Raw genomic sequence first — 57671 nt, forward strand, 5'->3', positions numbered from 1 at the left:
GGCCTGGCCGAGATCCGTGATCGGTGTCACCATCGAAGGGCCGCAACGATACTCACGAATCAGGGGGAACCGATCGGATGAGAGAACTGCCCGCGGATTTCTTTCGCACGCCGCATGCCTTCTACCAGCAGTTGCGCGCCGAGGGGCCGGTGCATCAGGTTCGGTTGCGCACCGGTGTGCGCGCCTGGCTTGTGGTCGACTACGACGCTGCCAAGGAGGTGCTGCGCCATCCCGACGTCCACAAGGACCCGCACGCTCCGATGGGCGCCGAGGCGCGGCGATCAGCAGCAGGTGGCAGCGGCGTCACGGCGGTCAACCCGCGCCTGAGCCTGCATCTGCTCAATTCCGACCCGCCGCGGCACTCGCGGCTGCGCAAACTCGTCACACCGGCGTTCGCGCCCGCGCGGATGGAGGCCCTCGCACCGCGGATCGTGGCGATCGCGGACGATCTGCTCGACGCGATCGATCGTGCGACGGGCGCCGGTCCGGTCGACCTGCTCGCGGAGTACGCGTTCCCGCTGCCGATCACGGTGATCTGCGAACTGCTCGGCGTGCCGGTCGAGGACCGCGCGCGCTTCCGGGAGTGGTCGGCGGCCGTGGTCGACACGCCCATGTCCACGCCGGAGGGCATCCGTGCCGCGACCGACGCCATCGTCGACTACTTCGACGACCTGGTCGTCCGGCGGCGCGCAGAGGGCTTGGGCGAGGATCTGATCTCCCAGCTGCTGCTCGCCACCGAGGAAGGGGACCGGCTCAGTCACGACGAGCTGATCTCCATGGCCTTCCTGATCCTGGTCGCGGGTCACGAGACCACGGTGAACCTGATCGGTAACTCCGTGCTGGAACTGCTCGCCGATCCCGCCCGCTACCTGGCCCTGCGCGACGACCCGGCGGGCGTCACACCGCTGGTGGAGGAAACGCTGCGCCACAACGGCCCGGTCAACGTGGCGACCCTGCGTTACACCACCGCGCCGGTCCACCTGGCGAGCGGCGTCATCCCGGAAGGGGAGCTGGTGCTGGTCTCGGTGGCGTCGGCCAACCGTGACGAACGGCACTTCGCCTCGCCCGCGGCGTTCGACCCGGACCGCGGCACGAACGGGCACCTGGCCTTCGGCCACGGCATCCACTACTGCCTCGGAGCGGCGCTGGCCAGGCTGGAGGCCCGCATCGCGCTGACCCGGCTGGTGCGGCGCTATCCGCAGCTGCGGCCCGCCGTCGACGACGCTGACCTGCGGTGGCGGGAGAGCATTCTGATCCGTGGGCTGCTCGAGCTTCCGGTGGTTCCGGTGGGTACGCCCGTAGTGCGCTGAAGAGCGGATTCGGTCGACCGACTTTGCTGTGCGCCGCTGGCGACGTAATCTCTCGCGCATGACAAGCGGAAGCCGCATCGGGATCGTCGGTGCGGGTATCGCAGGTCTCGCCTGCGCGAAAGTGCTGAAACAGGCGGGTTTTCCGGTCGAGGTTTTCGACCGTGCACCCGATGTCGGTGGTGTGTGGAGCGCGACCCGGCGATACCCGGGACTGCAGACGCAGAACTCCAAGGACACATATCACTTCTCCGACTTCCCCATGCCTGCCGACTACCCGCGCGTCCTCGACGGGCAGCACATGCAGGCCTATCTGGCCGCCTACGCCGAGCACTTCGGGCTGACCGACCACCTGCGGTTGGGCACCGAGGTGGTCGCCGCCGATCCGGTGGACAGCGGCTGGTTGCTGGAGATTCGCGATTCGAGCGGAGTCCATCGCGCCTCGTGCGATCACCTGGTCATCGCCAACGGTGTTTTCAGCGAACCCGCGATGCCGGAGTACCGCGGCGCCGACTGGTTCCGCGCCGCGGGCGGGCGCTTGTGCCACTCCTCCGAGTTCACCGATCTGGAGTCGGTGCGCGGCAAGTCGGTCGTCGTGGTCGGCTACGGCAAGTCCGCCTGTGACATCGCCACCGCGGTGAGCGAGGTCGCGGCGTCCACCTCGGTGGTGGCCCGGCGGCTGTTCTGGAAGATGCCGCGCAAGCTGGCGCGGGTGATCGACTACGAGCGGCTGATGCTGACCCGCTTCGGCGAGGCGCACTTCCACTACCTGCGGCCCCGCTGGATGGACCGGTTCCTGGACGGCCCAGGCGAATCGATACGGATCAGCAACTTCGATCTGATCCAGGAACTGGTCACCAAACACTCGCAGCTGCGTGAACTCGGTCTGGTGCCCGGCGGGCGGTTCGAGCAGATCGCCGAGAGCACCGTCAGCCTGGTGAGCGAAGGCTTCTACGAGCAGGTCGCCAACGGACGTATCACGGTGCACCGGGACACCACGATCACCGAGATGGGTGGTGGTCCCAAGGCGGCGCCCGGGATCCGGCTGTCCACCGGGCAGGTGCTGCAGGCGGACGTCGTGATCTGCGCGACCGGCTTCCAGCAGCGCGTGCCGTTCCTCACGCCGTACATCCAGCGCATGCTGACCGATGAGCACGGCAATTTCCGCCTGCACCGTCAGATCCTGCCGTTGGAGGTCCCGAATCTGACCTTCGCCGGCTACAACTCCTCGGTGATCAGCACGCTGAACGCCGAGGTCGCCGCGCACTGGACCGCCGCGCTGCTCAACGGCAGGCTCGTCCTGCCGCCCGCCGAGAAACTCGACGAGGAGATCGACGCCCGGCTGCGCTGGATGGAGGAACGCACGCACGGCCACCACGCGCACGGCACCGCGGTCGTCCCGTTCTCCATCCAGAACATCGACGAGATGCTCGCCGACCTGAAGTTCCGCCTGCCGCTGCACACGCGCGTGGCGCAGGTGTTCCGCCGGATCAGGCCGGAGTCCTACCGCGGACTGGCCAACCGTCGCAAGCCGGGGCCAGGGCCGGTGGCACGCCCGGCGGTGCCGATCGAGGCTGAGCTGCTTCCGTACGAGGGCGACAGCGGCCGGGTCAGCCACTAGAACATCGGGGCGGACCCGGGTGGCGCCGGTCCACTCGGTCAGCGAGTTCTCCGATCGGTCCGGGCCGCGGGGTGGGCGACTGCGTGCGCACACTTGCATCGACTGCCGAACCGGCGGCTGTCATGCGGCAAATCGTGCCGGGCCGTCCGATGGCCGATCGGTCTGCGGTGCTGCTTTCTGGGTCCGGCGCGCTCGATGAGGACTGTCGCGCCGCCGCCCAGCTGGCCTGTGCGGGGCGTATCCCCAGCTCACCGGCCAGCCGGATGCTCGCAACGGTGCCCTGCCCGCGGCGGCGGCCCGCTCGAGCACGGACGGTTCCGCCTCCGACTGTCCGGTGGAACCGCTCGGTTCGGACTCGCCGCGAGTTATCGCGCGCGCAATACCGGGGGCCGCTGTTTGCGTTGGCGATAATCCAAGGGTGGAAGCGCTGGACATGAATCTCCTCGTGGCCCTCGACGCACTGCTGGACACCAACAGCGTCACCTTGGCCGCGGAGCGCCTACACACCTCGCCGCCCGCGATGAGCCGGACGCTGGCCAGATTGCGCGACGTACTGGGCGACCCGCTGCTCGTGCGTGCCGGTCGCAACCTGGTGCCGACGCCGCGCGCACTGGAATTGCGATACGAGGTCAGCACGCTGGTCGAGCAGGGCCGCGCACTGCTGACGCCGCGCGACGACCTCGACCCGGCCGCGCTGCGCCGGACGTTCGCGATACAGGCGGGCGACATGGTGCTCACCGAACTGGCCGGGCCCCTGCTGTCCGCGGTGCGCGCCCAAGCGCCGGGCGTGACGCTGCGCTTCCTGCCCGACATCGCCGAGGGCACCGGGGCGTTGCGGGATGGACGCGTCGACCTGGAGGTCGGCGTGATCGACCACACCGACCCGGAGACCACTGTGCGCAGAGTGCTCACCGACCGGGTGATCGGAGTCGCCGCCACCGACCATCCGCTGGTCACCGATCGCGTCACCGTCGCCGCGTACGCCGCCGCGCCGCACCTGAGCATTTCGCGCACCGGCCGTTCGCACGGCCCGATCGACGACCGCCTCGCCCTGCACGGCCGCACCCGGCGGGTGGTGGCCACCGTGCCCACGCTGACCAGCGCGCTGTTCGCGGTGCGCGGCAGCGACCTGGTCTGCCCCGCACCCGCCTTGCTGAGCGCCGCTACCCTACCCGCGATCGGACTGAGCACGTTCGAGATACCCCTGCCGTTGCCCGAAGTCGCCATCGGGATGGCCTGGCATCCGCGCAACACCGCCGACGGGGGGCATCGCTGGCTGCGCGATCTCGCCCAGCAGATCCTGTTGCGTTCCTTCGCGGCGGCGCCTCCGCCGAAGCGGCGCCGCGTCAAGGCCCTTCAGGACATCGGGGGCGGGCTGGATAGCCGGTAGTCGGCCGGTCGGCGCTGCGCGTCGGTGCGGTCGGACTGATAGCCATTCGTCGTCGACTCGCCCGGCGCCGGCCCGAAGAGGTCGGAGCGGCCCAGCGGAGCCGCCGCCGTGCGCTTGAGTTCGTCCAGCATGGCTTGCAGCTTGTCCACGTGCGTGTTCTCGACCGGGGTGCGGTCGTCGTCGCCGGCGCGGTGCGCTCCGGTGAGTCCCACGCCCGGGGTGCCGGGGGCTGTGCCGTTCTCCGAGCCGTTGTGCGTCGTGCTCGAGGCGGACGCGACGATGCTTTCGTACGCGGCGTTCTCACCGGGGGAGTACGAGGTGGCGGGTTCGCGCGAGGCGATGAACGCCTCCTGCTGTCCCGTGCTCGGGTCGCGTGGTGTCGGCGCGGTGAAAGGCGATACGGGCTCCCGTTGGACCGGAGTGGTGAAAGCCGGCTCACGGGACGGCGGGGCGGTGAAGCTCGCCGCCGGGTCGCGGGGCGTGGTGAAGTTCTGCCCGGACGTGGCGTTCGTATCGAGCACGGTCGGCGTGGGCTCGCGCGGCGGTGTGAAACTCGTCTGCGCAGTAGAACTCGGTTCGACCGCCGCGTGCACCGGCTCTCGCTGCGTGCGCTGCGGGCGCACACCGTTCGTGGCACCGGCCGGCTCGCGGGAATCGCTCTTCTGCGCAGTGGCTTCGGCGCCGCCGTGCTGCGGTCCGCGCGCGTTCGATCGTCCCGCGGCTGCCCGGGGTAGCGGGCGTTGCGCAGTTCGCTGGTCCTCCTGCGCTGGGTCGTCACCGGATTCCAGGCGCTCCACCCTGGCATCGAGACTCGAGATGTCCTGTCCGGCACGGAAAGCCCACGCCTCGAGCTCGGCCAACCGCCCCTCGACGGTCGGTTCGCTCACCACGGTCTGCGCACCGTCGATCCGGGCCGCCACCGCGTCGAGCTTCTCGCTGACCTCTCGGAGAGCCGACGCGATACTCGCCAACATCGTGCCGACCGACTCGCCGGTCTGCTGACCGTGCTCCATCCAGTACCCACTTCCCCGTATCGGCCCAGCTCGCACTCGGCCGGACGATTCTATCCGCCCAGTTGGACATCCGCGGCTCGCGAAAGATTCGGCGGTGCACCGCCGATTCAAGACCTGATCGAAGCAGCCTAGGCCCCCGGAATCAGCCCCCTGCAGGCGGATTACGTGGCGACCCGGTTTGTCCGGAAACGGGCCGACGCATCTGATCGGTCATTATCCGCCCGAAGCGCGTCCTGCGCGAGTTCACGCCCAGGGGTGGATGCGCGAAGGCCGTGCCGGTTGCCGCGGGGCCAGGGTTGCGAGCGGCCGGGCGCGTCGTGGGATGGCGGCAACTGTCAATTCAGCGTTCCCGCAGTGGCCGATGCCGTCCCGTGGCATGATGAAAGCCCTTGTGCCGCAGAGTACAACGCAGATCTCGTCGGCAGGCCACGTGTGTGGCACACCCGAGCGCGGGGTGAACGGGGCTGGCGAGGTAGCCGAGTCTGACGCACTCTTGATCTATGGCGTAGGTCGCCGGGCCTGCGGTGGTTTGTGCAGGGGAGTGGTCGCGTGAGAACGAAGCAGCGGGCGGAGATCGCCTGCGGGCGCCGAGCGATGCTCGCCGAGTTGGGTATCGGAGAGGCCTCCGGCCGTATCCGTGGATCGAAGACCGGTTACGCCTGCGGGTGCCCGGAATGTGCCGCCGCCCAGTGGGATATGCGGCGGCTCAAATACTGGTTGTGCGGCAGGCTGCTCGCCTACGGAGCCGACGAGGCCGAAGTGGATCAGCGCATCGGGACCTTGCCGGTGGACGTGTACTGGCGCAAGGGCGACCGGATATACGCGATCGAGGTGCGCAGCGGTCCGCTGGAGCGTGGACTCGCTCAGGAGCACACCGAACGGCTGCGCGCCGAGGGTTGCACGGACGTGTTGTGGCTGTGCCCACCCGGCTACTGGGTGCCGTACCTGCACGCTCTGGGCATCGCGGACTTCGCGCCCGCCGCCTGTGATTATCGCGCGGTCACCGGCGTGCTCGACACCGAGCACGCGATGGCGGCGCCGCGGCGTGAGCCGGTCGAGCTACGCGAGTTCATCGCGGGCTGGGTGAGCGGCGAGTATGTCTGGGGCCATCGGGACGAGAGGACAGGAGGCTGGGCGACCGTGACCGACTGGGAGTACCACACGAAGACGCAGGCCACGGTCATCGCCCGGCAGCGCCAGGAGCTGGTCAACCAGCGCACGTCGCTGGCGGTGGCCCGGAAAGCTCTGCGCGACAAGCAGAAACATCTGCTGAAGATGACCACGCGACTGGAGCGCGCGGAGCAGGCCGCGCAGGAACGGGCCGACGCGCTCGCCGCCGCCCAGCGCACGATCGCCGATCACGACCGGCTCGACAAGGCCCTGCGCAACACGATCGCCAAGCTCGAGGTGACCATCGGCCGCTGGCAGCTGATCACCATCTGCGCGATGCTGCTGATCGTCACTTTCCTGGCGGGGGCGATGGTGGTGCGCTGAGCCGGAACGGCGCCCGGTCCCACCGCCATTCGTGGCGCAGCACCAGCGCGAGGAAGTCCAGCAGTTCCAGGCCGGTCTTCGCGCGCACCTCGCGGAGCGCGGCCCAGTGCACGGGGCCGCACTCGACGAGGTCGCGCAGCATCCGTTCACCAGCGGCGTCGACAGGGCGGGCGCGCAGATCCGGGACGCCGACGCGGCTGCCGGTCCAGACCAGCCAGCCCCAGCCGTTGGCGTGCGCGTATGCCCGAGCGGCGGCGGATTTCACGACGTTCACGTGGAAGCCGACGTGGCCCAGCGGCGTGACGTCGATCAGTACGGTGCGGCCGTCCGTGAGCCGCGCGACGATGCTCGGATAGTGCACCCGCTGCGCGCCGTCGAGTTCGTAGACGACCGCCGCGGGCTGCTCCAGGAAGGTTTCGACGAGATCGCCGGCGTTGAGGATCCGCAGCAGCCTGGCCTCGAGACCGGAGTCGAACGGCACGTCGCGACCGACCTTGTCCAGATAGAAGCGCCCCCGGCCGTCGTCGTCGCTGTCCACGGTGCGCGCGGACGAGGTCGGGATCGCGGCCGCGGTGCCTGCGTGGGGCCAGTCGACCTGCCCCAACCAGGTATTCAGCTGACTCGTGGCGCGCGGCTCGGCGTCGTGTAGTTTCGCCAGGCGCCGGTTGGTCTTCTTCTGCCACGCCGCGATGCGCTGGGTGACGAATCCGGCGATTCGCTTGGCGTCCTCGGCGGCGTGCCCGGCCAGCCGGAGTTTGAGATACGACAGCTCGGTCGCGGCGATATCGGTGTCGGTCGCGTACGTCTCCACCAGCAGCGCGCGTGTGAGCTGCCGGTCCATGGCGTCGAGGGGGTAGCGCGCGGACAGGACCGCGGCGGCCCGATGTCCGGAAAGCTGTGCCATCCGGATCATCTGCCCGACCGCTTTGGTGTGCAGTTGCCGCACCCGGTCGCGGGAAAGGTCGTAACGAGCGCCGATCCGGGCGAGTGTCTCGGGCTTCTCGCCACCGACTCCCAGCCGAGCCGTCAGCAGGTCGCCATCCTTGGCCTTCTGGTCGGCGCGCAGCGCGATCAGCTCCCCGAGCACCTCGTTGACCTCTTCGAGTTCGAACGAGATGTCGTCGCGCAGGTCGAGTGACTCGGGATCGTCGTCATCCGGCGCCGCGCCTTGCGCGACCTCCGCGCTGATCGTCACGCGACAACCCCCTGACTCGGCTCCGGCACTGTGCGCCACAGCGTATCCCCACCCACCGACACGCGGCCCCATCCTGGTCGCCGGCGACAGCAGTCGTTCCCTGGCAGCCGGCGCTCTCGATCAGGTGCGGCGCACACCCGGCGAACCGAGCGGCTCTCGTAGCTCCTGGACCAGGGCTGATCGGAGATCGCATCGGAACTCCCAACTCGACTACTCGTGATCAGGGAGAACGCTGCCAGTAGATATCGGACTGCTCACGGGTAGCCGACTACGTGTTCTCGAGCCGGACCGCGACGAATGGCCAGTGGAGACTCGATCCGCGTGCGGGGCACAAACAAAATCAGACCCGGTGAAAACCGGGTCTGACCTCGTGAGACGGTGGTGCGCGATACTGGGATTGAACCAGTGACCTCTTCCGTGTCAGGGAAGCGCTCTCCCGCTGAGCTAATCGCGCGAGGTGGAGACGGGAATCGAACCCGTGTGCACGGCTTTGCAGGCCGTTGCCTCACCACTCGGCCACTCCACCGCGCAAAGGGGGACGGCGTAATGTTGCCTGGCCCTACCTCTCGAGCGGATGACGGGATTCGAACCCGCGACCCTCACCTTGGCAAGGTGATGCGCTACCAGCTGCGCTACATCCGCATTCTGCCTCCCCGGGGCTCGTTTCCGGCCTCCGTGGTGCGAGACAGAACATTAGCGGACGCTCGGTGAAAGGTACAAATCCGCTGGTAGAACGGCGGAAATCGGGAAAGTGGGCGCTGTGACGCCGGTGGCTCATGTGGTGGATGGGGGAGTCGAGGCGCTCGGTGGTCCTCTCGATGGTCGAGCCGCACCGAATCTGCGACCGCAGCCGGCGTGGTCGCGACCCCGCTTGTCCGCCACCAAGAGTTCGCGCAAGATCGGGAGGAACTGCTCGCGAGTGGTGGCTCCGCGCCGAACCATCCCTGTCCGGACGGCGATTTGGTGAACCACCGGTGGCGCGTGCTAATGTTTCGTCTCGTCCGGAGGGCGCCACGCGCCGCCGGAACCCGTCAGGTCTCATAGCTCAGCGGGAGAGCGTCCGCCTCACACGCGGAAGGTCGCTGGTTCGATCCCAGCTGGGACCACTTCATCCCCTCGACAGATCGCCAGGTCGGGGGGATTTTGCGTATCCGATCGTTCGAACCTCGTCGACTGCCTCGGCCCGCGTACCGCGGCAAGTGGGAGACGCTCGTCGTGAGCGTCAGGCTGAACGTCCGGTGGGCGAAGTATCGCGTGCTCCACTGGGCTGGTGGCGTGGGCGTTCTCGTTCGCATCGGGAGTCACGATCGAGGGATTCGTCTTCGACGTCGTTCGCCGGTGAGCGGGCTGTCTCTTGGCCATCCGTCCAGTCGAGCGTCCTGTCGCTGCGAAGCTCCTCGAATCGGCAGCCGTCGACGTTCTTTGTTGCGCTGTGACCTGAGTCACATTATGGTAGCGGTTGCCTTTCTGGGAACCGGGAACCTTTCCACACCCTTTGCGAACTCTTTACTATCGTTTCGATCACTGTGTCACGGGGTCGCCTCCACCGACGGAGGAACGACCCGAGCTTCGCCCGCCGCTCGCTTTCGATGCCAAGAACATGTTTGACCGATGAACCGGGGCCACCCCGGCGAAGGAGAAAATATGTCCACCGACACCGATTCCGCACCACGGACGTCGCCGCACGCACATCTCGCCGGTCGCCTGACCAGCGTCGGCCGTGCCGATCTACCTGCCTCGATCGTGGTTTTCCTGGTCGCGCTTCCCCTTTCGCTCGGTGTGGCGGTGGCCTCCGGCGCTCCGGTGGCGGCAGGACTCATCGCAGCCGTCGTCGGCGGTGTGGTGGCCGGATTGCTGGGTGGTTCCGCGATCCAGGTGAGCGGGCCCACCGCGAGCCTCACCGTGGTCGTCGCCGAGAGTGTGCACCAATTCGGCTGGGCGGCAACGTGCTTCATCACCGTCGGAGCGGGTGTGCTGCAGATCCTGTTCGGGCTGAGCCGGGTCGCGCGCGCCGCGCTGGCCATCGCCCCGGTGGTCGTGCACGGCATGCTGGCGGGCATCGGCGTGGTGATCGCGCTGCAACAGGTGCACGTGCTGCTCGGGGGCAGCTCGCTGAGTTCGTCGTTCGCCGCGCTGGTGGGGTTACCGCGGCAGCTGTTGTCGGTGCGCACCGGCGACCTGTGCGTGGGCCTGGTCGTCATCGGCATCCTGGTCGCTTGGCGCTTCGCGCCACGGCGGGTGCGCGTGCTCCCCGCACCGCTCGTCGCCGTGGTCACCGCCACGCTGCTGGCGCTCGTCCTGCCCACGCGGGTCGAGCACCTCGTGCTGAACGAGTCGTTGCTGGAGTCCCTGGGCCTGCCCGCCATCCCCTCCGGCGGCCCGGCGGCCGTCGCCTCGACCGTGATCACGATCGCGCTCATCGCCAGCGTCGAAAGCCTGCTGTCGGCGGTCGCGGTAGACAAGATGCGGCCTGGTCACCGCACCGATTTCGACCGGGAGCTGATCGGGCAGGGATCGGCCAACGTCGTCTCCGGCCTGCTCGGCGGCCTGCCGATCGCGGCCGTCATCGTGCGCAGCATCACCAACGCGAACGCAGGCGCTCGCAGCAGGGCGGCGACCGTGCTGCACGGAGTCTGGATCCTGCTGTTCGCGGTGGCCCTGGCCGGCCTCGTGCGGCAGATCCCGACCGCCGCGCTGGCCGGACTGCTCATCTTCGTCGGCGCGCAGCTGATCAAGCTGGCGCACATCCGGCTGGCCAGGCGGGCCGGTGAAATGTACGTCTACCTGGCGACGGTACTGGGTGTGGTGTTCCTGAATCTCTTGCAGGGCATGCTGATCGGTCTCGTGCTCGCGTTCGCGCTGCTGCTGTGGCGGGTGGTGCGCGTGCTGATCGTCGCGGCTCCCGTACCCGGCTCGCGCCGGTGGGTGGTCGCTATCGACGGCACGTGCACCTTCCTGGCCTTGCCGAAGCTCACCGCGGAACTGGCGAAGGTCCCGGCCGACGCCGAGGTGACCGTCGAGATGGCCGTCGACTTCCTGGACCACGCTACGCACGAGTTCCTCACCGAATGGGCTCGCGAGCGCGAAACGCACGGTAGTGCAGTGGAATTCGTCGAACTCGGCGGCGAAAGGATGGCAACCGCCTTGGCCGGACCGCCCGAGCGCGGGCACTTCAGGCAGGTCGTCGACCAGGTCATCGGACCGTGGCGGCGCACGGGCGACCGGGAGGACCGCATCGCGGCGGGCATCGCCGCCTACCACCGCGGCCACGCCCACCTGCTGCGCCCGCACCTGGACAAGTTGCGCCATCGGCACGACGCCGACTCGTTCTTCCTCACCTGTGCGGACGCCAGAATCGTGCCGAACGTCATCACCAACAGCGGCCCTGGCGACCTGTTCACCGTGCGCAACGTGGGCAATCTGGTGCCTACGCGCGGTGGGGACGTCTCGGTGGAGGCGGCGCTGATCTACGCGTTGGAGCGGCTGGACGTGCGCGCGGTCGTGGTCTGCGGTCACTCCGGCTGCGGTGCCATGGAGGCGCTGCATCGCGAGGTGCGGGCCGGGGCGGGGCTCGGCGACTGGCTGGCGCACGCCCGGCCGAGCCTGGAGCGCTACCGGCTGGGGCATCCGGTCGCCGCGGCGGCGGCCGTCGCGGGATTCGGCCCGGTGGATCAGCTGGGCATGGTGAACGTCGCCGTGCAGCTGGAGACGCTGCACGCGCACCCGGTCGTGCGCCGAGGGATCGAGGAGCGGGGCGTGGCGGTATCGGGATTGTTCTTCGACCTCGCCACGGCCCGGGTGATCGAGGTCATGGCCGACGGCATCGCGGAGTTCGGCGACGAGCGGCGCGGTATCGCGGCGGAACCCGTCTGAACAGGCATTGTGCGGTGGATCATGCTGATGGACGACGGCCGGACAGTGGGGAATCGCACACAATCGGCGAACTTCTCAGGCTTTGCTAAGTCTTTACCAATAGACTTGCACTCGTTTACATCTCGACTCATCGCTGTGTCGGGACTGCTTCACCGCGAGATGCCGGTTCGCGGTCTTGTGCCCTGCTGGACATGTTGATCGTCAACCGACCTCGGCGAAACAGCCGAGTCGGCGAAGGAGAGTCATGGCTATCGATCACGATTTGGCCCCGCCACCGTCGAAGCCCGCACCGGCGGGTTCGAGCCGCAGTTCCGGACCGCTGTCCGATCGCTTCACCGAAATCCTGCGCCACGATGTGCCCGCATCGATCGTTGTTTTCCTTGTCGCGCTGCCGCTTTCGCTCGGCATCGCGATCGCCTCCGGAGCCCCCGTCGCCGCCGGGCTCATCGCCGCCGTGATCGGCGGTGTCGTCGCCGCCAGCCTCGGTGGTTCGGTCCTGCAGGTGAGCGGCCCCGCCGCTGGCCTCACCGTCGTGGTCGCCGAGACGATCAATCAATTCGGTTGGCGCACAACGTGTTTCATCGTCTTCGCCGCCGGTGTGCTGCAAATCCTGCTCGGCCTGAGCCGCGTGGCCAGGGCGGCGCTCGCCGTGGCGCCCGTGGTGGTGCACGCGATGCTCGCCGGTATCGGCATCACCATCGCGCTGCAGCAGATCCATGTGCTGCTCGGCGGTTCCTCGCACAGCTCGGCCTGGCGGAACATCGTCGAGCTGCCCGGGCAGCTGTTGTCCCTGCACGGCGGTGGCACGCTGATCGGCGTGGTCGTGATCGCGATCATGCTCGGCTGGAAGTACCTGCCCGCCAGGGTCCGCGTCGTGCCGGGTCCGCTGGTCGCGGTGCTCGTGGGTACGGCGCTGTCGCTGGTGCTTCCGCTCGACGCGGTGCGCATCGTGCTGAACGGCTCGCTGTTCGACGCCATCGGCCTGCCTGCGCTGCCTCGCGGCGACTGGTCGGGTCTGGCGCTGGCAGTCGTCACCATCGCGTTGATCGCCAGCGTGGAGAGCCTGCTGTCCGCGGTGGCCGTGGACAAGATGCACTCGCGCAAGCGCACCGACTTCGACCGGGAACTGATCGGCCAAGGCTCGGCGAACGTGCTTTCCGGGCTGCTCGGCGGCCTGCCGGTCACCGGCGTGATCGTGCGTAGCGCCACCAACGTGCAGGCGGGCGCGCACAGCCGCGCCTCCGCGATCCTGCACGGGGTCTGGGTGCTGGTGTTCTCGGTGGCCCTGGTCTCCGTGGTGGAGCAGATCCCGAAGGCCGCGCTGGCCGGTCTGCTCATCGTGATCGGCATCCAACTGGTGAAGCTGGCCCACATCAAACTGGCGCGGCGCACCGGCGACCTGCTGGTCTACGCCGTGACGGTGCTCGGCGTGGTGTTCGCGAACCTGCTCGAGGGCGTGCTGATCGGTCTGGGCCTGGCCTTCGGCCTGCTGCTGTGGCGGGTGGTGCGGGTGGCGATCGAGGCCCGACAGGTACCCGGCACGCAGCGCTGGCTGGTCACCATCGACGGATCGGCCACCTTCCTCGCGCTGCCGAAGCTGTCGGCGCAATTCGCGAAGATACCTCCGGGAGCCGACGTCACGGTGGAGATGACCGTCGACTTCCTCGATCACGCGGCGTTCGAGGCCATCGAGGAATTCGCCCGCCAGCAGGTGAACAACGGCGGCAACGTCGATTTCGTGGAGATCGGCGGCGCCAGGATGGCCCACGCCGCAGCGCAGCCGCCCGCGCGCAGCTTCGCCCGCTCGGTCTGGGACGACATCCTCGGCCCTTGGCGGCGCGACGAGCGGCACGAGAATCCGGTCGCGGCGGGTGTGGCGGCCTTCCACCGCAGCCACGCGCACGTCGTCCGGCCGCATCTGGACGAGTTGCGCGACACGCAGGACCCGGATTCGTTCTTCCTCACCTGCTCGGACTCGCGGATCGTGCCGAACATCATCACCAACAGCGGGCCGGGCGATCTGTTCACGGTGCGCAACGTGGGCAACCTGGCGCCCGCCGAGGGTGACGCGTCGGTGGAGGCCGCGCTGGTGTTCGCGCTCGAGCAGCTGAACGTCCGCTCGATCGTGGTCTGCGGGCATTCCTCGTGCGGTGCGATGAAGGCGTTGCACGCCGGGGCCCAGGTCCCCGGCGTGGACGCCTGGCTCGCCCATGCGCGACCGAGCCTGGAGCGGTTCCACGCGGGCCACCCGGTGGCGAGTGCCGCGCGGGAGGCCGGTTTCGGCGAGGTCGATCAGCTGGCCATGGTGAACGTCGCGGTGCAGCTCGAGTTGCTGCACCGGCACCCAGCGGTGCGCAAGGCGGTCGCCGAGCGCGGCGTCAAGGTGTCGGGCCTGTTCTTCGACATCGCCAGTGCCCGGGTGGTCGAGGTGACCGAGAACGGGATCGCGCACATCGATGACGCGGGCCATCAGCCCGCCCCCGAACTCGTCTGATCGGACGGGGATGGGTGATCCCGCCCGGGCGGCCTGCTCGGGCGGGATCACCGTGTCCGGGCGAGTGGGATCGCGATTCGCTGTGCCGGACCCTCGTACCCTGGGAAACGTGACGGCAGACCTCGAAACGAGCTCGGACGATCGGCCGACCCGCTGGCGCGCCTTCCGCGCCGGGCTCGAACGACGACCTACGCTGTACCTCGGCTACCGGATCGTGGTCGCGGTGGTCGGTGTAGCCGTGCTCGCGGCCGGTGTGCTCGCGATTCCCTATCCCGGTCCCGGCTGGGCGATCGTGTTCGCCGGGCTGGGCATCCTCGCCACCGAATTCGCTTGGGCGCACCGGGTCTTGACCTGGCTGCGGGACCGGTATCGGCAGTTGATGGACTGGTACTCCCGGCAAGGTCTGGCCGTGCAGGTGGCCGGGGCGGTCGGCACCGCCGCGCTGGTCGTGGCGACGCTGTGGGTATTGGGAACCTTCGGGCTTGTGGGTAGTTGGATCGGAGTCGAATGGGAATGGCTGCGCAGCCCCCTGTAACGGTGACCACCGTTCCGGGGCGCATGCTCACCCAACCGGAATGGCTGGCCGCGCGTATCGCGGAGATGGGCCATTCCTGGGGGACCACGTCGCTGCGTATCGCGGGCACGCTGTGGTGGTGCATGGCCGCGTCCGCGCTGGTGGAGCAGATCGCGCGGGCGTACGCGCACGACGCGGACGCCCCCGAGGCCGCGCTGGACCGGCTGGAATGCGAAGTGCGCCCCGACGGCGGCATCGAACGGGTGCGCATCCCGGTGGACGGCGCCCGGGCTTCCGGTAGCGCATCGGCGCTGCGCGAGACGCTGGCGACCGTCATCCCGCCGGTCGCCCGGGTGTCGAGCGCAGGCGTCCCCGCGTTGTGGGCGATCGTGGCCGACGCGATCGGCAATCGGGCACTGGATGCCGGGTCGCCGGACGCGGGCGCGCGGCTGGCCGCCGAGGTCGGCGGCAAACTTCCGGTTCCGCGTTTCGTCGAGATCGGCGGACGCACCTTCGTGCGGCGCATCTCCTGCTGCCTGGTGTTCGAGGTCCCCGGCTGCGAGATGTGCACCAGCTGCCCGAAACGTTCTGCCGCCGAACGCATCGCACTGCTCGCGGACCTGGCCGCCCAGGGCTGACCATCCGGCGCGCGACAACTCGACGGGAACGCCAGGAACTCCGGTGTCACCCGGAGAGAGACCCGAACGCAAATCTCGCGCCACCCGACCGCTACGGCCCAAAACCCGGAGGGGCGGGCCGAAGCGGCGGGACAGTAGCATGGTCGCGCCGGACGAACTTGCGATCGGCCACCATCCAGCGGGACCCCGCCCGCGCACGAGAAACGCCAAGGAGAGCGCAGCCGTGACCACCTCAGCCGCCATCAGCCCAGTCGCCCTCGTCCGGGTGCCGGCCGGGACGACGGCGGGCGCCGCGGTGCGCGAGGCCGGACTGTCCACCAAGGGGCCGGAGACCGTCGTCGTCGTCCGGCTGGACGGCGAACTCAAGGATCTGTCCTGGACCCCGGACGAGGACGTCGACGTGGAGCCGGTCGCGGCGAACACCCCCGACGGCCGCAACGTCATCCGGCACTCCGCCGCGCATGTGCTCGCCCAAGCGGTGCAGCAGGAATTCCCCGAGGCCAAGCTGGGCATCGGTCCCTACATCAAGGACGGGTTCTACTACGACTTCCGGGTCGAGCGGCCGTTCACCCCGGAGGATCTGGCCAAGCTGGAATCCCGGATGAAGAAGATCGTCAAGGGCGCGCAGCGTTTCTCCCGCCGGGTGGTCGAGGTCGACGAGGCCAGGGTCGAGCTGGCCGGTGAGCCGTTCAAACTGGAGCTGATCAGCGACAAGTCCGGGATCGATGATCCAGAGGTCATGGAGGTCGGCGGCAAAGAGCTGACCATCTACGACAATCTGGATCCGCGCACCGGCGAGAAGATCTGGGGCGATCTGTGCCGCGGCCCGCACATCCCGACCACCAAGTTCATCCCGGCCTTCAAACTGACCCGCAGCTCGGCCGCCTACTGGCGCGGTGACCAGAGCCGGGAGGACCTGCAGCGCGTCTACGGCACCGCGTGGGAGTCCCAGGAGGCGCTCGACGAGCACCTGCACCTGCTCGCCGAGGCGGAGCGCCGTGATCACCGCAAGCTCGGCCTGGAGCTGGACCTGTTCAGCTTCCCCGACGAGCTCGGTTCCGGTCTCCCGGTGTTCCACCCCAAGGGCGGCATCATCCGCAAGGAGCTGGAGGAGTACTCGCGTCGCAGGCACGTCGCGGCGGGCTACGAGTTCGTCAACACCCCGCACATCACCAAGGGCCATCTGTTCGAGGTCTCCGGCCACCTGGACTGGTACCGCGACGGCATGTTCCCGGCCATGCACCTGGACGCCGAGCTCAACGAGGACGGCACGGTCCGCAAGCCCGGCCAGGACTACTACGTCAAGCCGATGAACTGCCCGATGCACAACCTGATCTTCCGTGCCCGCGGCCGGTCGTATCGGGAGCTGCCACTGCGGCTGTTCGAGTTCGGCTCGGTCTACCGCTACGAGAAATCCGGCGTGGTGCACGGCCTGACCCGGGTGCGCGGCATGACTCAGGACGACGCGCACATCTACTGCACCAAAGAGCAGATGCACAGCGAACTGACCGACACGCTGCGGTTCGTGCTGGATCTGCTGAAGGACTACGGCCTCGACGACTTCTACCTCGAGCTGTCCACCAAGGACCCGAAGAAGTTCGTCGGTTCCGACGAGATCTGGGAGGAGGCCACCGAGACCTTGTCCAAGGTCGCCTCGGCCTCCGGTCTCGAGCTGGTACCCGATCCCGGCGGCGCCGCCTTCTACGGCCCGAAGATCTCCGTGCAGGCCAAGGACGCGCTGGGGCGCACCTGGCAGATGTCGACCATCCAGCTCGACTTCAACCTGCCCGAGCGCTTCGACCTGGAGTACACCGCGTCGGACGGCACCAAGCAGCGGCCGGTCATGATCCACCGCGCGCTGTTCGGGTCGATCGAGCGCTTCTTCGGTGTGCTCACCGAGCACTACGCGGGCGCGTTCCCGGCCTGGTTGTCTCCGGTGCAGGTCGTCGGCATCCCGGTCGCGGATACCTTTGCCCCGCACCTGGATCGGGTGATCGAACGGTTGCAGGACGAGGGCATCCGGGCACAGGTGGACCGCAGCGACGACCGGATGCAGAAGAAGATCTTCAACAACACCGCCCAGAAGGTGCCGTTCATGCTGCTCGCCGGTGAGCGCGACGTGAACGCGAACGCCGTGAGCTTCCGCTTCCGCGACGGTACCCAGGTCAACGGCGTGCCGGTCGACGACGCGGTGGCCACCATCGTCGCGTGGATCGCCCACCGGGAGAACGCGTCGCCGACGGCCGAGGGTTTCGAAATCCGATCAGCGAACAAGGGTGGGGCATGACCGAGCGGACGGTGCCGGAGGGGCTCGCGGATCTGGACGGGACCGCGACCTCGGCCGAGCCGGGCAGCATCGTGGACACCGGCGCCGGCGAACCGGATCGGCTGCAGCGCCTGTGGACGCCGTATCGCATGTCCTACATCGCGGAGGCGGCCACCGGTCCCAAGGATTCGACCGGCCACCCCTTCACCGACATCCCGAAGATGTCCGACGAGGACGGATTGGTCGTCGCCAGGGGCGAGTTGGTGTACGCCGTGCTCAACCTGTACCCGTACAACCCGGGACACATGATGGTGGTGCCGTATCGCAAGGTGGCGAACCTGGAGGATCTCACCGAGGCGGAGAGCGCCGAGTTGATGGCCTTCACCCAGCAGGCGATCCGGGTGATGAAGAAGGTGTCCCGGCCGCACGGCTTCAACGTGGGGCTGAATCTCGGCGGGGTGGCCGGTGGGTCGCTGGCCGACCACCTGCACCAGCACATCGTCCCGCGCTGGGGTGGCGACGCGAACTTCATCACGGTCATCGGCGGGGCGAAGGTGATGCCGCAACTGCTGCGGGAGACCAGGGCGCTGCTGTCGGCGGCCTGGAAGGAGGCGTAGATGAGCGACCGGGCGGGTCGGCCGTGCTGAGTTTCTTCGGCCGCGAGACGTTCGCGAAGGCGACTGCTCCACTGGGCCGCGCGCTGGTCGGCACCGGACTGACGCCGGACGCGATGACGCTGATCGGCACCACCGCCTCCATCGTCGCCGCGGTCACGCTCTTCCCGACCGGACACCTGTTCTGGGGAACCATGGTGATCTGGTTGTTCGTCATGTTCGACATGCTCGACGGGGCGATGGCGCGGGCGCGCGGCGGCGGCACGAAGTACGGCGCGGTGCTGGACGCCACCTGTGACCGGCTGGCCGACGGGGCGATCTTCGGCGGGCTGGCCTGGTGGGCGGTCTTCCACGAGCAGCACAAGCCCTTGTTCGCCGCGACGCTGGTCGTCTTGGTGACCTCGCAGGTGATCTCCTATGCGAAGGCGCGCGCCGAGGCCAGTGGGCTGTCCGCGGACGGCGGCCTCATCGAGCGGCCGGACCGGCTGATCATCGTGCTGGTCGGCGCCGGATTCACCGGCATCGGTGGCTACTGGGGGATCGAATGGCTGACCTACGCCGTGCACGTGGCCATGTGGATCCTCGCCGTGCTCAGCATCGTCACCGTCGTTCAGCGGGTGCTGGCCGTACGCAACTCGCCGGGAGCGCGCACCGTGATCCCGACCGGGCAGTCGCAGCGCCCTGGCGCGGGCACCGCCGACACCTCGGGGCTTCCGACGTGACCTCACCCGATGCCGGGCGCGAACCGATCGACGGTGGCGTCCGGGTATCCGTCACGATGAATTGCGGACCTGCAGCTCGGGGGCTCGGATGACGATCGGGGAACAGCTCGGCGCCGCCGGATACGCGGCGGGCTGGCGACTGGTGCGTGCGCTGCCGGAGACGACGGCACGACGACTGTTCGAGTGGGGCGCCGACCGGGTCGCCCGTCGCGCCAATCGGGAATTTCACGCGGGCGGCGCGCCGAACCAGTTGCGGCGCAATCTGGCGCGCGTGCTCGGTGTGCTTCCCGCCGACGTGCCGGACGAACTGATCGTCGCCAGCATGCGGTCCTACGCGCGGTACTGGCGGGAGGCGTTCCGGCTGCCCACGATGGACCATGCCGCGATCGACTATGACGTCGGCGGGCTGGAGCATCTGGATGCCGCGATTGCGAAGGGCCGAGGCGTGCTCTTGGTGCTGCCGCATTCCGGCAACTGGGACATTGCGGGCGTCTGGCTGGTCCAGCACTACGGCGGCCCCACCACCGTGGCCGAGCGGCTGAAGCCGGAGTCGCTGTTCGAGCGGTTCGTCGCTTATCGGCAGAGCCTCGGCTTCGAGGTGATCCCGCTGACCGGCGGTGAGCAGCCGCCGTTCGGTCTGCTGGCGGCCCGACTGCGACAGAACAAGATCGTGTGCCTGCTGGGCGAACGCGACCTCACCGGCAAGGGCGTGCCCGTGCAGTTCTTCGGCGAGCGCACCTGGATGCCGGCGGGTGCGGCGAAACTGGCGATCGAGACCGGCGCGGCATTGCTGCCGGTGCACGCCTGGTTCGAGGTCGACGCCGATGGCCGAGAGGACTGGGGCCTGAAAGTCGAAGCGCCGCTGAATGTTTCCGATGGCGTGGCGGCGGCCACCCAGGCGTTGGCGGAAACTTTCGCGGCGAATATCGCTGAGCACCCCGCGGATTGGCACATGCTGCAACCATTGTGGGAGAGCGATCTCTCGCCGCAGCGGCGTGCCAGGATCGCCACCGCGCAGGCGAGCATCAAAGCCGAACAGGGGGACGTATCGCCATGAAGATCGGCATGGTCTGCCCCTATTCGTTCGACGTCCCCGGTGGGGTGCAGGCGCATGTGGTCGAACTGGCGCGAGTGTTCATCGAACGCGGGCACAAGGTGAGCGTCCTGGCGCCCGCGTCCGAGGGCACCCCGCTGCCGGAGTTCGTGGTGTCGGCGGGGCGCGCCGTGGCCATCCCGTACAACGGGTCGGTGGCGCGGCTGTCGTTCGGGCCCATGGCCTACACCAGGATCCGCCGGTGGATCGAGGGCAACGACTTCGACGTGCTGCACATCCACGAGCCGAACGCGCCGAGCCTGTCCATGCTCGCGCTGAAGATCGCCGAGGGCCCGATCGTGGCGACCTTCCACACCTCTACGACGAAATCGCTGGTGCTGAGCACTTTTCAGGGTGTGCTGCGGCCGTATCACGAGAAGATCTCCGGTCGTATCGCGGTGTCCGAGCTCGCGCGCCGCTGGCAGGTCGAGGCGCTCGGCTCGGACGCGGTGGAGATCCCCAACGGCGTCGACGTCCCTGCGTTCGCGCGCGCGCCGATGTTGCCTGGTTATCCGCGCCCCGGCGGGACGGTGCTGTTCCTGGGGCGCTACGACGAGCCGCGCAAGGGCATGGAGGTCCTGCTCGGCGCGCTGCCCGAGCTGGTGCGCGAACATCCCGACGTCGAGATCCTGATCGTCGGCCGCGGCGACGAGGACCGGTTGCGCCGGGAAGCGGGCGACCTGTCCGGCCACTTGCGTTTCCTCGGCCAGGTGTCCGACGAGGAAAAGGCTTCCGCGATGCGGAGCGCCGACGTGTACGTGGCGCCCAACCTGGGCGGCGAGAGCTTCGGCATCATCCTGATCGAGGCGATGGCGGCGGGCACCGCGGTCGTGGCCAGTGAATTGGACGCCTTCCGCCGGGTACTGCGGGACGGTTCGGCGGGCATGCTGGTCCCGGTCGGCGACTCGGCGGCGCTGGCCACCGCGCTGCATGCCGTACTCACCGACGAGGTGCGCAGGGAGGGGCTCGTGCACACCGCGACTCAGGTCGTCGGCGAGTACGACTGGCCGGTGGTGGCCGAACAGATCCTGCGCGTCTACGAGACGGTGACCGTGGGCGACACGAGAGTGCGGGCCGCCGGATGATCACCTTCTCCGCGACGACCGTTCTGGTCCTCGCGCTGATCGCGGCGGTTGTCGTCGCGATCGGTCTGTGGGCGTACTCCACCGCCAACCGGCTCGACCGGCTGCACGTGCGCTCGGATCAGTCCTGGCAGGCGCTCGACGCGGCGCTGGCCCGCCGGGCGGTGGTGGCCAGGTCGGTCGCCATGGCGATCGCGGGTCCGGTGTCCGATCCGGCTCTGTCGGAGCAGGCCGGACAACTGGCAGCGCTGGCGGACCGGGCCGAGCGCGCCGGTCGCGCCGAGCGCGAGACCGTGGAGAACCGCTTGTCCACCGCGCTGTCGGCGGTCGACATCGGCACGCTGCGCCCGCAACTCGTCGCCGAACTGGCCGACGCCGAGGCCAGGGTGCTGATCGCACGCCGCTTCCACAACGACGCCGTACGCGACACGCTGGCGCTGCGCACGCGCCGCCCGGTCCGCGTCCTGCACCTGGGGGGTACCGCGCCGCTGCCGTCCTACTTCGAGATCACCGAGCGCGCTACCCCGGCCGCGTCCACCGGCCTCGCGGTGGACACCATCCGCACCACCGCGCGGGTGGTGCTGTTCGACGAGAACGACCGGACTCTGCTGATGCGCGGCAACGATCCGAAGACGCCGCAGGTGTCGTTCTGGTTCACCGTCGGCGGGGGCGTGGAGCCGGGGGAGAGCCTGCGCGCGGCGGCGGTACGGGAACTGTACGAGGAGACCGGATATCGCGGGGATCCGGCCGCCCTGCGCGGTCCGATCTGGCGGCGGGTAGCGGTATTCCCCTTCAACGGGGAGCTGATCCGGAGCGAGGAGTTGTTCTTCGCCCTGCGGGTGCGTGGTTTCGACCCGCAACCGGCGAACCTGACCGCGATCGAACGCCGCTCCATCACCGGGCACCGATGGTGCACCGCCGCCGACATCGTCACGCTGGACCGCTCCGGCGAAACCGTCTACCCGTATCACCTGGACGAACTGCTGGCCGAAGCAGCTCAGGCCGCGTCGGGCACCGGCGATCCGGAGGTCCGCTCCATCCGCTGACCGGCCACGGAACACGTGTGATGTGTTTCACGATCGTGATAGCGTCGCGATGATCCAGGGCGCCGGAGGGTACTGCTGTCGGGGACGCATGTGCTTTCGGTGTCGTGGTCCCGCTGACGGCGGGGCTGTTCCTGTTCGGTTGTGGAGGTAGTTGGTTCATGTCGTACCTGCTGTTCGATTTCCTGTTGCCGCTGATCGGTCCCGCGGCCGCGGAGTACTGGGCGCAGTTGCTGGTGGTCGGCCCGCTGTGATCGGGCGCCCGGCGCGAACCGGGCAGGCCAGTGCGGCGCCGGGACGGCACTGCGGCCGAGCCTTCCCGGCGTAAGGCGCCATTACCGAGATCGCACCAGGCCAGTGCACTCCAACTGGCTATCAAGTGGCCTTTTGCGCCCACCTAGAATCGTGGCGTTCGTATGCGAGTGATCGATTTGGCGCACATGCCTGGAGGAGTTTGCCGTGACCACCCCCGAGACCACCCAGACCGTCGGTACCGCCCGCGTGAAGCGCGGCATGGCCGAGATGCTCAAGGGTGGGGTGATCATGGATGTCGTCACGCCGGAGCAGGCCAAGATCGCCGAGGACGCCGGTGCGGTCGCGGTGATGGCGCTGGAACGCGTCCCCGCCGACATCCGTGCCCAGGGCGGGGTCTCCCGGATGAGCGACCCGGACATGATCGACGGCATCATCAACGCGGTCTCCATCCCGGTCATGGCGAAGGCACGCATCGGCCACTTCGTCGAGGCGCAGATCCTGCAGAGCCTCGGTGTCGACTACATCGATGAGTCCGAGGTGCTCACCCCCGCGGACTACGCCAACCACATCGACAAGTGGAACTTCACCGTGCCGTTCGTCTGCGGCGCCACCAACCTCGGCGAGGCGTTGCGCCGAATCACCGAGGGCGCGGCGATGATTCGCTCCAAGGGCGAGGCCGGTACCGGTGACGTGTCCAACGCGACCACGCACATGCGCAAGATCCGCCAGGAGATCCGTCGCCTGTCGTCGCTGCCCGAGGACGAGTTGTTCGTCGCGGCCAAGGAGTTGCAGGCGCCCTACGAGCTGGTCCGTGAGATCGCCGAGACGGGCAAGCTGCCTGTCGTGCTGTTCACCGCGGGCGGCATCGCCACTCCCGCCGACGCCGCGATGATGATGCAGCTCGGGGCCGAGGGCGTGTTCGTGGGGTCGGGCATCTTCAAGTCCGGCAACCCGGCGCAGCGTGCCGCCGCCATCGTCAAGGCCACCACGTTCTACGACGACCCGGACGTGCTGGCGAAGGTGTCGCGCGGGCTCGGCGAGGCCATGGTCGGCATCAACGTCGAAGAGATCGCCCAGCCGCACCGCCTGGCCGAGCGCGGCTGGTGAGCTCCGGCCGGTAGCGTCGGCCGCGTGGAGTTGCGGCAGCTGCGGTACTTCGTGGTTCTGGCGGAGGAATTGCACTTCCGCCGGGCCGCGGAGCGATTGTTCATCTCGACGCCGACGCTCAGCCAGCAGATCAAGGTGCTGGAGCGGGAGCTGGGCGGCCCCTTGCTGGTCCGGGAGCCGCGGGTGGAGCTGACGGCCGCGGGCGCGGTGCTGCTGCGCTCCGGTAGGAACGTGCTGCGCGCGATGGACGAGGCGATGCGCGAGACCAGGCGCGCTGCCGCCGCCGGTGCCCCGGTGCTGCGTCTCGGGCTGTTGAACGGCGTCCCGCCCTGGCTGCCCGCCCACATCGGCGGCCTGCTCACCGCCGTGCTGCCCGATGCCCGGATGGTGCTCACCGGTGGGACCACCGCCGATCAGGTGCGTTTTCTCGATGACGACGAAGTCGATCTCGCGTTGGTCCGCGCCCCGGTGGAGCTGCCCGAACGCTTCGCGCAACGTCCGGTTGCCCGCGAGGAGCTGGGCGTCGTGATGTCCGAGCGGCATCCGCTCGCCGGGGCGGCGGCGCCGTTGGACCCGGCCGAGCTCGATGGGCACGAGTTGATCTTGTTCTCCCGCGAATCCGCCGCGGGCCTGCATGATTCGCTGTTGCGTACGCTCGCCGACCGCGGCGCGGCGGTACGGCTGAGCGACAGCGCGATGGGCCATGCGCAGATGCTGGCCGTGCTGCCGTCACGTCCCGACGCGATCGGGCTCAGCTCGTCGCGCGTAAACGGACTATCCGGTCTGGTTTGGCGGCCGTTACGTGGCGCGCCCCTGCGGGTGACCTATGCGATCGCCTGGCGCGCGGCGGTGCGCGATCCGGCCGTCGCGGCGCTGCTCGCGGCACTGGCGTCCGAACTGTCGCCGGAATGAGCCCGCCGGTACCGCTTCCGATGCTAGGTTCACTTCTTACGGCGGCCAGAAGGTCGTCTCATGGTTCTCACAATCACGCTCAGTAGCTTCGCCATTCGATGGCCGTCCCGGCCATATCGCGCCCTATCACCGTCGGATCGATCCGAGCGCAAAGGACGAACAGTTGAAGCTTCTCAAGACCGGACGCATCGCAGCAGCGGGCCTAGCCCTTGTGGCCGCCCTCGGCCTGGCCGCCTGCGGCAGCGACGACAAGAGCGATTCGCACAACTCCACCCACACCACCACCGCCGCCGCTTCGGCGACCGCGAAGGTACCTGCCCCGCCCACCAAAGAAGAACTCAACGCCAACCTGCAGCGAGCGCTCGACCCCGCGGTGCCGAACGAGGAGAAGCTCGACCTCGTGCAGGGCATCGAGGCCGATCCGAGCCTGCCCAACCGCTTGGCCCAGGCGTTTCAGCAGGCCAACGCCACGGCAGTGGTCACGGGCGTCACCGCCTTCGGTGACACGGTCACCGCCCAGGCCACGTTCACCGTCAACGGGCAGGCGAACCAGGTCGACGTTCCGTTCGTCCTCGAAGACGGCAAGTGGAAGGTCCAGAAGGCCTGGGCCTGCCAGGCGCTGGCCAACCTGAACCAGCAGTCCCCGGCCTGCACCGCGTGATGACGGGAGCCGGCCCGGCGCGCGGGCGGTGACGTTCGTTTCGTCGTGACCGGCGTCGGCTCCACCCACCGCGGTCCGTGCACCGAATCGGTCCACGGCCTGCGGTGTTAGCCCGTGCCTAAGGCGTATTCGGCAGTGCGACATGGACACTCGACCGCGGCGATGGTCGGGTGGAGTCATGACAGCAAGCAGCACAACACCCGAACGCGTCGTCATCGTGGGCGGCAGCTCCGGCATGGGACTCGCGCTGGCGGCATCGCTGATCGATACGGGCGCGCAGGTCACCATCGCGGGCCGTTCCGCCGAACGGCTCGCCGCGGCGGAGCGCACCTTGTCCGCGGGGCCGGGCACGGTGCGCTCGGTCGTCGCTGACATCACCCGCGAAGCCGACCTCGAGCGTTTGTTCGCCGAATCGGAGCCGGTCGATCATGTCGTCACCACCGCCGCCGATGTCACCGGCGCCTATCAGCAGCTGGATCGGTTCGACGCCGACCTGGCTCGGAACCTCGTTTCCGCCAAATTGATCGGCCCCATGCTGCTCGCCAAGCACGCCCGGGTCGTACCGGGCGGCTCGGTGACGTTCACTTCCGGCGTCGCGGCGTATCGGCCCGCGCCGGGCGGCGCCATGGTGGCGGCGGTCAACGGCGCGCTCGCCTCGCTGGCCTACGCGCTGGCCCTGGAGCTCGGCCCGGTCCGCGTCAACGTGGTCTCGCCGGGGTGGGTCGACACACCGATCTGGGACACCATCGCCGGGCCCGCGAAAACCGAACGTCACCAGCAGCTCGCCGCACGCCTGCCCGTCGGGCGCATCGGCCGCCCTTCCGATATCGCGCAGGCGATGCTGGGCGTGATGCGCAATCCCTTCATCACCGGCACGGTCCTGCACGTGGACGGCGGGCATCGGCTGGTCTGACCGCTGGGCGCCGGGAACACATATGGCTACGTGGTTATGCGCATCCAATGATGAGATTGTGCCTCACCACAGAAGCCGAGCTCGAGCGGTAATCGACAAGGACCCGGGAACCTAGTCGGCCCGGTCCTGGTCGACTCGAAGCGCCGGACGATCAGGGTGGTCCCAGCGCACGAAGAAGGTCGGCGTGTAGGGATTATCGGCATCGTGCCGCAGCAGGGCCGGGATGGTCCATTGCGCGTCGGGTGGGGTGCGGCGGCGGAGCGCGGCCTCGGACAGCTCCAGTCGGAGGATCAGGTCGGCGTCGAGGTGGCGGCCCGCGAGCATCGGGCCGGCGACGACAACGGTGGTCGCGGGCGGCGCCGTGCGGATCGCGGCGCGCGCGGAGCGGTCGGCGGCTTCATCCCACAACGCGGGCAGCCACCGGCCGTGCTCGCGCAGCGCCTCCACGACTTCGCGGCGCAGCGCGGCGTAGTCGAACCACGCGGTGCGATAGGACATCTCGTCGGTGCGGCCGAACTCCATGCGCAGCGAGGCGGGACGCACGTAGTCGTGCAAGGAGACCACGTGGGCCGACCGTCCCGCGTCGCGCAGCGCCTCCACGATCCGGTCGGCGAGCGCCACCGGCTGTGCGGCGTCCGCGCCGTCGACGGCGATCACCGTGTGTGCGGTCGCGGTCAGCACGGGCTGGATCACCTGCGTGACGAGGGCGTCGGGCGTGATGGGCAGGAAGCGCGGCACCCATCCATCTCAGCAAAGTGCGACGGCCGGTGCGGCGTGGGCGTAGCCAGGCGTTCACCGGCGGCCGAACTGCGACGCCGTGAGCGGCCGGGATAATCTCAGCGCATGGCGACAATCGAAGAGGCGCTGGAAATAGAGCGGCTGGAGCGGGACATCTTCCGTGGCGCGTCCACCAAGACCCAGCTCGCGCGCACGTTCGGCGGCCAGGTTGCCGGCCAGGCGCTCGTGTCCGCGGTCCGGACGGTGGAACCGCGATTTCAGGTGCACTCCCTGCACGGCTATTTCCTCCGTCCGGGTAATCCGCAGGAGCCGACGGTCTACCAGGTCGAGCGCATCCGGGACGGGCGTTCGTTCTGCACCCGCCGGGTGACCGGCATCCAGGACGGCGCCGCGATATTCACCATGTCGGCCTCGTTCCACATCGGCGACGAGGGGCCCGAGCATCAAGATGTCATGCCCGATGTCCCGATGCCGGAGGATCTGCCCGACGCCAGCACCACGATGACGCCAGAACGGCTATGGGCGATGCGGGAGTGGGAACACTGGGACATACGCATGGTCCCGCACGAGAACGTGTCCCGCCGCGATGGTGTGGTCTCCCAGCAGCAGGTGTGGTTCCGCTACCGGCACCTGCTGCCCGACGATCCGCTGGTGCACGTGTGCACCCTCGCCTACATGAGCGATATGACGCTGCTGGGTTCGTCGAAGGTCATCCATCCCGACGAGCCGACCCAGAATGCCTCGCTCGACCACGCGATGTGGTTCTTGCGCCCGTTCCGCGCCGACGAATGGCTGCTCTACGACCAGTCCTCGCCGTCAGCGGCTTTCGGCCGGGGGCTGACCGGCGGCAAGATCTTCACCCGAGAAGGCACGCTGGTCGCGGCCGTGGTGCAGGAAGGCCTCATCCGCAGGCTGCGGGAGGACTGACCCGGCGGCCATCGCGACGCGGATGCGGCCGACCGTGAGCGGGCCCACATCGGTACGGCTCGTAAGCTTTCCGGCGTGAACGCTTCCTCGGTCACCGCACCCGCCGCCGACACCGGACAGGCGCGGTCCCGTCCCATGATCGGCGTGCTCGCGCTGCAAGGCGACGTCCGGGAGCACGTCGCCGCGCTCGCGCACTGCGGCGCCGAGCCGGTGCTGGTCCGGCGCGAGGCGGAGCTCGCGGCCGTGGACGCGCTCGTGCTGCCCGGTGGCGAGTCGACCGCGATCAGCAAGCTGCTGCAGGCCTTCGACCTGCTGGAGCCGCTGCGCGCGCGGCTGCGCGACGGTATGCCCGCGTTCGGTTCCTGTGCGGGCATGATCCTGCTCGCCTCGGAGGTGCTCGACACCCGCCCGGACGCCCAGCATCTGTCCGGCATCGATATGACGGTGCGGCGCAACGCGTTCGGCCGTCAGGTCGACTCGTTCGAAACCGACCTGCCGTTCTCCGGCCTGACCGACGGTCCGGTGCGAGCGGTGTTCATCCGCGCACCGTGGGTCGAGCGGGCGGGTGCGGGCGTCGAGGTGCTGGCCACGGTGCCGGATGGCCCCGCCGCGGGCCGGATCGTCGCGGTGCGGCAGGGCAACGTCCTGGCGACGTCGTTCCATCCCGAGGTCACCGGCGATCTGCGGGTGCACCGCATGTTCGTGGAGATCGTCCGTTCGGCCGCCGCGTAGTCGGGGCCGCTCTGTACGGCCGTGGTGGAGGCCCGAGTAGGCTGGAGAAGTTGTCCGCCCGGCGGTGCCGGTACCGTACACACCACCAGACGTGCCACCGACCTGAAGGAAGTAGGGAATGAGCGGCCACTCCAAATGGGCCACCACCAAGCACAAGAAGGCTGCGATCGACGCGAAGCGCGGCAAGCTGTTCGCGAAGTTGATCAAGAACATCGAGGTGGCGGCCCGGACCGGTGGCGGTGACCCGGAAGGCAACCCGACGCTGTACGACGCCATCCAGAAGGCGAAGAAGTCGTCGGTCCCCAACGACAACATCGAGCGCGCCCGCAAGCGCGGCGGCGGCGAGGAAGCCGGCGGCGCCGACTGGCAGACGATCATGTACGAGGGCTACGGTCCCAACGGCGTCGCCGTGCTGATCGAGTGCCTCACCGACAATCGCAACCGGGCCGCGGGCGAGGTGCGGGTCGCGATGACGCGTAACGGCGGCAACATGGCCGACCCTGGCTCGGTGGCCTACCTGTTCCATCGCAAGGGCATCGTCACCCTGGAGAAGAACGGGCTGTCCGAGGACGACGTGTTGCTGGCCGTGCTCGACGCGGGCGCCGAGGAGGTCAACGATCTCGGCGAGTCGTTCGAGATCGTCAGCGAGCCGGGCGATCTGATCGCGGTCCGCTCCGCGCTGCAGGGCGCCGGTATCGACTACGACTCCGCCGAATCCGGCTTCCAGCCGTCGGTGTCGGTCGCGGTGGACGTCGACGGCGCCCGCAAGGTGATCAAACTCGTGGATGCCCTCGAGGACAGCGACGACGTGCAGAACGTCTACACCAACGTCGACATCCCGGACGACGTGCTCGCCGAGCTCGAGGACTAGTCGATCGACCGCGCGCCGTACCCCCGCACGGCGGGATGCTGAGCGCGAAATCGGGGCGGCCGGTCTGTGTACGGGCCGCCCCGAGTGGGTTCATTCCTGGTTCCCAGCGCACCGCTCGGCGGCCGCGCCCCCACCTTCCGGTCGGCGCTGCGGCCGCCGGGGAGGTGGGGCCGGACTCACTCCGCGATCTCGGTGCGGTCGCACCACTCGTACACGCGCAGCCGCCCTTCAGGCGTGTCCTGCTCCCGCTGACTGACCTTGAAGTGCTCGTATCCGCCGCGGAACGGCACCTTCAATTCCACGCCGGGTGGGGTGATCGGGACGATGCGCGAGGGCAGATCGTGCGGCCCGCCTTCGAGGACTGCTTTTGCGCCTTTGCTCATCCTGGGATGGTAGAAGCGCGAAGGTCCTGATCGTGGCATATTTCATGGCACGGTGAGTACCAATTTGCCGACGGTTCGCCCGGTCTCGCCGAGCGCGTGCGCCTCGGCTGCCGCGGACAGCGGGAACGACCGGGCGACCGCCGGGCGCAACGCGCCGGATTCGACGAGTCCGGCGAGAGCGAGCATGCCCGCGTGATCGTGCTCCACCAGCATCCGGATCGCGCGCACGCCCAGCGCCTCCGCCTCGACTGCCAAGTCGACCGCGCCGAAGGCCCGCAACGTCACCAGCAGTCCGCCGGGACGCAGGGTGCGCAGGGACCGGATGCTGTTGTCGTCGTCGATCGAGTCCAGCACCAGGTCGACGTCGCGGACCGTCTCGGCGACGTCGGTGTCGCGATAGTCGATCACCTCGTCGGCGCCGATATCGCGCAGGAACGCGTGGTTCGGCGCGCTGGCGGTGCCGATGACGTACGCCCCGCGCGCTTTGGCGATCTGAACCGCGAAGTGGCCGACGCCGCCCGCTGCCGCATGGATCAGTACGCGTTGCCCGGGGCTGAGCCCGGCGGTGTCGACCAGCGCCTGCCAGGCGGTGAGCGCGGCGAGCGGGATCGCCGCCGCCTGTGTGTGGTCGAGCGCGGCCGGTTTGGGGGCGAAGGCGCGGGCGGGGCCGACGACGTATTCGGCGCAGGAACCGTGGCCGTACGGGTAAGGGAGCATGCCGAACACCTCGTCGCCGGGGCGGAACAGGGTGACGCCGATGCCGGTGGCCGCGACCTCGCCGGAGACGTCCCAGCCGAGGACGAACGGCGGCTCGGGAAGGAACAGTCCCGCGGTGGCGCGGTGGCGCCAGTCGGTCGGGTTGAGCCCGGCCGCGCGGACCCGGACCAGGATCTGGCCGGGGCCGGCCACCGGCCGCGGCAGTTTCACTTCGGTGAGCACCTCGGGTCCGCCGAGGGTCTGCTGGCTGATCGCGCGCATGGTCGCGGTGCTGTCGATTTCGGTCACGGCTGTCAGCCTGCCGGTATCCGACGGCAAAGAAAATGGCACGATTGCCATTCTTCGATATGATCATGCCATGGATTCGACGGCGCCTCATCGAGTGGTGGTGTTGGCGCTGGCGGGGGTCTACCCCTTCGAACTCGGTATCCCGAATCGGGTGTTCGGCAGTGCGGCAGGTAGATACGAGGTGATCACCTGCTCGGTCGACGGTCGTCCGGTGCGCAGTGCCGCCGATTTCGACATCGCGGTGGCCCACGACAGCCGCGCCTTGCGGAACGCGGACACCGTGGTGCTGCCCGCCTGCGACATCACGACGGCTCTCACCGGCACGCTGCCGCAGCCGGTGCTCGACGCGTTCGCGCTGATTCCGGCGGGGGCCAGGATCGTCGCGATCTGCACCGGTGCCTTCATCGCCGCGGCCGCAGGGCTGCTCGATGATCGACCAGCCACGACGCACTGGAATCAGGCCGGTCTGTTCCGGCGCACCTTCCCGCGGGTCCGCCTCGACCCGGACGTGCTCTATGTCGATGACGGGGACGTCCTCACGTCGGCGGGCGCCGCGGCAGGACTGGACGTCTGCCTGCATCTGGTGCGGCGCGATCACGGCAGCGCCGTCGCGAACGCGGTCGCGCGCCGCTGCGTCGTTCCCCCGTGGCGCGACGGCGGCCAAGCGCAATACATCGAGCAACCCGTGCCGCCCGAGACGTCGGCCGGGACCGCCGCGGTCCGCCAATGGGCCCTGGAGAACCTGCGCCATTCGCTGACCGTCGATGAACTGGCAGCCCGCGCCCGGATGAGTAAACGAACCTTCGCCCGGCGCTTCCGCGACGAGGTCGGCATGAGCCCGGGACGGTGGCTGATCCAGCAGCGGGTCTTCCGCGCCAGGCATCTGCTCGAAACCACCGACCTGACCGTCGATCGCATCGCGGGCGAGGTCGGCTTCGCCACCGGGACTTCGTTGCGTCAACATCTGGCCGACGCGATCGGCGTGTCACCGCAGGCTTATCGGCGTACGTTCCGTGCACGAGCAGGCGCCGCGGCGAGCTGAACGCCGGTGCGCCGACCGGTTCAGTCGGCGGCCGTGACGGGCAGACCCACGCGGCCTGCGATCCACGGCAGCGACGAGGTGAACGCTGCCGAAGCGAACTGCCAGGTGTGGCCGCCCTGGGTGGTGTAGACGGTGCAATCGATGCCGACCGCGCGTCCCGCGGCGCAGAGTTTGTCGGCGGCTCCGACCTCACCGGAATCGGGTATCCCGTCACGGCCGCCGAGGCCCGCGCGGTCGTCGTCTGGAACGGGCGCGCGCCTCGTCCCCCCGCCGGAGCGTTGTGCGGGGACGAGGTCGTCGAACAGGCCGGCGACGCCGCTGTAGCGACCGTGCGCGGCCATGACGGTCAGCGGGTCGAACGCGGCCCATGCGGCGGAGTCACCGCCGAAGAGCCGGGCGATGGTCTGCTCCTTGGTGCCGGACGACGGCCCGAGGTCACCGGCGATGTCGACGAAGGTGTGGACCAGATCGGGGTGCATGACCGCGAGGTCCACCGCGCAGGTGCCGCCCATGGACCAGCCGACCACCGCCCAATTCGCGGGATCGGCCGAGGCGCCGAACCGCGATTCGACATAGGCGGGCACGTCCTCGGTCAGATGGTCGGCGGCGTCGCCGCGAGGGCCGTCGACGCATTCGGTGTCGTTGTTGAAGCTGCCGCTGGAGTCGACGAAGACGAGGATCGGCGCGCGGCCGCCGTTGGCCTTGGTGAAGCTGTCCAGGGCGGGCATGATCTGGCCACTGCGGATCCAGTCCGCCGGCGTGTTGAACTCGCCGCCGATCATCATCACCACCGGCAGAGCGGGCGGGGTCGGCCCGGCGAACCACGCTGGTGGCAGGTAGACGTATTCGGTGCGATGCGGGAATCCGCTGCCCGCGTCGGGAATGCGCACCGGCACCAGTTTGCCGTCGGTAACGGCGGTGTTCCGCAGGCCGGGCAACGCCGAGAGGTCGGTTTCGTGCGGGAGCGGACCCGCGGTGACCGCGCCCCAGGCGGCCTGCACGGTGGGGTAGTAGCCGACCCACTGGTTCAGCACGATTCCGGTGCTCACCAGGGTCAGCGGGATGGCGAGGACCGCGATCCCGCGCCGCCGCCAGCGTGCGCCCGGCCAGCCGACGACCGCGACGGCGGTGGCGACGGCGGTCGCGCCGACCCACGCCCACAATCGGGTGGGCGCCGGATCGGAGGCCAATCCCTCGTCGGCCACGTACCACGCGGCGCCCAGCGCTCCCGCGACGCCGAGCGCCACGCAAACCGGCAGCTGGATCAGCCACCACTGTCTGCCGCGCCGAGCGACGGCGAGCAGCACGACCACCGCGGCGAGGAGCGCGACGGTCACCGGCAGCCAGCCGTGCAGCAGTGAGATCCCGTGGTGGAAGGTGTGCTGCTGGTTCGAGGCCGGACTCGCCGGGGGAACCTGCGGTGGCGCCGGAGACGTGGGCGCGGCGAGTATCGGCACGTCCGGCATTGTGCAGGCAGTTCCTCGAGAGACGCTGTGAATCGGCTCAGGCCCTCCTGTGCGACCGGCCCGAAATGTTGTCGTGCCGTCCGGGGTGCGCGAGGAGAATGCGAGCATGGTCGAACTGGTGCTGGTGCGCGGCGACATCACCGAACAGGAGGTCGACGCGGTGGTCAACGCGGCGAATTCGTCGCTGCTCGGCGGCGGGGGAGTGGACGGAGCGATCCACCGGCGCGGCGGCCCGGAAATCCTGGCGGAATGCCGCCGATTGCGGGCGTCCCACTACGGCGCGGGACTTGCCACCGGAGCGGCGGTGGCCACCACGGCGGGTCGGCTTCCCGCGCGGTGGGTCATCCACACCGTCGGGCCGGTGTGGTCGGACGTCGAGGACCGCTCCGCTCTGCTGGCCTCCTGTTATCGCGAATCCCTGCGTGTGGCGGACGAATTGGGGGCGCGCACGGTCGCCTTCCCGGCGATCTCGACCGGGATCTTCGGCTGGCCGATGGACGACGGGGCGCGAATCGCTGTCGACACGGTTCGTACGACCGAGACGGCGGTATCGGAGGCGCGATTCGTTCTCTTCGACGAACGGGCACACGGTGCGTTCGCGCGGCAGGTCTGCGGGACTTGAGACCTCCTGCGCCGGCAGCCGCCGTGTCGTCACGGGTACGGCAGGTCCGCAGCACCGGTGGGGCGAACTTGTCGGTCCTCGCTGACATAGTCGGCGCGTGGCGTTCAGTACTTGCATCGAAATCCGGGTCTCCGACCTGGATCCCCAGTTGCACGTCACCGGCGCGGCCTACCACCAATTCGCCGATCACGCCCGTTTCGCCTGTGTTCAGGCGGCGGGCGTGTCGGTGGACGAGCTGATCGCCTCCGGGCTCGGGCCGGTCAACTTGGAGACCGTGCTCCGCTTCCAGCGCGAACTCCGCGGTGGCGACACCGTGGACGTCTCGTGCGCCTGGCAGTGGGGAGACGGCAAGACCTATCGTGTCGAGCACGTCCTGACCCGCGCCGACGGCGTGGTGGCCGCGACGGTGACCAATGTCAGTGGCTTGCTCGATCTGGCGGCGCGGCGCCTCGTGGCCGATCCCGCGCGGCAGTGGGCGGCACGCGCGAGCCGTCCGGAGTTGCTGGGGTTGCCGGGCGCCGGGCGGGAAGCGGCGGTTGTCGGCGAATAGCCCGGGGCTGTGTCGCTGGACGGCGAAAGGCGAAGCCTCCGCTAGACTCTCGAACAGTTGTTCGTGTCTGCGAGAGGGGTTGTCGTGCGGGTGATGGGCGTCGACCCCGGACTCACTCGCTGCGGCCTCAGCATCGTGGAGGGCGGATCGGGGCGGAAGGTCACCGCCGTGGACGTCGACGTGGTCCGCACTCCCGGCGATATGGATCTGGCGCAGCGCCTGCTCGCGGTCGCGGACGCAGCCGAACGCTGGATGGACATCCACGAGCCGGGGGCCGTCGCCATCGAACGCGTCTTCGCTCAGCACAATGTCCGTACCGCCATGGGCACCGCGCAGGCGGGCGGCGTGATCGCGCTGGCCGCCGCGCGCCGGGGAATCCCGGTCGCGTTCCACACACCCAGCGAGGTGAAGGCCGCGGTGACCGGCAACGGCACCGCGGACAAGAAGCAGGTGACCGCCATGGTCACCCGTATCCTCGGGCTGCGGTCCGCGCCGAAACCGGCGGACGCGGCGGATGCGCTGGCGCTGGCGATCTGCCATTGTTGGCGAGCGCCGCTGCTGGAGCGGATGGCGGCGGCGGAGGCCAAGGCGGCCGCGGCGCAGCGCCGATACCGGGAGCGGCTGGCCGAACAACGGAAGGCGGTGCACGGGTGATCGCGTCGGTACGCGGTGAAGTGCTGGAAATCGCCCTCGACCACGCGGTGATCGAGGCGGCAGGCGTCGGCTACCGGCTCAATGCCACTCCGTCCACCCTGGCCGGGCTCACCCGAGGTGAGGAAACCCGGCTCTACACCGCGATGATCGTCCGCGAGGACTCGATGACCCTCTACGGTTTCGCCGACACCGAGGCCCGCGACCTGTTCGGCCTGTTGCAGACCGTTTCGGGCGTCGGGCCTCGCCTGGCCATGGCGGTGCTGGCCGTACTCGAACCCGAAGCGCTGCGCAAAGCGCTGGCCGAGAGCAACGTGGCGGCACTGACCCGGGTCCCCGGCATCGGCAAGCGCGGCGCCGAGCGCATGGTGGTGGAACTGCGCGACAAGGTGAATCTCGTTCCCGTGCCTGCCGGCCCGCCCGGATCCGCGCCCGCCGCGGTGATCACCCCCGTGCGTGACCAGGTCACCGAAGCGCTCGTCGGCCTCGGTTTCGCCGTCAGACAGGCCGAACAGGCGATCGACGCGGTGCTGGCGGAACAGCCCGCCGCCGACACCTCCGCCGCCCTCCGGGCGGCGCTCGGCCTGCTCGGCAAGAACCGGTAAGGCGTCATGGATCATCCTGAGGAACCCGCCGAATCGCAGGTCAGCGCAAACTATCTGAAGTCCGACGGCGAGATCGAGGCGAGTCTGCGCCCGAAGTCGCTGGACGACTTCATCGGTCAACCCCGTGTCCGCGAACAGCTCGCGCTGGTGTTGCGCGGCGCGAAACAGCGCGGCGGCACACCGGATCACGTCCTGCTGTCCGGGCCGCCGGGTCTGGGCAAGACCAGCATGGCGATGATCATCGCGGCCGAACTCGGCACCGCGCTGCGGATCACGTCGGGTCCCGCGCTGGAGCGGGCCGGAGACCTCGCCGCCATGCTCAGCAACCTGGTCGAGGGCGACGTACTGTTCATCGACGAGATCCACCGGATGGCGCGCCCCGCCGAGGAGATGCTCTACCTGGCGATGGAGGACTTCCGGGTGGACGTCGTCGTCGGCAAGGGGCCGGGGGCGACCTCCATTCCCCTGGATATCGCACCGTTCACCCTGGTCGGGGCCACCACCAGATCCGGAGCGCTGACCGGTCCGCTGCGCGACCGTTTCGGTTTCACCGGGCACATGGACTTCTACGAACCCGGCGAATTGCTGCGCATCTTGCAACGGTCGGCACACATCCTCGGTGTCGTCATCGAGGAGGAGGCGGCGGCCGAGATCGCGGGCCGCTCACGCGGCACGCCCCGTATCGCCAATCGCTTGCTGCGCCGTGTGCGCGACTACGCGGAGGTGCGTGCCGACGGCCGGATCACCCGCCCCATCGCCCAGGCCGCGCTGGAGGTCTACGACGTGGACGTGCTCGGTCTCGACCGGCTCGACCGCGCGGTGCTCGGCGCGCTCGTGCGCAGTTTCGGCGGTGGCCCGGTGGGGGTGTCCACCTTGGCTGTGGCGGTCGGGGAGGAGGCCGCGACCGTGGAAGAGGTCTGCGAACCGTTCCTGGTTCGCGCGGGCATGGTCGCGCGCACACCCCGCGGCCGGGTCGCCACCGCCGCCGCGTGGGAGCATCTCGGTCTCGTTCCGCCGCCCGACCTGGTGTTCGGTTCCATCGAAGTGCGCGGTCGCGAGCCGCACCCCACGCTCGACCTGTTCGAATGAGCCGCGCGCTCGGGTGATCGCCGCCGCGGTTGCGGGTCAGCGGCGATGGCGCAGGGCGGCGGCGACCAAGTCGCGGAAAGCGTCGACCTCGTCGCGCTGGTAGCCGCGAGTGCCGAGGCGGGCCTCGGTGAAGCGGACGGCCTCGACGTCGGTGAGGGTGAGGCTGCCCGGTCCGCCGTGCGCGAGGGTCGCGGCGACCAGATCGAGGAACGCGCCGACCTCTTCCTCGTTGTATCCGCGCCTGCCCACCGGGGCCTGGCTGAATCGCATGCGCTGCACATCGTCGAAGGTGAGCATGGCGTGGCCGTTGCCGTTCGCGGCGGGCACCGGACGGACGCCGCGCTGCCGGAACTCCAGTTCCGCGCGCAGTTGGTCGAGATACTCGTCGACCTGGTCGGCGCGGTAGCCGCGCTGGCCGAGCCGGGGCGCGCCGAAACCGACATGCCGCAGATCGTCGGCGGCGAGAACGCCGCGCCCGGCCAGCGTCGCGGCGACGAGTTCGAGGAAGGCATCCACCTCGTCCGCGTGATAGCCGCGATGCCCGAGCGTCGGGGTCGCGAAACGGGTGCGGCGCACGTCCTCCGGAGTCACGGGCGACATTCTGTCAGGCTCGGCGCGTCCGGCCGATCGGAAGGGAAACTTCGCGATTCCCTGGCCTTTTGCGAACAAGGGCCGTCCCCCTGGCGAAAGCGTCGGATCAGTGCGCCTCACCCTAGCGCCGGTGGCGGTGTCAGGGGGATTGCCGAGGTGCTCAGTCCTTGCGCACGCCGTCCACGAGCAGGCGGCGGATCGCCTGGTTCAGCCCCGCGATCGCGGCCTCGTCGGGTTCGCGCAGTGAGTAGACGATGCCCCCGATCAGCATGCCGGTCACCGCGCGCGCGGTGTTCGACGTGTCCAGATCGGCGCGCAGGTAGCCCTGCTCGACACCGTGGTCGAGATAGCCCGCGGTCAGCGCGTCGGCGGTGTCGAGCAGTCCGTACAGCCGCTGGGTGAGTTCGTCATCGATGCCGGTGGCGTGGAACAGCAACAGCTGGGCGACCCGGCGATCGGTCAGCAGGATTTCGGTGAGGGCCACCCCGATCCGGTCGATCTGGGCGCGGTATTCGTCGAGGGTGGCGGCGGCGTCCGGGGCGTTCTCGGTGCCGAGGGCGGCGATGATGCGCGCGGCGAGGTCATCGATGACGTGGTCGATGATCTCGCGCTTGTTGCTGAAGTAGCGGTAGAAGGTGCCGTGACCGATGCCGAGCTGTCCCGCGATGTCGGCGATGCCGGTGGCGTGATAGCCCTTCTCCGCGAAACAGACGAAGGCGGTGTCGATGATCTCTTGGCGCAGTTCGGCTTTCCGTCGCTCGGCACGCGTGGATGGCTTCGTCACCTTCCCGATGATACAGTCATCACAAACGGAATGATGTGTCATTCCGTGATATGTGGTTCAGCTAGCAGGAGGTTCGGTGTGGCGCCTCAATACGACGCGGTCGTGGTCGGTGCGGGGTTCGGCGGTATGGGGGCCGGTATTCAGCTCGATCGGCTCGGCCTGAGCAATTACGTCATCCTCGAACGCGAGGACGACCTGGGCGGCACCTGGCACGTCAACCACTATCCGGGTCTCGCGGTCGACATCGCCTCGGTCACCTACTCCTACTCGTTCGAACCGAATCCGCACTGGTCGCGGCTGTTCGCGCCGGGCGAGGAGCTGAAGAAGTACGCCGCGCACGTCGCCGACAAGTACGGCCTGCGCCGCCGCATGCGCTTCGGCACCGTCGTCGACGGCGCGCGCTGGGACGAAGAGCGGCAACACTGGGTGGTCTCGATCGCGGGCGGGGAAACCGTCACCGGCCGATACCTGCTGACGGCGACGGGATTCCTGTCCCAGCCCTATACCCCGCCGTTCCCCGGCATCGACTCGTTCGCGGGCAAGATCATCCACACCACCGCGTGGGAGGACGACTTCGACCTCACCGGCCGCACGGCCGCGATCATCGGCACCGGCGCAACCGCCGTGCAGCTGGTGCCCGAGGTGGCCAAGAAGGCGCGTGCGCTCACGGTGTTCCAGCGCACCCCGATCTGGGTGGTGCCGAAGGTCGACACCGCGATTCCCGCCCCGGTGCGCAAGCTGTTCGAACGGGTCCCCGCCACGCAGAAGGCCGCGCGACTGGTCAACACCAGCCTGCTGGAGGCGCTGATGGTGGTCGGGGTGCTGCACTTCAAGCAAGCCAAGCTGCTGAACAAGGGGGCGGGAGCACTGGCCAAGGCGCACCTGCGGGCGTCCGTGCGCGACAAGGCGACGCGCAGGCAGCTGACACCGCACTACGATTTCGGGTGCAAGCGGCCGACCTTCTCCAACCACTACTTCACCACGTTCAACCAGCCGCACGTGCGCCTGGAGACGAATTCGATCGACCACATCGAGCCGGACGGCATCGTCACCGCCGACGGGCACAAGACCGAGATCGACACCCTGATCCTGGCCACCGGCTTCAATCTGTGGGACGTGAACTTCCCGGCCATCGAGATCATCGGCCGGGACGGGGTGAACCTCGGAAAGTTCTGGCGGGACAACCGTTTCCAAGCCTACGAGGGCATCACGGTGCCGAAGTTCCCCAACTTCCTCAGCCTCAACAGCCCGTACTCCTACAGCGGCCTGTCCTACTTCACCACCATCGAAGCCCAGATGAAGCACATGGGCAGATTGTTCGGCGAGTTGCGCCGCCGGGGCGAGACCACCTTCGAGGTCAGCGAGCAGGCCAACGCCGCGTTCCTGGACCGGGTGACCGACAAGCTGGGCTCCTCGGTCTTCTATGGCGGCGACTGCGCCACCGCGCGCAGCTACTACTTCAACCAGCACGGTGAGGCCGCCTTGCTGCGGCCCACCAGCACACTGAACGCCCATCGCGAAGCGGTCGCCTTCCCGCTGGAGGACTACGTCTACGGCAAGACCGCCTGACACCGTTACCTCGGCTCGCCCGCCGGAGCGTGTCCCGGCGGGCGAGCCGGTGTGCGATCTGGGCCGTTGTAGCTGCCCAGCGGGCGTGCGGGTGTGGCACCCGCGCAGCGAACTGGCAGACTGTGTGGGTACTTGCCCATCCCACCCACGACACTAGGGACTGACTTCGACGATGGAACTGCTGTTTCCGCTGCTACTGGTAGCCCTGCTCGTGCCGATGTTCCTCGGTGTCCGCCGTCAGAAGCGGGAAGCCGAGAAGGTCACCCAGATGCAGGACAGCCTGAAGATCGGCGATCAGGTCGTCACCACGTCGGGTCTGTACGGCACCGTGGTCGAACTCGACGACACCACGGTCGACCTCGAGATCGCCGAGGACGTGGTCACCACGTGGCTGCGCCAGGCCATCCGTGAGGTGCGCACCGACGACCAGGTGAGCACCGAGGAGACCGGCTCGGAGACCACCGGCTCGGACACCACCGAGGCCGTCGAGGAATCCGCCGAGCAGACCGAGACCCGCCTGACCAAGGACTGATCGTTCCGGTTGTGCCCCGGCTCGCCGGATGTCGCCGCGGCCGTCCGTCCGCGCACCCGGCGGCGCTGGTGCACGTCCGCATGTTCCATCCTCGACTTCCCGCCTAGGAGATGACGTACTGTGCCACCTTCCCAGGGATCGGCGCACCCGCTGCGGCTGCTCGGTGTCTATGCCGCGCTGCTGGCCGTGATCTATGCGCTGGTGTTCTTCACCGGTGACAAGTCCCCGACACCCAAGCTCGGTATCGACCTGCAGGGCGGCACCCGCGTCACGCTGTCCGCGCGCACGCCGGACGGCAGCAAGCCGAGCCAGGACAGCCTGAAGAAGGCGCAGGACATCATCGAGAACCGGGTCAACGGCCTCGGTGTCGGCGGATCCGAGGTCGTCATCGACGGCGACAACATCGTGATCACCGTGCCCGGCGACGACGGGCAGCAGGCGCGCGCGCTGGCGACCACGGCCAAGCTCTACATCCGTCCCGTGCTGCAGGCCGTGCCCGCGGCGGGACGCGGAGCGACCCCGCAGACCGCGCCCGCCGCGCAGCCGACGACGCCGGAGACCACGCAGCCCGCCGCGCCGGAGACCACCGAGCCCGCGCCCGCCCCGCAGCAGCGCGTGTTCCCCGCTCAGCAGCCGACGCAGCCGCCCACGAATCCCGGTCTGGAGCCCACCGAAGAGTCGACCAAGGAGATCCAGGCGGCCAAGGCCCTGCGCCAGAGCACCGACCAGTCGGTGCAGCAGGCCGCGCTGGCCACCATGGACTGCGGAAAGGCCGATCCGCTCGCGGGCAACGACGACCCGGCCCTTCCGCTGGTGACCTGCTCGACCGACGGCACCGAGGTCTTCCTGCTGGACAAGAGCCGCATCGACGGCCAGGAGATCAAGGACGCCACCTCGGGCCTGAACCAGCAGCAGGCCAGGCACGAGGTCTACCTGGACTTCAAGTCCGGCGGCAGTGACGCGTGGGCGGCGCTCACCGGTGAGTACGTCTACAAGCGGGTCGCGTTCGTGCTCGACTCGAAGGTGGTCAGCGCACCCGTCGTGCAGCAGGGCCCGCAGCAGGGTGGCCGCACCCAGATCTCCGGCAACTTCACCGCGACGTCGGCGAAGGAACTGGCGAACACGCTGAAGTACGGCTCGCTGCCGCTGTCGTTCCAGACCTCGGAAGCCGAGACGGTGTCCGCCACGCTCGGCCTGTCCTCGCTGAAAGCGGGCCTGCTCGCCGGCGCGGTCGGCCTGCTGGTGGTGCTGCTGTACTGCCTCCTGTACTACCGGATGCTCGGATTCGTCACCGGTCTGTCGCTGGTGGCATCGGGATTCGCGGTGTACGGCATCATGGTGCTGCTCGGGCGCTGGATCGGGTTCACGCTCGACCTCGCGGGCATCGCCGGTCTGATCATCGGTATCGGTATGACCGCCGACTCGTTCGTGGTGTTCTTCGAGCGCATCAAGGACGAGATGCGCGAGGGCCGCAGCTTCCGTTCCGCCGCTCCGCGCGGCTGGCAGCGCGCCCGCCGGACCATCCTGTCCGGCAACGCGGTCAGCTTCATCGCCGCGGCGGTGCTCTACATCCTGGCCGTCGGACAGGTCAAGGGCTTCGCGTTCACCCTCGGTCTCACCACGATCCTCGACGTGGTCGTGGTGTTCCTGGTCACCTCGCCGCTGGTGCTGCTCGCTTCGCGGACGGCGTTCTGGTCCAAGCCGTCGGTGAACGGCCTCGGCGCGATCCAGCAGGTCGCCCGCGAGCGGAAGGCGGCCGAGGCCGCACTCGGGAAGGCGTGAGGACGATGACCAACAGCCACACCACCCCGTCGCTCGACAAGACGAGCGCCACCGAGATCACCGACGTGTTCGCGGCGGTCGGCGACGCGCAGACGCCCAAGCACGGCTTCTTCAACCGCCTCTACACCGGCACCGGCGCGATCGACGTGATCGGCAAACGCCGGATGTGGTACATCATCACCGCCGCGATCGTGCTCGTCTCGCTGGGCAGCATCATCTTCCGCGGCTTCAACTTCGGCATCGACTTCGAGGGCGGCTCGCGCATCCAGTTCCCGGCGGGGAACGCGACCACCAGCGCGGTGGAGGATGTCTACCGCGGCGCGATCGGCACCGACCCGGTCTCGGTGCAGACCGTCGGCGCGGGCGGATCGGCCACCATGCTGATCCGGTCCGAGGCGCTGAACCAGAAGCAGGTCGAGGCGCTCAACAGCGCGCTGTTCGCCGAGTTCCAGCCGAAGGACAAGTCCGGCAACCCGAGCCGGGCCGCGATCAGCACCTCCGATGTCAGCGAGACCTGGGGCAGCCAGATCACGCGCAAGGCGATCATCGCGCTCGCGGTGTTCCTCGTGCTCGTCGCGGGCTATATCGCGATCCGCTACGAGGCGCACATGGCCATCGCGGCGCTGGCGGCGCTGGCCTTCGACGTCACGGTCACCGCGGGCGTGTACTCACTGGTCGGGTTCGAGGTCACCCCGGCGACCGTGATCGGCATCCTGACCATTCTCGGCTTCTCGCTCTACGACTCCGTCGTCGTGTTCGACAAGGTGGAGGAGAACACCCACGGTATCCTGCACCTGACTCGGCGCACCTACGGCGAACAGGCCAACCTCGCGGTGAACCAGACGCTCATGCGCTCGATCAACACCGCCTTGATCGGCATTCTGCCGATCGTCGGGCTGATGGTGATCGCGGTGTGGATGCTGGGCGTCGGCACCCTGAAGGATTTGGCGCTGGTACAGCTGGTGGGTCTGCTGGTCGGCACGTACTCCTCGATCTTCTTCGCTACGCCGCTGCTGGTCTCGATCAAGGAACGCTGGGGGCCCGTGGCGGCGCACACGAAGAAGGTTCTGGCCAAGCGGGCCGGCGCGGCGAGCGCCCGTGCGGGCGTCGCGGCGGAGCGCCGGGCGAGCGTGGCAGCCGGGCGGGACTACGAAGAGGCGCCGCGCAAGCAGCGCGCGGCCGGGCAGGCGCCGCGACCCGGCGCGCGCCCGAGCGGCAAACGGCACAAGAGGCGGAACTGACACCAGGCAAGGGGTTTCATGCGACAGCCACGCAGTGCGGTACGACTGATCGGAGCGCTCGCTGCGGGGACGCTGGCCGCCGGGCTGATGGTCGGCTGCTCCAGCAAGAATCAGGTGCCCTCCATCGGCTACGCGACCGATGCCACCATCGCCACCTATAACGGCGCCAGCTCGCTCGGGGCGAGTTCCGGGTCCTCCGCGGTGTTCTCCCGGGTACTGACCGGCTTCTTCTACACCGGTCCGGACGGCCAGCAGGTCGCCGACACCGACTTCGGGACCGCCAAGGAGGTGCCGGGCGAGTCGCAGACCATCCAGTACCGCCTCAATCCCGACGGCGTGTACTCCGACGGTGTGCCGACCTCCTGCGACGACTTGGTCCTGGCTTGGGCCGCCCGCAGCGGGCGGTACACCAAACCCGGTGATCGGGGCCCCGTTCCGCTGTTCGACGCCGCGAGCACCAGCGGCTACGACGCCATCGAGCGGGTCGACTGCCAGCCCGGCTCGCGGGATGCCACGGTGGTGTTCCGGCCCGGCAGGCGGTACCTGCCGTGGCGCAACCTGTTCGCGGCTGGTGAGCTGATGCCCGCGCACGTCGCGGCCCAAGTGGCGAACGTGCCCAACGTGGTGTCGGCGTTGCAGACCGGCGATCCGAACGCCCTCGGCAGGATCGCGGAGTTCTGGAACACCGGATGGACCATTCCGGCCGACGGACGGCTCGACCTGTCGCGGTTCCCCTCGTCGGGGCCCTACCGCATCGAATCCTTCGGCAGCGAAGACGGTTTGGTGCTGGTGGCCAACGAGCGCTGGTGGGGAAACAAACCCGCGACCGGGCGGATCGTGGTGTGGCCGAAGACCTTCGACTTGAAGAAGAAGGTCGGCGACAACGCCGTCGGCGTGCTCGACGTCGGTGCGCACTCGGTGAAGGACCTGAATCTGAACGGATTCTCGGTGCAGACGCTGCCCGGCCGCGGCGCCGAGCAGTTGACGCTGTCCACCGGCGGGGTGTTCGCCTCGGTCGAGGCGCGCCGGGCGTTCGCGCTGTGCCTGCCGCGCCAGACGCTGTTCGACAAGCTCGGGAAGATGCCGGACGCACCCAAGACCGGGCTCGGCTCCGGACCGCTGAACGCGCATGTGGTGCAACAGGATTCCCTGCTCTACCCGGCGGTCATCGGCGCGTCGAACAACTATTCCGGCGGTGACGTGGCGAACGCGACCAGGGCCGTCGCCGCCTCCGGCGCCCCGAATCCCACCGTCCGGATCGGCTACGCGGGTCCGGACGACCGGCGCGCGCAGACGGTCACCATGATCGCCGAGGCCTGCAAACCGGCGGGCATCACCGTGGTGGACGCCGGAGCGCCCGATTTCACTCCCGCCCGGCTCACCGAGGGCAAGGTCGACGCCGTCCTCGGCAGCACCGCGTCGGCCCCCGGTCCGGCGGGCTCGATCGGGGGAGTGGCCGCGACCAGCGCGTTGCGCACCGGTAACGGTCTCAATTTCGGACGGTACGGCAACGGCCGTTACGATGCGATCACCGATCAGCTCGGGGCCGACGACAGTTCGGCCGCACAGCTGAATCTGCTCACCGAGGCCGAGAACCTGCTGTGGGCGGAGCTGCCGAGCATTCCGTTGTTCGCCACCCCGCGCACGATCGCCTTCGGCAAGGGGTTGCGCAACGGGATCGCTGCCCCCAACCAGGCCGGAACCGGCTGGAACATGGACCGGTGGGTGCTCGAGCGGTGATAGACGGTGTGGGTGATGTGATCATGGAGAGGTGTCGATGAGCAAGCACGCGGCGATCGAGTCCGAGAATGTAGCCGCCGAACGGACCACCAGAGCCGCCGAGGTGGTCGACCGTTTGACCCGTTGGCACGACGACTTCCCCACGCCCGGTGTACGTTTCGCGGATCTCACCCCGGTGTTCGCCGACGCCGAGGGCTTCCGCGCCGTGGTCGATTGCCTGGCCGCGTGCGCACCCGACGCCGATCTGGTTGCCGGCGTCGACGCCCGTGGCTTCCTGCTCGGTGCGGGTGTCGCCGCGTCCCTCGGCACCGGCGTGCTCGCCGTCCGCAAAGCGGGCAAACTGCCGCCGCCGGTGATCAGCCGGGAGTACAGCCTCGAATACGGCACCGCCGCGCTGGAGATTCCCGCGGACGGCCTCGACCTGACCGGCCGTCGCGTTCTGTTGCTGGACGACGTCCTCGCCACCGGCGGCACGCTCGCCGCCGCGGCCGAGCTCTTCAAGCAGGCGGGCGCCGAAGTGGCCGCCGCCGCGGTGGTGCTGGAACTCGGCTTCCTTGGCGGGCGCGCCCGGCAGGGCGACTACCCGCTGACCTCGATCGTTCAGCTCTGAGCCGACACCGGCCGTGCGCGGGGGCCGCCCGCGGGGAGCCGCTCGCAGCCTAATTCTGTTGCTCGCCACCGCGGCGACTGTCAGGATCGCGGCATGCGACCTGAGGAGCCGCCGCGCCGGATCCGGGCGGTCTACGACGAGCGGACGATCGTCGTCTATCAGGCCTATTCCCCGGAGATCGCCGAACCCGCCGTTGCCGCTGGGACTTTCGTCGAGCCGTTTCGCCGGGAGCGGATGACCTGGATCAAGCCCTCGTTCCTGTGGATGATGTATCGCTGCGGGTGGGCGAGCAAGCCCGGCCAGGAGCGGGTCTTGGCGGTGACGATCACCCGTGCCGGGTTCGAATGGGCGCTGGCGCATGCCTGCCTCAGCCATTACGACCGGAAGCTCCACCCGGATCGTGAGGTGTGGGCCGAGCGGTTGCGGGCGAGTCCGGTACGCGTCCAGTGGGATCCGGAACGTGACCTCGCGCATCGTCCGCTGGCGTACCGCTCCCTGCAAGTGGGCTTGGGCGGTATCGCCGTGGTGTATTTCCTCGACCGCTGGATCACCGGGATCCGCGATGTCACCGGGGAAGCGCGGCAGCTGCGGCAGTTGCTAGCGGACGGGAAGCTGGAGGCGGCGACTCGGGCCCTTCCCGAGGAGCGCCCCTATCCGTTGCCCGTGGCCGTCGCCGCCGCCATCGGCGCGTCGTCCTGACGAAGCGTGATCCGAATCGCACTGGCGCATCTGCCGAAGTTGTGATTAACCTGTAGAGGTCTTATTTCCGTTGATCGGAGTTCTGCCGTTGCTCATTTGAGGTAGCCACCGTGCGGCCCGCATTCGCGCGCCGTGTCTCGTCGCAACCTCTGGGAGCTGGCATGACCAATCTGTCTTTTTCCGATCTCACTTTCGGCTGGCCGGACGGCACCCCCGTTTTCGAGGGCCTCGACGCTGTGCTCGGCCCCGGTCACATCGGCCTGGTCGGCGGGAACGGTGCGGGTAAATCCACTTTGCTGCGGTTGATCGCGGGGGAGTTGAAGCCCGTTCGCGGGTCCGTCACGGTCGCCGGGCATCTCGGGTATCTGCGCCAGGACCTCGGTCTGGGCTCGGGGCAGCGCGTCGACGCGGTGCTGGGCATCGCGGAGGTGCGAAAAGCCTTGCACCGCATCGAATCCGGAGTCGGCAGCGAGGCCGATTTCGACTCGGTAGGCAACCAGTGGGATGTCGAGGAGCGGGCGTTGGCGCTGCTGGCCCGGCTCGGCCTGCACTATGTCGCCGACTCGGTGGAGCATCTCGATCGCACGCTCGACACCCTGTCCGGCGGCGAGACGGTGCTGCTCGGACTGGTCGCCGAGCTGCTCGCCGAGCCCGACGTGCTGTTGCTGGACGAACCGACGAACAACCTGGATCGGGTGGCTCGCGCGCGGCTCTACGAGGTGATCGGTCAATTCTCCGGCACGGTGCTCACGGTCAGCCACGACCGTGCGCTCCTGGATCGGATGGCGACCATCGCGGAGCTGCGCCACGGCGAACTCCGGTTGTTCGGCGGCAATTTCAGCGAATACGAGCGGATCGTCGCCGCCGAGCAGGAGGCCGCCCGCGCCGCGATCCGGGACGCGCGCAGCGATGTCCGCAAACAGGCACGCGAACTCGTCGAGGCGCGCATCAAACTGGACCGCAGGCAGCGGTACGGGCAGAAGATGTGGGACCAGAAGCGGGAGCCGAAAATCGTGATGGGCGAACGCAAACGGCAGGCGCAGGTGTCCGCGGGCAAGTTGCGCAACAACCACATCGAAAAGTTGGACTCCGCCAAGGAACAGCTCGAGCAGGCCAAGGAGTTGTTGCGCGACGATCGGGAGATCCGGGTGGAGTTGCCCGACACGCGGCTGTATCCCGGTCAGGACGTCATCGAGCTGGACGGAGTCGAGCTGGCGTGCGGGCCGACGGTGGCGTTGCGGGTGTCCGGTCCGGAGCGGATCGCGTTGACCGGCCGCAACGGCGTCGGCAAGACGACGCTGCTGCGGCGCATCGTCGAGGAGGGGCCGAAGGTGCCGTGGCGGATGCTGCCGCAGCGCTTGGACGTCTTCGACGAGCGGAAGACGGTATTCGAGAATGTCGCCTCCACCGCGCCGCACGCCTCCGCGGAGCGGATCCGGGCGCAGCTGGCCCGCTTCCTGTTCCGCGGCGCGGACGCCGACGTCGCGGCGGCGGCGCTGTCCGGCGGTGAACGGTTGCGCGCGGCGCTGGCGATGCTGCTGCTGGCCGACCCCGCGCCGCGCCTGCTGCTACTGGACGAGCCGACCAACAACCTCGACCTGCCCAGCCTGGAGCACCTCACCCAGGCGCTGGCCGGCTTCGAGGGCGCGCTGATCGTGGTCAGCCACGATCAGCGCTTCCTCGACGACATCGGGGTGACCCGGCGTCTGGAACTCACCGCGGCGGGATTGACGGAGACGCTGGTGACCTGACCCGCCGTCAGGTCAGCAGCGCCGAGAGCCGCTTCGGGGCGACGAGTCGGTAACCGTCCCGGACGATCTCGGCGACTTCGTCCCAGTCGGGTTCCACGTCCAGCCGGACGCCGATCCAGCCGCGGTGCCCGACGTAGGGCGGCACGAAGAACCGGGTGGGCTCGGCGGCGACCATTTCGGCCAGCACGCCTAGGGGAGCCGGGCACCAGATCGTCGTACCCGGCTCCCGGTGCCGGTCCTCGAGGTAGTACACGAACGCCTTCTTCGCCGCCACGAAGAAGGTGGGGGAGCCGTGGCTGGGCCGTTCGGTGCTTTCCGGCAGATCCAGGCAGATCGCGCGGATTCGGGCGAGCGGGTCCACGAGTGGGAGTCTATGTGGCCTTGGCCGCACGCCGCATGAGGCCGGGATGCTTGGACAGGCCTAGCGCCAAGCGCACCGCGAGGTAGGTGAGCGTCAGCCACGGACGCAGGTGTGGCTGCAACGTGCGGATGCGGCCTTGGTCGTCGAGCCGCAGCACCAGCGCTTCGGTCAGCCGGAACGGTCCGATCCCGGCTTCGGCCAGCAGGACGCGCCGCGCGCCGTCGCCGATCTCCTCGGTCCACCGCAAGCCGGTGAGACTGCCGTACGCGGCGGAGAGCAGCACGCGCAGGTCGTCCCGGCCGCGGAAGACCAGTCGGCCGGACAGCGGTGAAATCAATTCGGCATCGGGCGCGAGTACCCGTGCCAGCGCATCCATGTCGCCGCTTTCGGTCGCGGATCGGAACTCGGTGATGGCGTCGGACATGCTGGTCAACCCCTTCGCTCGGCGCTGATTCCGAACCTAGTTCAAGTCACTTGCAAAAAGCAATGGACTAGACTGGGCAAATGCCCAAGGCCGCTTTCTCCGACATCGTTTGCTCGATCGCGCGCACGGTCGACGCGATCGGCGAGCGCTGGACGCCGTTGATCCTGCGCGATCTGTTCGTCGGCCTGACCCGCTTCGAGGATCTGCGTCGCGACCTCGGCATCGCTTCCAATGTGCTCGCCGCTCGTCTGGAGGTGCTGCGTGAGCACGGCATCGTGGAAAAGCGGGCGTACCAGTCGAATCCGGCCCGCTACGAGTATCTGCTCACCGAACGTGGCCGTGACCTGTATCCGGTCCTCGCGATGCTGCTCACCTGGGGTGACAAATGGCTCGCGGGCGCGGAAGGCCCGCCCGCCGTAGTGGTCCATCGCGAGTGCGGGCGGCCAACGTCCGGCGTGGTGGTGTGCCGGGAGTGCGGTGGGTCGCTCACCGCGGACAATGTCCGGTGGCTTTCCGGACCCGGTGGCAGGCAAGCGCCGGGAACGATGCTGATCGGGGGAGTGCTCGAAGCCGCAGACGCCGCGGACTGACCGAAGTCCGGCGGTGGAGGCCGGCACGGCGCTGTCCGGAGCCCGTCCCGGTGCGGCGAACCTGAACCGGACGCCGGCGGCCATCCCGGGACTGGCGCGCACCGCCGAACGGCGTCGGGTCACAGCGACCGGCCGGCCTGCGGCGGTGTGGGCGTTCGGCGCACCCGAGTGAATCGGAGCACTCGCCCGCGGGACGCTCGCGCGGTCGTTCCTCGAGGGCGTGCACCGGATTCGCGAGACAACGATCGATGGCGCCGCGATGCTCCGGTCAGCGGCGCGGCGCGTACATGATGACCGTGACGCCGACCAGGCAGATCGCCGCACCGAGGTAGTCCCAGCGATCGGGGCGGAACTTGTCCACCAGCATGCCCCAGGCCAGCGAGCCCGCGACGAAGACACCGCCGTAGGCGGCCAGGATGCGGCCGAAGTTCGGGTCCGGCTGGAAGGTGGCGACAAATCCGTAGACGCCGAGCGCGAGCACGCCCGCGGCGATCCAGACGACGCCGCGCTGTTCTCGCCAGCCCTGCCACACCAGCCAGGCACCACCGATTTCGGCGAGCGCGGCGAGGGCGAACAGCAGCAGTGAACGGGCGACGATCATGGCGGGGACGGTACTTGCTCGTGGTCCGCCGGACGTCGCGAGCCCGCCCGACCTCGTAGACGACGTAGGCGCGCCGCAGTACCGGGTAGGAGACGTTGCGTACCGGCACGCCGCCCTGGGTGCGGCCGAATTCGGTACCGCCATGGGCATGCCCGTGGACGGCGAGCACCGCCCCGCCCGCGTCGACCGCCTCGGCCAGGTCATGGCAACCCAGGCCGGGGTAGATCTTCGGCGGTTCCCCGGCCAGGGTGTCGACGACCGGCGCGAAATGTGTGAGCGCGATGCGAATTTCGCAGTCGATCCGGCCGAGTGCCCGGCGTAGGCGAAGGGCGTCGACCGGTCCGCGCCGCATGCGAGCGCGGTGTTCGGCGGATCCTTCGTCCGGTGTGCCGGGATGGCCGGGGAAGCCACCGCTGCCGCCCATGACTCCGGCGACGCCGAGCCGAATGCCGTTGATCTCGAGATAGATCGAAGTGCCGTCGAGTACGTGGACGCCCACCGTGGTGAGCCGTGCCGCGATCAGGTCGCCCGATTCGTCGTCATGGTCGTGATTGCCGAGTACGGCGACCACCGGCATGGGAAGACTTTCGAGTTCCGCGCACAGCAGATCGGCTTGCGAGCGGGTACCGCCATCGGTGAGATCGCCTGCGAGCAAAAGGACATCGGCGGCTTCGGACAGGCGCAGGAAGTCCGGACGAAAACGCCCGGCCACGGCCGCGTGCATATGCAGGTCGCCGACGGCCGCGACGCGAATGCGCTCGGCGGTGCGCGCTGGGGTCACAACGGCCGGCCAGCCATACCGGCGAAGGGCGTGTCGAGCGACGGCGCGAAGCGCGTCCGCGACGGCCGACCGGGGCGAAGCAGGAAACTCCGCGTTCACCCGACAGCGACCCACCGTGAGATCGGTATATAGCTGTTGGCTATTCCTTGTTCAAGGGCTGTTCAGTGAGACTACGGGCAGTGTGGCGTCCGATGAAACGTCCATGAACACTGCCGCGTCGGACTATCGCGCGCGCCGGTCGCTCCCGCATGGTCGCGATATGAGCGGAGCGCAACTGCTGTCGAAAGTCGTTGCCACCGCGGCGGCTGTGTTCCTCCCACTGCCCGCCGCGGCCGGAGTCGCGCAGGGCGAGGCGCCCGCGGCCAAAGTGGTCGTGATCGGGTTGGACGGCTTGATGTACGGCAAGGTCGAGCAGGCGCAGGCGCCTAATCTGCTGCGGCTGAGCGGCGAGGGCTTGCTCAGCCGTTCGTCCATCGCCCCGCACATCACCATCTCCGGTCCGTCCTGGGCCACCGTGCTGACCGGCGTGTGGGATCGCAAGCACGGCATCACGGACAACCAGTTCACCGCCGCGCCGTTCGCGCGGTACCCCACGGTGTTCACCCAACTCGAACGCGCTCGGCCCGCGTCGAAGACCCAGTCCATCGCCACCTGGGACCAGATCGCCACGATGACCGGCAGCGGCAGCCCGCGCGCCGACGTCGTCGTCTCCACCGCGCCCGTGCCGGACGATCCGGACGAGTCGCGCACCGACGCCGCCACCGCCGACGCCGTGGCGTCCGCGATCGGCAGGTTCGCGCCCGACCTGCTGTTCACCCACTTGGACCAGGTGGACCACGCCGGTCACGGCGCGGGTGGCGCCTCGCGCGCCTACCTCGACGCGGTGCGGCGCATCGATGTCCTGGTCGGACGCATCGTCGCCGCGGTGGACGCCCGCGCCGCCGCCCACCCCGCCGAGCGGTGGACCGTCCTGGTCACCGCCGACCACGGCCACATTCCCGAAGGCGGGCACGGCGGCCAGTCGCCGGACGAGACGACCAACTTCGTCATCGCTCGCGGCCCGGACTTCCGGCCCGGCGCCACCAGTACCCGAGCCACCCTGGTCGACATCACCCCGACCGTGCTCGACCTGCTCGACGTCGCTCCCGCCGCCGATCTCGACGGTCGCTCGCTTCGTTCCGAGCCCGGCGCCGACCGGACGCCGTTCGCCGGATCCCAGCCCGCCGCCATTCGCTGACCGCGCCTGTCTCGCCTCGGCTCGTAGTTCTCGCCCCACCGGTTCGGGTATCACGCCTCATCGGGTAAAAGCGCTGGTCAAGTGAATGAATCTCGCTGCGGAGAGCGTCGCGTGCGCAGGGAGGCTACCGAGCGCCGCGCTCCGTATGTGTCCGAAATACGACGGTGGAAGAGGGTGGCCGGGACCCCTGCGCGCCCGCGCTGGTTCGTCGTCCCGGCACTCCGGCGCGCATCCTTCCTCAGCAGAGCGGACGTGGGTGCTCCGCCCGGACTAAAGTTGGTGGTCCGGGAGGTTGCACCGGTCGGATAGGGTGGTCCGATCGAGGCGCGGAGAGGTGGTGGCATGACTCAGCATCTGGGCGAGGCGAAGGTCGAGCAATCGACGTCGGGCCCGCGGTCGAACGGTGCGGGCGCCACCGACGCCGCGCAGACCCCGAAATCGCCGGCGTCGGCGAACGCGACCCCGCCGCGTCAGCCCGGCACCTCTTCCGCCGTTCCGACCTCGGCTTCGCGCCGGGTGCGAGCCCGCCTGGCCCGCCGCATGACCGGGCAGCGCGGTATCGCGGCGGTCAAGCCGGTGCTGGAGCCGCTGGCCACCGTGCACCGCGAGCTGTACCCGAAGGCGAACCTGACGCTGCTGCAACGCGCGTTCGATGTGGCCGACGAGCGGCACAAGCATCAGTTCCGCAAATCGGGTGACCCCTACATCACCCATCCGCTCGCCGTGGCGAACATTCTCGCCGAACTCGGCATGGACACCACCACGCTGGTGGCCGCGCTGCTGCACGACACGGTCGAAGACACCGGCTACAGCCTCGAACAACTCACCCAGGACTTCGGCTCCGAGGTCGCGCACCTCGTCGACGGCGTCACCAAGCTGGACAAGGTCAACCTTGGCGCGGCCGCCGAGGCCGAGACGATCCGCAAGATGATCATCGCGATGGCCCGCGACCCGCGTGTGCTGGTGATCAAGGTGGCCGACCGGCTGCACAACATGCGCACCATGCGTTTCCTGCCGCCGGAGAAGCAGGCCAAGAAGGCCAAGGAAACGCTGGAAGTCATCGCACCGCTCGCCCATCGCCTCGGCATGGCGACGGTGAAGTGGGAGCTGGAGGACCTCGCCTTCGCGATCCTGCACCCGAAGAAATACGACGAGATCGTCCGGCTGGTCGCCGACCGCGCGCCCTCGCGCGACACCTACCTGGCGAAGGTGCGGGCCGAGATCGTCAACACGCTGGCCGCGTCCCGGATCAACGCGATCGTCGAGGGCCGCCCGAAGCACTACTGGTCGATCTACCAGAAGATGATCGTCAAGGGTAAGGACTTCGACGACATCCACGACCTGGTCGGCATCCGCATCCTGTGCGACGAGGTGCGCGACTGCTACGCGGCCGTCGGCGTGGTGCACTCGCTGTGGCAACCCATGGCGGGACGGTTCAAGGACTACATCGCCCAGCCGCGCTACGGCGTCTACCAGTCGCTGCACACCACCGTGGTCGGGCCGGACGGCAAGCCGCTGGAGGTGCAGATCCGCACCCAGGACATGCACCGCACCGCGGAGTTCGGCATCGCCGCGCACTGGCGCTACAAGGAGACCAGGGGCAAACACTCCAACGACACCGCCGAGGTCGACGACATGGCGTGGATGCGCCAGCTGTTGGACTGGCAGCGTGAGGCCGCCGACCCCGCCGAGTTCCTGGAGTCGCTGCGCTTCGACCTGAAATCGCCGGAAATATTCGTGTTCACGCCGAAGGGTGACGTGATCACGCTGCCGCAGAAGTCGACGCCGGTGGACTTCGCCTACGCCGTGCACACCGAGGTGGGGCACCGCTGCATCGGCGCCAGGGTGAACGGGCGCCTGGTCGCGCTGGAGCGTCAGCTGGAGAACGGCGAGGTCGTCGAGGTGTTCACCTCGAAGGCGCAGAACGCGGGACCCAGCCGCGACTGGCAGAACTTCGTGGTGTCGCCGCGCGCCAAGGCCAAGATTCGCCAATGGTTCGCCAAGGAGCGTCGCGAGGAGGCGCTGGAGAGCGGCAAGGAGCAGATCTCCAAGGAAGTCCGTCGCGTCGGGCTGCCGCTGCAGCGGTTGATGAGCGTCGACGCGATGACCGCCGTCGCCCACGAACTGCACTACACCGACATCTCCACGCTCTATACCGCCGTCGGCGAGCACCAGGTCTCCGCGCACCATGTGGTGCAGCGGCTGATGGCGCAGCTCGGCGGCATCGGCGACGTGGAGAACGAGCTGGCCGAACGCTCCACCCCGTCGACGACACCGAGCAGGCAGCGGGTCACCGGCGACGCGGGCGTGCTGATCCCCGGCGCTCCCGGCACGGTCGCCAAGCTGGCGAAGTGCTGCACTCCGGTGCCCGGCGACGAGATCATGGGCTTCGTGACCCGCGGTGGCGCGGTGAGCGTGCACCGTACCGACTGCACCAACGCCGGCTCCCTGCGTGAGCAGGCCGAACGGATCATCGAGGTGTCCTGGGCCCCGTCGCCGTCCTCGGTGTTCCTGGTCGCCATCCAGATCGAGGCGCTCGACCGCACGCGGCTGCTGTCCGACGTGACCAAGGTGCTGGCCGATGAGAAGGTCAACATCCTGTCCGCCTCGGTGGCCACGCACGGCGACCGGGTGGCGATCAGCAAGTTCACCTTCGAGATGGGCGATCCGAAACACTTGGGGCACTTGCTGAACGTGGTGCGCAACGTGGAGGGCGTCTACGACGTCTACCGCGTCACCTCCGCGGCCTGACGCGCGCGAACCCTTCGAGTAGCTGTCAATTAGCTCTTATCGCAAGGGTTTCCGCTTGCCGCCAACTCGGCTCCAGGGGTTGCCATTCGGGGCGCGATGCCGGAAACTTGTCGGACCCTTCCCCGGAACGCGCCACTGCGTGTCGCGTTCATCTCGGTGTGTCGTGGAAGTTTTCCGTCGATGCGGCAGTAATAGCCGTAATCTGTTACGGTCTATTGCGTTTCATGGCGTTGAGGTAGCTGCGGCTGACGACTTGATTGCGGATCGCTATGACTGGATACTCGGCAAGACTCTCGGGGATGCTGGTAGCACTCGCCGTGGCTGTGGCGACCGCCGGTGTCGCCGCGGCGGAGCCGTCGAATCCTGTTGGCCCGTCCACGAAGATCCGTCTCACGACCTGTCCCGCGTTGTACGCCTTGGGCATTCAAGGCACCGGTGAATCGTCGCCGGATGCCGCGCCCACCACCGACACCGGAATGCTTTCCACCGTGTTCCGCCCGATGATGGCGAAAGCTCCGGACACCGGACTCGTCGATCGGGCTTACGTGCCATACGAATCCGGCTTCGGCGGTGCGACAGCCGGTGGTGCGGTGCCGTATTCGGAATCCGTGGCCGGCGGCCTGGCCCGTCTGCGGAGCATGGCCGGGACCGTTGCCGAGACTTGCCCGAACAGCCGGTTCGCGGTCGTCGGTTATTCGCAGGGCGCGCACGTCGCCTCGATGTTCGCCCAGGAGGTCGGCCAGGGGCACGGTGCGCTGCCCGCCGAAAAGGTCGCCGCGGTCGCGTTGTTCGGCGACCCGACCCGCAATCCCGGTGCGCCGCTTTTTCCCGGCGCGCCCGGCAAGGCGACGCCGGACCCCGCGCCGGGAACCTCGGGGGACCGGCTGGTGTCCATCGCCGCACTGCCGCAGGCGCCCGCCACCGGCGGCGGCATCGGCCCGGAACGAGACAAGGCCGCGAATTTCGGGGCGCTCACCGGCCGGGTGGCGAGTTTCTGCGCGGCGGGAGATCTCGCCTGCGACGCCCCGGACGGCGCGCCCATCCTGAAGGCGGTCGCCAACGTGGCGGGCCAGTCCAAGCTCAGCGGCGGCGACCCGATCGCCTCACTGGTATCGATCGCGCAGGCACTGGCGTTCACCTCCATCAAGACCGCGACCGAAGTGGTCAACGGCGACATCCAGGGCAATTCGCTGGCCACCCTGTCGATCTCGCCGCAGAAGTCGATCTCGCAGCGCCTCGCCGACGCCTCGGATCCACGAACTCCGCTGAATCTGCCCGCCGCGCTGCAGGCGCTGCTGAAAGTCGGCATGATCGGTTTGAACTCCGTGATCGCGGTGGTCCGGACGGTGATCGCCCCGGCGAACATCGCCGAGCTCGCCACCGCGGGACTGGCGAATCCGCCCGCCGCGTTGCTGTCGCTCGGCGTCAAGCTGCTCGGCGCTATTCCGCAGCTGATCCCGCCGACCACCGGCGTCCGTCTGGTCACCCAGGCGTTCGACGCGGTGGTGCAGAACATCACCGACAACAGTGAGCTGCTGAACACGACCACGTGGGTGCGCTACTGGGACACCGTGCAGCGTCACACCGCTTACACCAGCGCGACCGTCTCGGCGAACGGTGACGCTCCCACCCAGTTCGTGGCCGACTGGTTCGCGGCGATCGCTCGCGACATCGCCGACGCCTTCGGCAGCAAGGCCGAGCCGAGGGCCGTGCTGGAGAAGCAGCCGACCGGATTCTTCGGGGACGGCTCCGGCGCGTCTCCCACGCCGAGTTCGTCCGGTACGGGACAATTTCCGTTCGGGACAGGAGCCGACGGCGCCTCATCCAGCGGCGTGACGTCGATTCCGCCCACCGACCGAACCGGCACACCCAACACCTACCCGTTCTCCACGAACTGATCGCCGAGAGGGTCCGACGATGCGATACTGCGTGCCCTGCTCTGCGGGAATGGGGGAATGTTGAAGTCGTACAAACAGCTTTCCCGCTGGTACGGCGCTCTCGAGCCGGCGGTCGGAACGCCAGAGGCGGGCAAGCCGGATGAGGCGGACACCATCGCCCCGGCAGACGACGACGCGCCTTCGCGCTATCCGGACTACATCCGCGACGACACCGAGCCGTGGCAGCGCAAGCCCGAGGAGGTCCCGTCGGATCTGCCCGCGCAGCGCAGCGAATTCACCGGCGGTTGGTCGGATTGGGTGGTGACCGGCCGGGCGCCCGGCCCCGACGACGACTACGTCGCGCCGCGGCAGGCCGATCCGGTCAAGTTGCCGTGGGCCGACGACGACATACCCGAGCCGGTCGAGCGGCCGCGCCCTGCGGCGTCGCGTGCGCTGCGCCAAGCCGCCCGCGACCATCCGGCGGTGCGCCGAGCCCGGCTGCTGCTCATCGGGATCGCGGCGGTGCTGATCATCGCCGTCGCCGCGGTGTGCGTGCTGCTGCTGCTGCGCTCCGCCGCCGGTCGCGCCGCGCTGCCCAAGGACTCACATGGGTCCGCGTCGGTGCAGCTCACCGTCGGCGGTGTGCACGCGGGCGGTGACCCGCGCGCCGTGAGCGCGGGCGCCTGCCCGACCGAGCGCAGTGACGCGATCGTGCGCAGCGCGGAGCCGGGCGGCACGGGCTCCGGGCCCGACGCGGTGCTGTCGTTCCAGTACGCGTACTACGTCGAACGTTCGGGGGACCGCGCCCGCGCGGCCGTCGCTCCGGACGCCGACGTCCAGCCCGCCTGGGTCATCCAGCGGG

General features: G+C 68.9%; 52 protein-coding genes, 4 tRNA genes and 2 pseudogenes (1 of these 58 only partly in view). 43 read left to right on the forward strand and 15 right to left on the reverse strand.

Translation table 11 applies throughout. The features are described from left to right. The first annotated feature begins 77 nt into the window (after positions 1-77). The 3 genes from ABZ824_RS04510 (at position 78) to ABZ824_RS04520 (ending at position 4318) form a co-directional block, all read left to right on the forward strand. A complete protein-coding gene (locus ABZ824_RS04510; protein WP_356961606.1) occupies positions 78-1310 on the forward strand; it encodes a cytochrome P450 in 1233 nt (410 codons plus the stop codon). Between the two features lie 58 nt (positions 1311-1368). Beyond that, on the forward strand, positions 1369-2928 hold the full coding sequence (locus ABZ824_RS04515) for an NAD(P)/FAD-dependent oxidoreductase (RefSeq protein ID WP_356961608.1): 1560 nt from the start codon (positions 1369-1371) through the stop codon (positions 2926-2928). Positions 2929-3355: 427 nt separating this feature from the next. Continuing rightward, positions 3356-4318, forward strand: a complete 963-nt coding sequence (locus ABZ824_RS04520; RefSeq protein WP_356962454.1) for a LysR family transcriptional regulator — start codon at positions 3356-3358, stop codon at positions 4316-4318. On the opposite strand, the gene ABZ824_RS04525 is transcribed toward ABZ824_RS04520, so the two are convergent. After that, complete coding sequence (locus ABZ824_RS04525; RefSeq protein WP_356961609.1) at positions 4285-5331, reverse strand: hypothetical protein; 1047 nt, start codon at positions 5329-5331, stop codon at positions 4285-4287. The two genes, ABZ824_RS04520 and ABZ824_RS04525, sit on opposite strands and share 34 nt — an antisense overlap. Positions 5332-5880: 549 nt before the next feature. Between ABZ824_RS04525 and ABZ824_RS04530 the strand changes: the two genes are divergently transcribed. Further along, positions 5881-6825, forward strand: a complete 945-nt coding sequence (locus ABZ824_RS04530) for a hypothetical protein (protein ID WP_355070428.1) — start codon at positions 5881-5883, stop codon at positions 6823-6825. On the opposite strand, the gene ABZ824_RS04535 is transcribed toward ABZ824_RS04530, so the two are convergent. The 4 genes from ABZ824_RS04535 to ABZ824_RS04550 all read right to left on the reverse strand — a co-directional run bounded on the left by ABZ824_RS04535 (position 6791) and on the right by ABZ824_RS04550 (position 8662). Next, entirely contained in the window at positions 6791-8020 is a 1230-nt protein-coding gene (locus tag ABZ824_RS04535; RefSeq protein ID WP_356961611.1) for a sigma factor-like helix-turn-helix DNA-binding protein, read from the reverse strand. The two genes, ABZ824_RS04530 and ABZ824_RS04535, sit on opposite strands and share 35 nt — an antisense overlap. Positions 8021-8399: 379 nt before the next feature. Then, positions 8400-8474: transfer RNA gene (locus ABZ824_RS04540), tRNA-Val, on the reverse strand. 1 nt (position 8475) lies between these two features. Beyond that, a tRNA-Cys gene (locus tag ABZ824_RS04545) sits at positions 8476-8546 on the reverse strand. 43 nt (positions 8547-8589) lie between these two features. After that, positions 8590-8662 (reverse strand) — tRNA-Gly (locus ABZ824_RS04550). 392 nt (positions 8663-9054) lie between these two features. On the opposite strand from ABZ824_RS04550, the gene ABZ824_RS04555 reads away from it, so the two are divergent. The 16 genes from ABZ824_RS04555 (at position 9055) to ABZ824_RS04630 (ending at position 26207) form a co-directional block, all read left to right on the forward strand. Continuing rightward, positions 9055-9126: transfer RNA gene (locus tag ABZ824_RS04555), tRNA-Val, on the forward strand. Between the two features lie 538 nt (positions 9127-9664). Beyond that, positions 9665-11893, forward strand: a complete 2229-nt coding sequence (locus tag ABZ824_RS04560; RefSeq protein ID WP_356961612.1) for a bifunctional SulP family inorganic anion transporter/carbonic anhydrase — start codon at positions 9665-9667, stop codon at positions 11891-11893. Between the two features lie 244 nt (positions 11894-12137). After that, positions 12138-14387, forward strand: coding sequence for a bifunctional SulP family inorganic anion transporter/carbonic anhydrase (locus tag ABZ824_RS04565; RefSeq protein ID WP_356961613.1), 2250 nt, complete (start codon positions 12138-12140; stop codon positions 14385-14387). 109 nt (positions 14388-14496) lie between these two features. After that, positions 14497-14922, forward strand: coding sequence for a TIGR02611 family protein (locus tag ABZ824_RS04570; protein WP_355070436.1), 426 nt, complete (start codon positions 14497-14499; stop codon positions 14920-14922). 2 nt (positions 14923-14924) lie between these two features. Further along, positions 14925-15539 (forward strand): (2Fe-2S)-binding protein, encoded by a 615-nt coding sequence (locus tag ABZ824_RS04575; RefSeq protein ID WP_356961615.1) that lies wholly within the window; start codon positions 14925-14927, stop codon positions 15537-15539. A gap of 223 nt (positions 15540-15762) precedes the next feature. Next, positions 15763-17826, forward strand: a complete 2064-nt coding sequence (gene thrS, locus ABZ824_RS04580; RefSeq protein ID WP_355070439.1) for a threonine--tRNA ligase — start codon at positions 15763-15765, stop codon at positions 17824-17826. After that, complete coding sequence (locus tag ABZ824_RS04585) at positions 17823-18422, forward strand: HIT domain-containing protein (RefSeq protein ID WP_355070441.1); 600 nt, start codon at positions 17823-17825, stop codon at positions 18420-18422. The genes thrS and ABZ824_RS04585 overlap by 4 nt, the downstream gene beginning before the upstream one ends. Positions 18423-18445: 23 nt before the next feature. Then, a complete protein-coding gene (pgsA, locus tag ABZ824_RS04590) occupies positions 18446-19141 on the forward strand; it encodes a phosphatidylinositol phosphate synthase (RefSeq protein WP_356961617.1) in 696 nt (231 codons plus the stop codon). Between the two features lie 88 nt (positions 19142-19229). Continuing rightward, positions 19230-20198: a phosphatidylinositol mannoside acyltransferase gene (locus tag ABZ824_RS04595; RefSeq protein ID WP_356961619.1), complete on the forward strand. Its 969-nt coding sequence runs from the start codon at positions 19230-19232 to the stop codon at positions 20196-20198. Then, entirely contained in the window at positions 20195-21319 is a 1125-nt protein-coding gene (locus tag ABZ824_RS04600) for a glycosyltransferase family 4 protein (RefSeq protein ID WP_355070447.1), read from the forward strand. Before ABZ824_RS04595 ends, ABZ824_RS04600 begins: the two co-directional genes overlap by 4 nt. Then, the gene (locus ABZ824_RS04605; RefSeq protein ID WP_355071036.1) at positions 21319-22362 is read left to right on the forward strand and encodes an NUDIX domain-containing protein; all 1044 of its coding nucleotides are present in this window, start codon (positions 21319-21321) and stop codon (positions 22360-22362) included. Before ABZ824_RS04600 ends, ABZ824_RS04605 begins: the two co-directional genes overlap by 1 nt. 104 nt (positions 22363-22466) lie before the next feature. Beyond that, a complete protein-coding gene (locus ABZ824_RS04610) occupies positions 22467-22613 on the forward strand; it encodes a hypothetical protein (RefSeq protein ID WP_356961620.1) in 147 nt (48 codons plus the stop codon). A 205-nt stretch (positions 22614-22818) separates the two neighbouring features. Further along, the gene (gene pdxS, locus ABZ824_RS04615; protein WP_195042546.1) at positions 22819-23721 is read left to right on the forward strand and encodes a pyridoxal 5'-phosphate synthase lyase subunit PdxS; all 903 of its coding nucleotides are present in this window, start codon (positions 22819-22821) and stop codon (positions 23719-23721) included. 24 nt (positions 23722-23745) lie between these two features. Continuing rightward, complete coding sequence (locus ABZ824_RS04620) at positions 23746-24633, forward strand: LysR substrate-binding domain-containing protein (RefSeq protein WP_356961621.1); 888 nt, start codon at positions 23746-23748, stop codon at positions 24631-24633. Positions 24634-24796: 163 nt separating this feature from the next. Then, positions 24797-25294, forward strand: a complete 498-nt coding sequence (locus ABZ824_RS04625; protein WP_355070451.1) for a hypothetical protein — start codon at positions 24797-24799, stop codon at positions 25292-25294. Between the two features lie 178 nt (positions 25295-25472). Then, on the forward strand, positions 25473-26207 hold the full coding sequence (locus tag ABZ824_RS04630; RefSeq protein WP_356961623.1) for an SDR family oxidoreductase: 735 nt from the start codon (positions 25473-25475) through the stop codon (positions 26205-26207). A 111-nt stretch (positions 26208-26318) separates the two neighbouring features. Here the strand turns inward: ABZ824_RS04630 and ABZ824_RS04635 are convergent, their stop codons facing one another. Beyond that, positions 26319-26945, reverse strand: coding sequence for a hypothetical protein (locus ABZ824_RS04635; RefSeq protein WP_356961624.1), 627 nt, complete (start codon positions 26943-26945; stop codon positions 26319-26321). Between the two features lie 105 nt (positions 26946-27050). Here ABZ824_RS04635 and ABZ824_RS04640 point away from each other — a divergent pair, with 105 nt between their 5' ends. The 3 genes from ABZ824_RS04640 to ABZ824_RS04650 all read left to right on the forward strand — a co-directional run bounded on the left by ABZ824_RS04640 (position 27051) and on the right by ABZ824_RS04650 (position 29475). Beyond that, positions 27051-27872 carry an acyl-CoA thioesterase II gene (locus tag ABZ824_RS04640; protein WP_356961626.1) on the forward strand — a complete coding sequence of 274 codons (822 nt, stop codon included), beginning with the start codon at positions 27051-27053 and terminating at the stop codon, positions 27870-27872. A 135-nt stretch (positions 27873-28007) separates the two neighbouring features. Next, positions 28008-28604 carry a pyridoxal 5'-phosphate synthase glutaminase subunit PdxT gene (gene pdxT, locus ABZ824_RS04645; RefSeq protein ID WP_356962455.1) on the forward strand — a complete coding sequence of 199 codons (597 nt, stop codon included), beginning with the start codon at positions 28008-28010 and terminating at the stop codon, positions 28602-28604. A 118-nt stretch (positions 28605-28722) separates the two neighbouring features. Further along, the gene (locus ABZ824_RS04650) at positions 28723-29475 is read left to right on the forward strand and encodes a YebC/PmpR family DNA-binding transcriptional regulator (protein ID WP_355070459.1); all 753 of its coding nucleotides are present in this window, start codon (positions 28723-28725) and stop codon (positions 29473-29475) included. Positions 29476-29651: 176 nt separating this feature from the next. Here the strand turns inward: ABZ824_RS04650 and ABZ824_RS04655 are convergent, their stop codons facing one another. Together ABZ824_RS04655 and ABZ824_RS04660 are read right to left on the reverse strand one after the other, a co-directional pair. Further along, a complete protein-coding gene (locus tag ABZ824_RS04655; protein ID WP_355070461.1) occupies positions 29652-29858 on the reverse strand; it encodes a DUF5988 family protein in 207 nt (68 codons plus the stop codon). 42 nt (positions 29859-29900) lie between these two features. After that, positions 29901-30836: an NADP-dependent oxidoreductase gene (locus ABZ824_RS04660; RefSeq protein ID WP_356962456.1), complete on the reverse strand. Its 936-nt coding sequence runs from the start codon at positions 30834-30836 to the stop codon at positions 29901-29903. 97 nt (positions 30837-30933) lie between these two features. Here ABZ824_RS04660 and ABZ824_RS04665 point away from each other — a divergent pair, with 97 nt between their 5' ends. Next, a complete protein-coding gene (locus tag ABZ824_RS04665) occupies positions 30934-31905 on the forward strand; it encodes a helix-turn-helix domain-containing protein (RefSeq protein WP_356961628.1) in 972 nt (323 codons plus the stop codon). Positions 31906-31925: 20 nt separating this feature from the next. Here the strand turns inward: ABZ824_RS04665 and ABZ824_RS04670 are convergent, their stop codons facing one another. Next, on the reverse strand, positions 31926-33356 hold the full coding sequence (locus ABZ824_RS04670; protein ID WP_356962458.1) for an alpha/beta hydrolase-fold protein: 1431 nt from the start codon (positions 33354-33356) through the stop codon (positions 31926-31928). Between the two features lie 121 nt (positions 33357-33477). On the opposite strand from ABZ824_RS04670, the gene ABZ824_RS04675 reads away from it, so the two are divergent. The 5 genes from ABZ824_RS04675 (at position 33478) to ruvB (ending at position 36888) form a co-directional block, all read left to right on the forward strand. Further along, positions 33478-33993, forward strand: coding sequence for an O-acetyl-ADP-ribose deacetylase (locus ABZ824_RS04675; protein ID WP_355070464.1), 516 nt, complete (start codon positions 33478-33480; stop codon positions 33991-33993). A 97-nt stretch (positions 33994-34090) separates the two neighbouring features. Further along, positions 34091-34543: an acyl-CoA thioesterase gene (locus ABZ824_RS04680; RefSeq protein WP_356961631.1), complete on the forward strand. Its 453-nt coding sequence runs from the start codon at positions 34091-34093 to the stop codon at positions 34541-34543. Positions 34544-34627: 84 nt separating this feature from the next. Further along, on the forward strand, positions 34628-35197 hold the full coding sequence (gene ruvC, locus ABZ824_RS04685; RefSeq protein WP_356961633.1) for a crossover junction endodeoxyribonuclease RuvC: 570 nt from the start codon (positions 34628-34630) through the stop codon (positions 35195-35197). After that, positions 35194-35799: a Holliday junction branch migration protein RuvA gene (ruvA, locus tag ABZ824_RS04690; RefSeq protein WP_356961634.1), complete on the forward strand. Its 606-nt coding sequence runs from the start codon at positions 35194-35196 to the stop codon at positions 35797-35799. Before ruvC ends, ruvA begins: the two co-directional genes overlap by 4 nt. 6 nt (positions 35800-35805) lie before the next feature. Further along, positions 35806-36888, forward strand: coding sequence for a Holliday junction branch migration DNA helicase RuvB (gene ruvB / locus ABZ824_RS04695; protein ID WP_355070470.1), 1083 nt, complete (start codon positions 35806-35808; stop codon positions 36886-36888). 36 nt (positions 36889-36924) lie between these two features. On the opposite strand, the gene ABZ824_RS04700 is transcribed toward ruvB, so the two are convergent. After that, on the reverse strand, positions 36925-37488 hold the full coding sequence (locus ABZ824_RS04700) for a DivIVA domain-containing protein (protein ID WP_356961635.1): 564 nt from the start codon (positions 37486-37488) through the stop codon (positions 36925-36927). A gap of 151 nt (positions 37489-37639) precedes the next feature. Further along, the gene (locus ABZ824_RS04705) at positions 37640-38305 is read right to left on the reverse strand and encodes a TetR/AcrR family transcriptional regulator (protein WP_355070474.1); all 666 of its coding nucleotides are present in this window, start codon (positions 38303-38305) and stop codon (positions 37640-37642) included. A gap of 36 nt (positions 38306-38341) precedes the next feature. Here ABZ824_RS04705 and ABZ824_RS04710 point away from each other — a divergent pair, with 36 nt between their 5' ends. The 8 genes from ABZ824_RS04710 (at position 38342) to ABZ824_RS04745 (ending at position 48187) form a co-directional block, all read left to right on the forward strand. Next, positions 38342-39832, forward strand: a complete 1491-nt coding sequence (locus ABZ824_RS04710) for an NAD(P)/FAD-dependent oxidoreductase (RefSeq protein ID WP_356961637.1) — start codon at positions 38342-38344, stop codon at positions 39830-39832. Between the two features lie 172 nt (positions 39833-40004). Then, entirely contained in the window at positions 40005-40364 is a 360-nt protein-coding gene (yajC, locus tag ABZ824_RS04715; RefSeq protein WP_355070478.1) for a preprotein translocase subunit YajC, read from the forward strand. A 120-nt stretch (positions 40365-40484) separates the two neighbouring features. Continuing rightward, on the forward strand, positions 40485-42146 hold the full coding sequence (gene secD, locus ABZ824_RS04720) for a protein translocase subunit SecD (RefSeq protein WP_356961639.1): 1662 nt from the start codon (positions 40485-40487) through the stop codon (positions 42144-42146). Positions 42147-42151: 5 nt separating this feature from the next. Beyond that, on the forward strand, positions 42152-43387 hold the full coding sequence (gene secF / locus ABZ824_RS04725) for a protein translocase subunit SecF (protein ID WP_355070482.1): 1236 nt from the start codon (positions 42152-42154) through the stop codon (positions 43385-43387). Between the two features lie 18 nt (positions 43388-43405). Then, a complete protein-coding gene (locus tag ABZ824_RS04730; RefSeq protein WP_356961641.1) occupies positions 43406-45127 on the forward strand; it encodes an ABC transporter substrate-binding protein in 1722 nt (573 codons plus the stop codon). A 37-nt stretch (positions 45128-45164) separates the two neighbouring features. Then, positions 45165-45737, forward strand: a complete 573-nt coding sequence (locus ABZ824_RS04735) for an adenine phosphoribosyltransferase (protein WP_355070486.1) — start codon at positions 45165-45167, stop codon at positions 45735-45737. Positions 45738-45830: 93 nt separating this feature from the next. Then, complete coding sequence (locus ABZ824_RS04740; RefSeq protein ID WP_356961643.1) at positions 45831-46436, forward strand: DUF4291 domain-containing protein; 606 nt, start codon at positions 45831-45833, stop codon at positions 46434-46436. Positions 46437-46597: 161 nt separating this feature from the next. Continuing rightward, positions 46598-48187 carry an ATP-binding cassette domain-containing protein gene (locus ABZ824_RS04745; RefSeq protein WP_356961644.1) on the forward strand — a complete coding sequence of 530 codons (1590 nt, stop codon included), beginning with the start codon at positions 46598-46600 and terminating at the stop codon, positions 48185-48187. Positions 48188-48194: 7 nt separating this feature from the next. Here the strand turns inward: ABZ824_RS04745 and ABZ824_RS04750 are convergent, their stop codons facing one another. Together ABZ824_RS04750 and ABZ824_RS04755 are read right to left on the reverse strand one after the other, a co-directional pair. Continuing rightward, on the reverse strand, positions 48195-48548 hold the full coding sequence (locus tag ABZ824_RS04750; RefSeq protein ID WP_356961646.1) for an MmcQ/YjbR family DNA-binding protein: 354 nt from the start codon (positions 48546-48548) through the stop codon (positions 48195-48197). 10 nt (positions 48549-48558) lie between these two features. Then, positions 48559-48972 carry a nuclear transport factor 2 family protein gene (locus ABZ824_RS04755; protein WP_356961648.1) on the reverse strand — a complete coding sequence of 138 codons (414 nt, stop codon included), beginning with the start codon at positions 48970-48972 and terminating at the stop codon, positions 48559-48561. A gap of 80 nt (positions 48973-49052) precedes the next feature. On the opposite strand from ABZ824_RS04755, the gene ABZ824_RS04760 reads away from it, so the two are divergent. Continuing rightward, the gene (locus tag ABZ824_RS04760) at positions 49053-49562 is read left to right on the forward strand and encodes a helix-turn-helix domain-containing protein (protein WP_356961649.1); all 510 of its coding nucleotides are present in this window, start codon (positions 49053-49055) and stop codon (positions 49560-49562) included. Positions 49563-49587: 25 nt separating this feature from the next. Further along, positions 49588-49734 (forward strand): annotated as a pseudogene (locus tag ABZ824_RS04765) (NUDIX hydrolase); the annotation flags it as partial. A gap of 96 nt (positions 49735-49830) precedes the next feature. On the opposite strand, the gene ABZ824_RS04770 reads toward ABZ824_RS04765, so the two are convergent. After that, complete coding sequence (locus ABZ824_RS04770; protein WP_355070497.1) at positions 49831-50163, reverse strand: YnfA family protein; 333 nt, start codon at positions 50161-50163, stop codon at positions 49831-49833. Positions 50164-50362: 199 nt separating this feature from the next. Next, a pseudogene (locus ABZ824_RS04775) lies at positions 50363-50887 on the reverse strand (metallophosphoesterase); the annotation flags it as partial. Positions 50888-51203: 316 nt separating this feature from the next. Here ABZ824_RS04775 and ABZ824_RS04780 point away from each other — a divergent pair. The 4 genes from ABZ824_RS04780 to ABZ824_RS04795 form a co-directional block, all read left to right on the forward strand. Then, entirely contained in the window at positions 51204-52181 is a 978-nt protein-coding gene (locus ABZ824_RS04780) for an alkaline phosphatase family protein (RefSeq protein WP_356961651.1), read from the forward strand. Positions 52182-52523: 342 nt separating this feature from the next. Further along, positions 52524-54932: a RelA/SpoT family protein gene (locus ABZ824_RS04785; protein WP_356961653.1), complete on the forward strand. Its 2409-nt coding sequence runs from the start codon at positions 52524-52526 to the stop codon at positions 54930-54932. 299 nt (positions 54933-55231) lie between these two features. Next, positions 55232-56830 (forward strand): cutinase family protein, encoded by a 1599-nt coding sequence (locus tag ABZ824_RS04790; protein ID WP_356961655.1) that lies wholly within the window; start codon positions 55232-55234, stop codon positions 56828-56830. Between the two features lie 57 nt (positions 56831-56887). Then, a protein-coding gene (locus ABZ824_RS04795) for a hypothetical protein (protein WP_356961657.1) crosses the window boundary here: on the forward strand, positions 56888-57671 show its 5' portion. The gene runs 185 nt beyond the window's last position; the window shows 784 of its 969 coding nt (coding positions 1-784); the start codon lies at positions 56888-56890; its stop codon lies beyond the right edge, outside the window.

Source organism: Nocardia sp. NPDC047038 (genome assembly GCF_040644075.1).
Lineage (GTDB): Bacteria > Actinomycetota > Actinomycetes > Mycobacteriales > Mycobacteriaceae > Nocardia > Nocardia sichangensis.

Bases quoted from the DNA above. Each gene is read 5' to 3' on its own strand.
- ABZ824_RS04510 (WP_356961606.1), top strand. From the start codon at position 78: ATGAGAGAACTGCCCGCGGATTTCTTTCGCACGCCGCATGCCTTCTAC.
- ABZ824_RS04515 (WP_356961608.1), top strand. From the start codon at position 1,369: ATGACAAGCGGAAGCCGCATCGGGATCGTCGGTGCGGGTATCGCAGGT.
- ABZ824_RS04525 (WP_356961609.1), bottom strand. From the start codon at position 5,331: ATGGAGCACGGTCAGCAGACCGGCGAGTCGGTCGGCACGATGTTGGCG.
- ABZ824_RS04560 (WP_356961612.1), top strand. From the start codon at position 9,665: ATGTCCACCGACACCGATTCCGCACCACGGACGTCGCCGCACGCACAT.
- ABZ824_RS04565 (WP_356961613.1), top strand. From the start codon at position 12,138: ATGGCTATCGATCACGATTTGGCCCCGCCACCGTCGAAGCCCGCACCG.
- ABZ824_RS04585 (WP_355070441.1), top strand. From the start codon at position 17,823: ATGACCGAGCGGACGGTGCCGGAGGGGCTCGCGGATCTGGACGGGACC.
- ABZ824_RS04595 (WP_356961619.1), top strand. From the start codon at position 19,230: ATGACGATCGGGGAACAGCTCGGCGCCGCCGGATACGCGGCGGGCTGG.
- ABZ824_RS04600 (WP_355070447.1), top strand. From the start codon at position 20,195: ATGAAGATCGGCATGGTCTGCCCCTATTCGTTCGACGTCCCCGGTGGG.
- ABZ824_RS04630 (WP_356961623.1), top strand. From the start codon at position 25,473: ATGACAGCAAGCAGCACAACACCCGAACGCGTCGTCATCGTGGGCGGC.
- ABZ824_RS04640 (WP_356961626.1), top strand. From the start codon at position 27,051: ATGGCGACAATCGAAGAGGCGCTGGAAATAGAGCGGCTGGAGCGGGAC.
- pdxT (WP_356962455.1), top strand. From the start codon at position 28,008: ATGATCGGCGTGCTCGCGCTGCAAGGCGACGTCCGGGAGCACGTCGCC.
- ABZ824_RS04650 (WP_355070459.1), top strand. From the start codon at position 28,723: ATGAGCGGCCACTCCAAATGGGCCACCACCAAGCACAAGAAGGCTGCG.
- ABZ824_RS04655 (WP_355070461.1), bottom strand. From the start codon at position 29,858: ATGAGCAAAGGCGCAAAAGCAGTCCTCGAAGGCGGGCCGCACGATCTG.
- ABZ824_RS04660 (WP_356962456.1), bottom strand. From the start codon at position 30,836: ATGCGCGCGATCAGCCAGCAGACCCTCGGCGGACCCGAGGTGCTCACC.
- ABZ824_RS04665 (WP_356961628.1), top strand. From the start codon at position 30,934: ATGGATTCGACGGCGCCTCATCGAGTGGTGGTGTTGGCGCTGGCGGGG.
- ABZ824_RS04675 (WP_355070464.1), top strand. From the start codon at position 33,478: ATGGTCGAACTGGTGCTGGTGCGCGGCGACATCACCGAACAGGAGGTC.
- ruvB (WP_355070470.1), top strand. From the start codon at position 35,806: ATGGATCATCCTGAGGAACCCGCCGAATCGCAGGTCAGCGCAAACTAT.
- ABZ824_RS04700 (WP_356961635.1), bottom strand. From the start codon at position 37,488: ATGTCGCCCGTGACTCCGGAGGACGTGCGCCGCACCCGTTTCGCGACC.
- ABZ824_RS04705 (WP_355070474.1), bottom strand. From the start codon at position 38,305: ATGACACATCATTCCGTTTGTGATGACTGTATCATCGGGAAGGTGACG.
- yajC (WP_355070478.1), top strand. From the start codon at position 40,005: ATGGAACTGCTGTTTCCGCTGCTACTGGTAGCCCTGCTCGTGCCGATG.
- secF (WP_355070482.1), top strand. From the start codon at position 42,152: ATGACCAACAGCCACACCACCCCGTCGCTCGACAAGACGAGCGCCACC.
- ABZ824_RS04730 (WP_356961641.1), top strand. From the start codon at position 43,406: ATGCGACAGCCACGCAGTGCGGTACGACTGATCGGAGCGCTCGCTGCG.
- ABZ824_RS04735 (WP_355070486.1), top strand. From the start codon at position 45,165: ATGAGCAAGCACGCGGCGATCGAGTCCGAGAATGTAGCCGCCGAACGG.
- ABZ824_RS04740 (WP_356961643.1), top strand. From the start codon at position 45,831: ATGCGACCTGAGGAGCCGCCGCGCCGGATCCGGGCGGTCTACGACGAG.
- ABZ824_RS04745 (WP_356961644.1), top strand. From the start codon at position 46,598: ATGACCAATCTGTCTTTTTCCGATCTCACTTTCGGCTGGCCGGACGGC.
- ABZ824_RS04755 (WP_356961648.1), bottom strand. From the start codon at position 48,972: ATGTCCGACGCCATCACCGAGTTCCGATCCGCGACCGAAAGCGGCGAC.
- ABZ824_RS04760 (WP_356961649.1), top strand. From the start codon at position 49,053: ATGCCCAAGGCCGCTTTCTCCGACATCGTTTGCTCGATCGCGCGCACG.
- ABZ824_RS04770 (WP_355070497.1), bottom strand. From the start codon at position 50,163: ATGATCGTCGCCCGTTCACTGCTGCTGTTCGCCCTCGCCGCGCTCGCC.
- ABZ824_RS04780 (WP_356961651.1), top strand. From the start codon at position 51,204: ATGAGCGGAGCGCAACTGCTGTCGAAAGTCGTTGCCACCGCGGCGGCT.
- ABZ824_RS04785 (WP_356961653.1), top strand. From the start codon at position 52,524: ATGACTCAGCATCTGGGCGAGGCGAAGGTCGAGCAATCGACGTCGGGC.
- ABZ824_RS04790 (WP_356961655.1), top strand. From the start codon at position 55,232: ATGCTGGTAGCACTCGCCGTGGCTGTGGCGACCGCCGGTGTCGCCGCG.